General features: G+C 70.9%; 57 protein-coding genes, 1 rRNA gene and 1 riboswitch (1 of these 59 running past the window's edge). Of the genes, 19 read left to right on the top strand and 39 right to left on the bottom strand.

All coding sequences use genetic code 11. The features are described from left to right. The first annotated feature begins 148 nt into the window (after positions 1 to 148). Both rrf and ACIRQ7_RS05655 read left to right on the top strand, forming a co-directional pair. Positions 149 to 265, top strand: a 5S ribosomal RNA gene (rrf, locus tag ACIRQ7_RS05660). Between the two features lie 140 nt (positions 266 to 405). Further along, positions 406 to 930: a GNAT family N-acetyltransferase gene (locus ACIRQ7_RS05655; RefSeq protein ID WP_404260024.1), complete on the top strand. Its 525-nt coding sequence runs from the start codon at positions 406 to 408 to the stop codon at positions 928 to 930. Positions 931 to 1,172: 242 nt separating this feature from the next. On the opposite strand, the gene ACIRQ7_RS05650 is transcribed toward ACIRQ7_RS05655, so the two are convergent. The 7 genes from ACIRQ7_RS05650 to ACIRQ7_RS05620 form a co-directional block, all read right to left on the bottom strand. Next, positions 1,173 to 2,645, bottom strand: coding sequence for a type VI secretion protein (locus ACIRQ7_RS05650; protein ID WP_404260143.1), 1,473 nt, complete (start codon positions 2,643 to 2,645; stop codon positions 1,173 to 1,175). Between the two features lie 77 nt (positions 2,646 to 2,722). Beyond that, a complete protein-coding gene (locus ACIRQ7_RS05645) occupies positions 2,723 to 4,192 on the bottom strand; it encodes an ATP-binding protein (RefSeq protein ID WP_404260142.1) in 1,470 nt (489 codons plus the stop codon). A 39-nt stretch (positions 4,193 to 4,231) separates the two neighbouring features. Beyond that, positions 4,232 to 5,794 (bottom strand): SCO6880 family protein, encoded by a 1,563-nt coding sequence (locus ACIRQ7_RS05640; RefSeq protein ID WP_401461435.1) that lies wholly within the window; start codon positions 5,792 to 5,794, stop codon positions 4,232 to 4,234. Beyond that, complete coding sequence (locus ACIRQ7_RS05635) at positions 5,791 to 7,116, bottom strand: hypothetical protein (protein WP_401461436.1); 1,326 nt, start codon at positions 7,114 to 7,116, stop codon at positions 5,791 to 5,793. The genes ACIRQ7_RS05640 and ACIRQ7_RS05635 overlap by 4 nt, the downstream gene beginning before the upstream one ends. Then, positions 7,106 to 7,954, bottom strand: a complete 849-nt coding sequence (locus tag ACIRQ7_RS05630) for a hypothetical protein (protein WP_404260020.1) — start codon at positions 7,952 to 7,954, stop codon at positions 7,106 to 7,108. The genes ACIRQ7_RS05635 and ACIRQ7_RS05630 overlap by 11 nt, the downstream gene beginning before the upstream one ends. Positions 7,955 to 8,408: 454 nt before the next feature. Further along, positions 8,409 to 8,720, bottom strand: a complete 312-nt coding sequence (locus ACIRQ7_RS05625) for a hypothetical protein (protein WP_401461440.1) — start codon at positions 8,718 to 8,720, stop codon at positions 8,409 to 8,411. Between the two features lie 255 nt (positions 8,721 to 8,975). Beyond that, positions 8,976 to 9,098 carry a hypothetical protein gene (locus tag ACIRQ7_RS05620; RefSeq protein WP_404260018.1) on the bottom strand — a complete coding sequence of 41 codons (123 nt, stop codon included), beginning with the start codon at positions 9,096 to 9,098 and terminating at the stop codon, positions 8,976 to 8,978. Between the two features lie 241 nt (positions 9,099 to 9,339). Here ACIRQ7_RS05620 and ACIRQ7_RS05615 point away from each other — a divergent pair, with 241 nt between their 5' ends. Together ACIRQ7_RS05615 and ACIRQ7_RS05610 are read left to right on the top strand one after the other, a co-directional pair. Next, positions 9,340 to 10,347, top strand: coding sequence for an NlpC/P60 family protein (locus ACIRQ7_RS05615; protein WP_401461444.1), 1,008 nt, complete (start codon positions 9,340 to 9,342; stop codon positions 10,345 to 10,347). A gap of 236 nt (positions 10,348 to 10,583) precedes the next feature. Continuing rightward, the gene (locus ACIRQ7_RS05610; RefSeq protein ID WP_404260016.1) at positions 10,584 to 11,309 is read left to right on the top strand and encodes a phosphatase PAP2 family protein; all 726 of its coding nucleotides are present in this window, start codon (positions 10,584 to 10,586) and stop codon (positions 11,307 to 11,309) included. 110 nt (positions 11,310 to 11,419) lie between these two features. Here the strand turns inward: ACIRQ7_RS05610 and ACIRQ7_RS05605 are convergent, their stop codons facing one another. Together ACIRQ7_RS05605 and ACIRQ7_RS05600 are read right to left on the bottom strand one after the other, a co-directional pair. After that, positions 11,420 to 13,036 (bottom strand): FAD-binding oxidoreductase, encoded by a 1,617-nt coding sequence (locus ACIRQ7_RS05605; protein WP_404260014.1) that lies wholly within the window; start codon positions 13,034 to 13,036, stop codon positions 11,420 to 11,422. 158 nt (positions 13,037 to 13,194) lie between these two features. Beyond that, the gene (locus tag ACIRQ7_RS05600; RefSeq protein WP_404260013.1) at positions 13,195 to 13,386 is read right to left on the bottom strand and encodes a hypothetical protein; all 192 of its coding nucleotides are present in this window, start codon (positions 13,384 to 13,386) and stop codon (positions 13,195 to 13,197) included. 170 nt (positions 13,387 to 13,556) lie between these two features. On the opposite strand from ACIRQ7_RS05600, the gene ACIRQ7_RS05595 reads away from it, so the two are divergent. Together ACIRQ7_RS05595 and ACIRQ7_RS05590 are read left to right on the top strand one after the other, a co-directional pair. Continuing rightward, positions 13,557 to 14,423 carry a hypothetical protein gene (locus tag ACIRQ7_RS05595; protein WP_403675431.1) on the top strand — a complete coding sequence of 289 codons (867 nt, stop codon included), beginning with the start codon at positions 13,557 to 13,559 and terminating at the stop codon, positions 14,421 to 14,423. Between the two features lie 141 nt (positions 14,424 to 14,564). Then, complete coding sequence (locus ACIRQ7_RS05590; RefSeq protein WP_403675428.1) at positions 14,565 to 14,786, top strand: hypothetical protein; 222 nt, start codon at positions 14,565 to 14,567, stop codon at positions 14,784 to 14,786. A gap of 28 nt (positions 14,787 to 14,814) precedes the next feature. Here the strand turns inward: ACIRQ7_RS05590 and ACIRQ7_RS05585 are convergent, their stop codons facing one another. Continuing rightward, complete coding sequence (locus ACIRQ7_RS05585; RefSeq protein WP_404260012.1) at positions 14,815 to 15,231, bottom strand: metal-sensitive transcriptional regulator; 417 nt, start codon at positions 15,229 to 15,231, stop codon at positions 14,815 to 14,817. Between the two features lie 194 nt (positions 15,232 to 15,425). Here ACIRQ7_RS05585 and ACIRQ7_RS05580 point away from each other — a divergent pair, with 194 nt between their 5' ends. Continuing rightward, on the top strand, positions 15,426 to 16,046 hold the full coding sequence (locus tag ACIRQ7_RS05580; protein ID WP_401461456.1) for a DUF47 domain-containing protein: 621 nt from the start codon (positions 15,426 to 15,428) through the stop codon (positions 16,044 to 16,046). A gap of 9 nt (positions 16,047 to 16,055) precedes the next feature. Further along, the gene (locus tag ACIRQ7_RS05575; RefSeq protein ID WP_401461457.1) at positions 16,056 to 17,054 is read left to right on the top strand and encodes an anion permease; all 999 of its coding nucleotides are present in this window, start codon (positions 16,056 to 16,058) and stop codon (positions 17,052 to 17,054) included. 112 nt (positions 17,055 to 17,166) lie between these two features. Here ACIRQ7_RS05575 and pstB read toward each other — a convergent pair whose 3' ends face one another. From pstB to pstS, 4 genes are all read right to left on the bottom strand, one after another. Continuing rightward, positions 17,167 to 17,943, bottom strand: a complete 777-nt coding sequence (gene pstB / locus ACIRQ7_RS05570) for a phosphate ABC transporter ATP-binding protein PstB (RefSeq protein ID WP_401461459.1) — start codon at positions 17,941 to 17,943, stop codon at positions 17,167 to 17,169. Between the two features lie 115 nt (positions 17,944 to 18,058). Then, the gene (gene pstA / locus ACIRQ7_RS05565; RefSeq protein WP_404260009.1) at positions 18,059 to 19,147 is read right to left on the bottom strand and encodes a phosphate ABC transporter permease PstA; all 1,089 of its coding nucleotides are present in this window, start codon (positions 19,145 to 19,147) and stop codon (positions 18,059 to 18,061) included. A gap of 73 nt (positions 19,148 to 19,220) precedes the next feature. After that, entirely contained in the window at positions 19,221 to 20,210 is a 990-nt protein-coding gene (pstC, locus tag ACIRQ7_RS05560; protein WP_404260008.1) for a phosphate ABC transporter permease subunit PstC, read from the bottom strand. Between the two features lie 137 nt (positions 20,211 to 20,347). Next, entirely contained in the window at positions 20,348 to 21,472 is a 1,125-nt protein-coding gene (gene pstS / locus ACIRQ7_RS05555; RefSeq protein ID WP_401461464.1) for a phosphate ABC transporter substrate-binding protein PstS, read from the bottom strand. 488 nt (positions 21,473 to 21,960) lie between these two features. Here pstS and ACIRQ7_RS05550 point away from each other — a divergent pair, with 488 nt between their 5' ends. Beyond that, a complete protein-coding gene (locus ACIRQ7_RS05550; protein ID WP_404260140.1) occupies positions 21,961 to 23,079 on the top strand; it encodes an NlpC/P60 family protein in 1,119 nt (372 codons plus the stop codon). Between the two features lie 424 nt (positions 23,080 to 23,503). After that, positions 23,504 to 25,072 carry a SpoIIE family protein phosphatase gene (locus ACIRQ7_RS05545; protein WP_404260006.1) on the top strand — a complete coding sequence of 523 codons (1,569 nt, stop codon included), beginning with the start codon at positions 23,504 to 23,506 and terminating at the stop codon, positions 25,070 to 25,072. A 60-nt stretch (positions 25,073 to 25,132) separates the two neighbouring features. Here the strand turns inward: ACIRQ7_RS05545 and ACIRQ7_RS05540 are convergent, their stop codons facing one another. The 3 genes from ACIRQ7_RS05540 to ACIRQ7_RS05530 all read right to left on the bottom strand — a co-directional run bounded on the left by ACIRQ7_RS05540 (position 25,133) and on the right by ACIRQ7_RS05530 (position 26,786). Next, the gene (locus ACIRQ7_RS05540; RefSeq protein WP_403675415.1) at positions 25,133 to 25,480 is read right to left on the bottom strand and encodes a DUF2516 family protein; all 348 of its coding nucleotides are present in this window, start codon (positions 25,478 to 25,480) and stop codon (positions 25,133 to 25,135) included. 148 nt (positions 25,481 to 25,628) lie between these two features. Next, entirely contained in the window at positions 25,629 to 26,306 is a 678-nt protein-coding gene (locus ACIRQ7_RS05535; RefSeq protein WP_404260004.1) for a hypothetical protein, read from the bottom strand. A gap of 33 nt (positions 26,307 to 26,339) precedes the next feature. After that, positions 26,340 to 26,786 (bottom strand): helix-turn-helix domain-containing protein, encoded by a 447-nt coding sequence (locus ACIRQ7_RS05530; RefSeq protein ID WP_404260002.1) that lies wholly within the window; start codon positions 26,784 to 26,786, stop codon positions 26,340 to 26,342. 259 nt (positions 26,787 to 27,045) lie between these two features. Between ACIRQ7_RS05530 and ACIRQ7_RS05525 the strand changes: the two genes are divergently transcribed. Continuing rightward, positions 27,046 to 27,639 carry a DinB family protein gene (locus tag ACIRQ7_RS05525; protein WP_404260000.1) on the top strand — a complete coding sequence of 198 codons (594 nt, stop codon included), beginning with the start codon at positions 27,046 to 27,048 and terminating at the stop codon, positions 27,637 to 27,639. Between the two features lie 76 nt (positions 27,640 to 27,715). Continuing rightward, on the top strand, positions 27,716 to 28,225 hold the full coding sequence (locus tag ACIRQ7_RS05520) for a GNAT family N-acetyltransferase (protein ID WP_404259998.1): 510 nt from the start codon (positions 27,716 to 27,718) through the stop codon (positions 28,223 to 28,225). Positions 28,226 to 28,343: 118 nt separating this feature from the next. On the opposite strand, the gene ACIRQ7_RS05515 is transcribed toward ACIRQ7_RS05520, so the two are convergent. Beyond that, positions 28,344 to 29,168 (bottom strand): putative protein N(5)-glutamine methyltransferase, encoded by an 825-nt coding sequence (locus ACIRQ7_RS05515; RefSeq protein WP_404259996.1) that lies wholly within the window; start codon positions 29,166 to 29,168, stop codon positions 28,344 to 28,346. 490 nt (positions 29,169 to 29,658) lie between these two features. On the opposite strand from ACIRQ7_RS05515, the gene ACIRQ7_RS05510 reads away from it, so the two are divergent. After that, the gene (locus ACIRQ7_RS05510) at positions 29,659 to 30,645 is read left to right on the top strand and encodes an aldo/keto reductase (protein ID WP_401461481.1); all 987 of its coding nucleotides are present in this window, start codon (positions 29,659 to 29,661) and stop codon (positions 30,643 to 30,645) included. A gap of 30 nt (positions 30,646 to 30,675) precedes the next feature. Here the strand turns inward: ACIRQ7_RS05510 and ACIRQ7_RS05505 are convergent, their stop codons facing one another. Both ACIRQ7_RS05505 and ACIRQ7_RS05500 read right to left on the bottom strand, forming a co-directional pair. Continuing rightward, positions 30,676 to 31,449: a hypothetical protein gene (locus ACIRQ7_RS05505; protein WP_404259994.1), complete on the bottom strand. Its 774-nt coding sequence runs from the start codon at positions 31,447 to 31,449 to the stop codon at positions 30,676 to 30,678. 284 nt (positions 31,450 to 31,733) lie between these two features. Beyond that, a complete protein-coding gene (locus ACIRQ7_RS05500; protein WP_404259993.1) occupies positions 31,734 to 32,147 on the bottom strand; it encodes a VOC family protein in 414 nt (137 codons plus the stop codon). A gap of 161 nt (positions 32,148 to 32,308) precedes the next feature. On the opposite strand from ACIRQ7_RS05500, the gene ACIRQ7_RS05495 reads away from it, so the two are divergent. After that, the gene (locus tag ACIRQ7_RS05495) at positions 32,309 to 32,887 is read left to right on the top strand and encodes a TetR/AcrR family transcriptional regulator (protein WP_404259992.1); all 579 of its coding nucleotides are present in this window, start codon (positions 32,309 to 32,311) and stop codon (positions 32,885 to 32,887) included. A 41-nt stretch (positions 32,888 to 32,928) separates the two neighbouring features. Here ACIRQ7_RS05495 and ACIRQ7_RS05490 read toward each other — a convergent pair whose 3' ends face one another. The 5 genes from ACIRQ7_RS05490 to ACIRQ7_RS05470 form a co-directional block, all read right to left on the bottom strand. Further along, a complete protein-coding gene (locus ACIRQ7_RS05490) occupies positions 32,929 to 33,495 on the bottom strand; it encodes an NADPH-dependent FMN reductase (RefSeq protein WP_401461488.1) in 567 nt (188 codons plus the stop codon). Positions 33,496 to 33,718: 223 nt separating this feature from the next. Continuing rightward, positions 33,719 to 34,150 carry an ankyrin repeat domain-containing protein gene (locus tag ACIRQ7_RS05485; RefSeq protein WP_401461490.1) on the bottom strand — a complete coding sequence of 144 codons (432 nt, stop codon included), beginning with the start codon at positions 34,148 to 34,150 and terminating at the stop codon, positions 33,719 to 33,721. A 191-nt stretch (positions 34,151 to 34,341) separates the two neighbouring features. Then, positions 34,342 to 35,586 carry a GNAT family N-acetyltransferase gene (locus ACIRQ7_RS05480; RefSeq protein WP_404259990.1) on the bottom strand — a complete coding sequence of 415 codons (1,245 nt, stop codon included), beginning with the start codon at positions 35,584 to 35,586 and terminating at the stop codon, positions 34,342 to 34,344. 24 nt (positions 35,587 to 35,610) lie between these two features. After that, a complete protein-coding gene (locus ACIRQ7_RS05475; RefSeq protein WP_404259988.1) occupies positions 35,611 to 36,612 on the bottom strand; it encodes an asparaginase in 1,002 nt (333 codons plus the stop codon). A 45-nt stretch (positions 36,613 to 36,657) separates the two neighbouring features. Next, a complete protein-coding gene (locus tag ACIRQ7_RS05470) occupies positions 36,658 to 37,329 on the bottom strand; it encodes an ABC transporter substrate-binding protein (protein WP_404259987.1) in 672 nt (223 codons plus the stop codon). 175 nt (positions 37,330 to 37,504) lie between these two features. Here ACIRQ7_RS05470 and dtd point away from each other — a divergent pair, with 175 nt between their 5' ends. Further along, a complete protein-coding gene (gene dtd / locus ACIRQ7_RS05465; protein ID WP_401461496.1) occupies positions 37,505 to 37,930 on the top strand; it encodes a D-aminoacyl-tRNA deacylase in 426 nt (141 codons plus the stop codon). A gap of 30 nt (positions 37,931 to 37,960) precedes the next feature. Here the strand turns inward: dtd and ACIRQ7_RS05460 are convergent, their stop codons facing one another. The 6 genes from ACIRQ7_RS05460 to ACIRQ7_RS05435 form a co-directional block, all read right to left on the bottom strand. Continuing rightward, positions 37,961 to 38,926, bottom strand: a complete 966-nt coding sequence (locus tag ACIRQ7_RS05460) for a YgfZ/GcvT domain-containing protein (RefSeq protein ID WP_401461497.1) — start codon at positions 38,924 to 38,926, stop codon at positions 37,961 to 37,963. A gap of 101 nt (positions 38,927 to 39,027) precedes the next feature. Beyond that, positions 39,028 to 39,474 carry a Fur family transcriptional regulator gene (locus ACIRQ7_RS05455; protein ID WP_404259984.1) on the bottom strand — a complete coding sequence of 149 codons (447 nt, stop codon included), beginning with the start codon at positions 39,472 to 39,474 and terminating at the stop codon, positions 39,028 to 39,030. 59 nt (positions 39,475 to 39,533) lie between these two features. After that, positions 39,534 to 40,577: an ABC transporter substrate-binding protein gene (locus tag ACIRQ7_RS05450; protein ID WP_404259983.1), complete on the bottom strand. Its 1,044-nt coding sequence runs from the start codon at positions 40,575 to 40,577 to the stop codon at positions 39,534 to 39,536. 8 nt (positions 40,578 to 40,585) lie between these two features. Next, positions 40,586 to 41,395, bottom strand: a complete 810-nt coding sequence (locus ACIRQ7_RS05445) for an ABC transporter ATP-binding protein (RefSeq protein WP_404259981.1) — start codon at positions 41,393 to 41,395, stop codon at positions 40,586 to 40,588. Next, complete coding sequence (locus tag ACIRQ7_RS05440) at positions 41,395 to 42,501, bottom strand: FecCD family ABC transporter permease (RefSeq protein WP_401461505.1); 1,107 nt, start codon at positions 42,499 to 42,501, stop codon at positions 41,395 to 41,397. Before ACIRQ7_RS05440 ends, ACIRQ7_RS05445 begins: the two co-directional genes overlap by 1 nt. Before the next feature lie 118 nt (positions 42,502 to 42,619). Beyond that, positions 42,620 to 42,692: riboswitch (cobalamin riboswitch) on the bottom strand. Between the two features lie 71 nt (positions 42,693 to 42,763). Continuing rightward, entirely contained in the window at positions 42,764 to 43,327 is a 564-nt protein-coding gene (locus ACIRQ7_RS05435; RefSeq protein WP_403675392.1) for an FABP family protein, read from the bottom strand. 303 nt (positions 43,328 to 43,630) lie between these two features. On the opposite strand from ACIRQ7_RS05435, the gene ACIRQ7_RS05430 reads away from it, so the two are divergent. Then, positions 43,631 to 43,996: a DsrE family protein gene (locus ACIRQ7_RS05430; RefSeq protein WP_401461509.1), complete on the top strand. Its 366-nt coding sequence runs from the start codon at positions 43,631 to 43,633 to the stop codon at positions 43,994 to 43,996. Between the two features lie 22 nt (positions 43,997 to 44,018). Here the strand turns inward: ACIRQ7_RS05430 and ACIRQ7_RS05425 are convergent, their stop codons facing one another. The 7 genes from ACIRQ7_RS05425 to ACIRQ7_RS05395 all read right to left on the bottom strand — a co-directional run bounded on the left by ACIRQ7_RS05425 (position 44,019) and on the right by ACIRQ7_RS05395 (position 48,487). Then, positions 44,019 to 44,303 carry a DUF3099 domain-containing protein gene (locus ACIRQ7_RS05425; RefSeq protein ID WP_401461510.1) on the bottom strand — a complete coding sequence of 95 codons (285 nt, stop codon included), beginning with the start codon at positions 44,301 to 44,303 and terminating at the stop codon, positions 44,019 to 44,021. Positions 44,304 to 44,470: 167 nt separating this feature from the next. Then, positions 44,471 to 44,758, bottom strand: a complete 288-nt coding sequence (locus ACIRQ7_RS05420; protein ID WP_401461512.1) for a DUF1416 domain-containing protein — start codon at positions 44,756 to 44,758, stop codon at positions 44,471 to 44,473. A 48-nt stretch (positions 44,759 to 44,806) separates the two neighbouring features. Then, positions 44,807 to 45,646 carry a sulfurtransferase gene (locus tag ACIRQ7_RS05415; RefSeq protein WP_401461514.1) on the bottom strand — a complete coding sequence of 280 codons (840 nt, stop codon included), beginning with the start codon at positions 45,644 to 45,646 and terminating at the stop codon, positions 44,807 to 44,809. A gap of 155 nt (positions 45,647 to 45,801) precedes the next feature. Then, positions 45,802 to 45,909 (bottom strand): putative leader peptide, encoded by a 108-nt coding sequence (locus ACIRQ7_RS05410; RefSeq protein WP_401461516.1) that lies wholly within the window; start codon positions 45,907 to 45,909, stop codon positions 45,802 to 45,804. Between the two features lie 255 nt (positions 45,910 to 46,164). Beyond that, the gene (locus tag ACIRQ7_RS05405; protein WP_404259979.1) at positions 46,165 to 46,866 is read right to left on the bottom strand and encodes a DUF2993 domain-containing protein; all 702 of its coding nucleotides are present in this window, start codon (positions 46,864 to 46,866) and stop codon (positions 46,165 to 46,167) included. Between the two features lie 177 nt (positions 46,867 to 47,043). After that, entirely contained in the window at positions 47,044 to 48,231 is a 1,188-nt protein-coding gene (locus tag ACIRQ7_RS05400) for a hypothetical protein (protein WP_404259977.1), read from the bottom strand. A gap of 10 nt (positions 48,232 to 48,241) precedes the next feature. Further along, entirely contained in the window at positions 48,242 to 48,487 is a 246-nt protein-coding gene (locus tag ACIRQ7_RS05395) for a MoaD/ThiS family protein (protein WP_404260138.1), read from the bottom strand. Positions 48,488 to 48,701: 214 nt separating this feature from the next. On the opposite strand from ACIRQ7_RS05395, the gene ACIRQ7_RS05390 reads away from it, so the two are divergent. Together ACIRQ7_RS05390 and ACIRQ7_RS05385 are read left to right on the top strand one after the other, a co-directional pair. Continuing rightward, entirely contained in the window at positions 48,702 to 50,435 is a 1,734-nt protein-coding gene (locus tag ACIRQ7_RS05390) for an ABC transporter ATP-binding protein (RefSeq protein WP_404259976.1), read from the top strand. Positions 50,436 to 50,542: 107 nt separating this feature from the next. Further along, complete coding sequence (locus ACIRQ7_RS05385) at positions 50,543 to 52,444, top strand: ABC transporter ATP-binding protein (RefSeq protein ID WP_404260136.1); 1,902 nt, start codon at positions 50,543 to 50,545, stop codon at positions 52,442 to 52,444. 22 nt (positions 52,445 to 52,466) lie between these two features. Here the strand turns inward: ACIRQ7_RS05385 and ACIRQ7_RS05380 are convergent, their stop codons facing one another. Beyond that, positions 52,467 to 53,324 (bottom strand): alpha/beta hydrolase family protein, encoded by an 858-nt coding sequence (locus tag ACIRQ7_RS05380; RefSeq protein WP_404259973.1) that lies wholly within the window; start codon positions 53,322 to 53,324, stop codon positions 52,467 to 52,469. Positions 53,325 to 53,563: 239 nt separating this feature from the next. On the opposite strand from ACIRQ7_RS05380, the gene ACIRQ7_RS05375 reads away from it, so the two are divergent. Further along, positions 53,564 to 53,603, top strand: partial view of a response regulator transcription factor gene (locus tag ACIRQ7_RS05375; protein WP_404259972.1) — the 5' end (the start) only. 800 nt of this gene lie beyond the right edge of the window; only the first 40 of its 840 coding nucleotides appear in the window; its start codon is at positions 53,564 to 53,566; its stop codon lies beyond the right edge, outside the window.

Genomic DNA, 53,603 nt, shown 5'->3' with positions numbered 1-53,603 from the left:
GGTTGATAGGCCAGATATGGAAGACCGGTAACGGTTGGAGTTGACTGGTACTAATAGGCCGAGGGCTTGTCCTCAGTTGCTCGCGTCCACTGTGTAGGTTCTGAAGTAACGACCTGTGATATTGCCGGGTTGGTTAACTTCATAGAGTTTCGGTGGTCATTGCGTTAGGGAAACGCCCGGTTACATTTCGAACCCGGAAGCTAAGCCTTTCAGCGCCGATGGTACTGCAGGGGGGACCCTGTGGGAGAGTAGGACGCCGCCGAACAATTATTGTGAGATTGCCCCGTTGGGAGCCTTAGGGTTCCCGACGGGGCTTTTTCGCGTTCCCACCCTTTTCGCGTTCTCTCGCATTCCTGGGTGCCGGTGTCTCTGGTCAGCGGCTTCGGGCGCTGCGATGCTGAGCCGATGGGGTACTTGATCAGACCGGTGAAGGCGGACGAGTGGAAGCGGCTCAAGGAGCTGAGGCTGGCGGCGTTGGCCGATCCCGTGGCTCGGGTGGCGTTCGACGAGACCTTTGAGGTGGCGGCCGGCCGGCCGGATGAGCTGTGGCAGGAGCGGGCGCGGCGCAGCGAGGAAGGCGACGTGGCGCTGACGTTCGTGGGGGAGAGCGAGGACGGCAGCTGGGGCGGCATGGTGGTGGTGCTCTTCGAGGAGGGCGAGGCGGTGCCGCAGACGCAGGTCGTCGGGGCGTTCGTCCGGCCCGAGCACCGCGGGACGGGGCTGGCCCGGGAGTTGTTCGAGGCGGCCATCGAGTGGTCGTGGGGTCTGGCCGAGCCGGTGGTGGAGCGCGTACGGCTGTGGGTGCACGAAGAGAACGTGCGGGCCGAGGCGTTGTATCGCTCGCTGGGGTTTGTGGAGACGGGGCGGACGGTCGTGAATCCGGGGAACTCGGGGGCGGTTGACCGGGAGTGGGCGGTGCGGCGGGCGTAGGGCCGGTGGTCCGGGGGCCGTGGGCGGTGTGTCAGTGGCCGGTGAGGAGTCGCGGGGGCGGCGAGGTGTGTGTGGCGTCCGGCTGTGGGTGGGGGAGGGCAGGCGGGCGGTGAAGGTGTTGTCGGCGGCGTCGAAGGTGACTTCGGCGTCGTCTTTCCCGGTGGTGGTCACTGCTATCTCACCGGGCACTGGTCCGACCTGGCCGGTCAGCTCACGCGGCCGGGGGAGGCGACCGGTAGGGGTCAGGCCGGGAGGGAGTGGTGCGGCCAGCGGGCCCGTGCCTGCTCCCGGGAGCGCATGGTGGCCAGGGTCAGCAGCCCTCGGGTGCGTCCGGCGTCGAGGAGGCCGGGGAGCGCGGGCAGCGGGGCGAGCGCCGCGATGTCGTCCAGGACGAGGGTGACTGGTGGGTCGAGCCGACCGTCAGATGACCGTTCGGCCATGCGGCGGCCGTGCTCGACCACGTGCGAGAGGAGTGCGGTGAGCAGCGGCATCGCACCCGGATCGGGCCGCGGATCCTCGATGGGCTCCCCGACCACGTAAAGCGTTCCCCCTTCGTCGATGAATGATTCGAGAACGAGCGAATCTGCTCGGAGGGGATTGCATGCGTCGCGGATATGGAGCGAGGAGAGGGCGCGCAGCGTGCGGCCGATCAACTCCGTGGCGATCTCCCGGCGTTCGGCATGCGCGGTGAGGACGGACTCCAGCTCGCCCGCCTGGCCGGCGGAGGACTGCGGGTGGGTGCGCAGGATGCGTACCGGTTCCTGGGCGCCGCCGGCGGCATGGGCCCAGCGCTGCAAGTGCCGGAACGGCCGTCCGTCCACCGCCGCGGCGTGCAGCCAGCAGCGCAGCAGCGTCTCGGCGGCGTCCGCGACGGCCGAGTCCAGGGTGCTCGCGGGGCGTACGGGGGCCAGCAGGGCGGCGGCACGGGACGCGGCGACGGCGATGTCCTCGCAGCCGGAGGCCGGTGACCAGCGCAGCCGGGCCGGGGTGTCGAGGCGGTGCGTCGGATCGTAGGTCAGCACCGGGCCGAGCTTCGCGCGGGCGTCCTTGGTCTCGGCCCAGAGGGCAGGGTCGGTGGTGGCGACGATCAGCGGGCCCTCGGCGGCGGCAGCGGCGGCCACGGCGGCGGCGAGGGCCACGGCACGGTCGGTGCCGAACTCGATGCGGGGGAGGGGCGGTTCGCCCAGGGGTGCGGCGGGGGAGTCGGTGCGCTGTTCGGGGAGCGGGCCACCGGCGGGGTCCTCGGGGAGCGGGGCCGGCGCGGCGGGCGTTGCGGTGGCGGTCTCCGTGAGGGGCTGCGGACGGGGTGCTTCGGCGGCGGGCCGCTGTGCCTGCCGTGCCGCCTTCCGGTGTGCTTCCCGTGCCTCCCAGGCCGCCTCTTTCGCCTCCCGGGCGCTCTGGCGGCGGGCCGCGCGCACGGTCCGGTAGCGGGTGATCGTCCCCATCGTGAAGATCGTCAGGACGAGCAGCACCATCAGCTCGCCGATGAGGATGCCCCAGAAGAGGCCGTACCCGGACAGCTGCCCCTTGGGGGTGTCGGGCCAGGCGGCCGCCAGGTCGTGCGGTGCGGAGGCGAGGCTGCGCAGGGCCATCGGCGTACCGGGGTAGGTGACGCCCTCGGGCCACGCGCCGTGCGCGAACAGGCCGGCCAGTCCGGTCGCCGTCCAGGCCAGCAGGGTCAGCCCGAGGAGGAGGGCGAGCACCCCGATGATCATCGAGTCGGGGACGCCACGCGCCCGCCCGCCTCGCCCGTCCCGGCCGTCAGCGTTCCGGCCGTATGCGTCTGCGCGTGTCACGCCACCGTCTCACTCGACTCGTCCCGCAACTGCCGTGCCATGGCCAGCGCTTCGGCGCGTTCCTCCGCCTCGGCGTCCGCCGCGCGTTCGATGGCGAGGGCCTCGTCCGTGTGCACCGACGACGAGGCGGTCATCGCCGAGGCCTCGGTCATCGCGCGGTCGGTGTAGACCAGCGGCCGCTCCGCCTCGGTGATGAGGTGTTTGACGACCTGGACGTTGCCGTTGACGTCCCAGACGGCGATGCCGGGCGTCAGGGTCGGGATGATTTCGACGGCCCAGCGCGGCAGCCCGAGAACCCGGCCGGTGGCGCGTGCCTCATCCGCCTTCTGCGCGTAGATCGTGCGGGTCGAGGCCATCTTGAGGATCGCCGCGGCCTCCCGTGCGGCCGCGCCGTCGACCACGTCGGACAGGTGGTGGACGACGGCGACGAACGACAGGCCGAGCCGTCGGCCGAACTTCAGCAGCCGCTGGAACAGCTGCGCCACGAATGGCGAATTGATGATGTGCCAGGCCTCTTCGACCAGGAAGATGCGCTTCTTGCGGTCCGGGCGGATCCAGGTGTGTTCCAGCCAGACACCGACGATCGCCATCAGGATCGGCATCGCGATGGAGTTGCGGTCGATGTGCGAGAGGTCGAAGACGATCAGCGGGGCGTCGAGGTCGATGCCCGCGGTCGTCGGCCCGTCGAACATGCCGCGCAGGTCGCCGTCGACGAGGCGGTCCAGTACCAGCGCGACGTCCAGGCCCCAGGCGCGGACATCGTCTATGTCGACGTTCATCGCGTCGGCGGATTCCGCCTCCGGGTGCCGCAGCTGCTCGACGATGTCGGTCAGGACCGGCTGCCGGTCGGTGCCGGAACCGTCGCCCTTGATGGCGCCGTAGCCGTTGAGGACGGCGGCGTGCGCGACCTTGAGGGCGAAGCCGGAGCGCTCGTCCAGGCCGTGCCCCATCGCGACCTCGATGATCGTACGGAGCAGGGCCAGCTGGCCCGTCGTGGTGATCGAGGGGTCGAGGGGGTTGAGGCGGATGCCGCCGTTGAGGGCGGCGGTCGGGTCCAGGCGGATGGGAGTTATTCCCAGCTCCTGCGCGATCAGGTTCCATTCGCCGACGCCGTCCTCGCCCTGCGCGTCCAGCACGACCACCTGCCGGTCGCGGAACCGCAGCTGGCGCAGCACATATGTCTTCTCCAGCGCCGACTTGCCGTTGCCGGACTCGCCGAGGACCAGCCAGTGCGGCGCCGGCAGCTGCTGGCCGTAGAGCTGGAAGGGGTCGTAGATGTAGCCCTTGCCGCTGTACACCTCGCGGCCGATGATCACGCCGGAGTCGCCCAGGCCCGGTGCGGCGGTCGGCAGATAGACGGCCTGTGCCTGGCCGGTGGAGGTGCGTACGGGCAGCCGTGTCGTCTCCACCTTCCCGAACAGGAAGCTGGTGAATGCGTCGGTGAACGCCCCGAGCGGGTCGAGCATGGCCATGACGTACGCGCCTCCCAGCGGCTGTTTGCGGCGTTAACGGCGGATGCCGGTCGCGAACGGCAGGGTGTTGACGAACGCCCGGTGGTGCTCGCGGTCGCACCACTCCAGCTTCAGATAGGACTTGCCGGCCGAGGCCCGGATCGTCCGCTTGTCCCGGGCCAGGGCCTCCGGCGAACGCGAGGAAACGGTGATGTAGCCGACGAGATTGACGCCGGCCGCGCCGGACGCCAGGTCCTCGCCGCGCTGGTCGACGCGGCCGTGATGGGCGACATCGCGCGGGTCGACCACGCGGTTCATCTTCGCCGCCCGGCTGGCCTCGGCATCGTCGTTGGTCTTCTCCGTCAGCATCCGCTCGATGGCGATCTCGGTGGGCTCCAGGTCCATGCAGACCGCGACCGTACGGATCACATCCGGGGTGTGCACCAGCAGCGGCGCGAGGAAGTTGACGCCCACCGGGGTCAGCGGCCACTCCTTGACCCAGGCGGTGGAGTGGCACCAGGGCGCGCGGGTCGTCGACTCACGGGTCTTGGCCTGGAGGTACGTCGGCTCCATCGCGTCCAGCTCGGCCGGCCAGGCGTTGCGCTTGCTCATCGCCTGGATGTGGTCGATGGGGTGGTCCGGGTCGTACATGGAGTGCACGAGCGAGGCCAGCCGGCCCTGGCCGAGCGGCTGCCGCACCCGGATGTCGGCCTCCGCCAGCCGCGCACAGATATCGGTGAGCTCACGGGCCATGACGACCGCGAGACCGGCGTCGCGGTCCAGCTTCTGGCGCAGCAGGCCGCCGCGGTGCGTCCGGGCCGCACGCGCCATCGTCTGCGCCTCGGCGGCCAGTTCGCGGGTGTAGTGCATGCACGCCACGAGGTAGGCGCGGTGCTGCTCGGAGGAGGTGGAGACCATCGACTGGAGCTGCTCGTAGGACTCCTGCAGCCAGTCGGGGGAGGACGGGGCGCCGCGCTGGGCGACATCCTTGGCGTGCGCGTCCGGGTCGGCGGGCAGCGTACGCGCGAGGATCTGCAGCCGGGTGACGAAGCCGTCGCCGTTGGCCACGTGCTTGAGGAGGGTGCCGAAGCGGTCGACGAGGGCCTCCTGGTCCTCGCTGTCGCGCAGGCCGACGCCGGGGCCCTCGATCTCGATGGCGGCCGTCACCGTCTTGCGGTCGGCGTGCAGCAGCACCGCGATCTCGTCCGGCCCGAACGGCGCGGCCAGCCAGTTGATCCGCCCGATACCCGGCGGCGGGCCGATCTCGACCTCCCGGCCGTCCAGCCGGACGCCCGCCTCGGCCGTACCGGAACGGTAGGTGGAACCACGGCGGACCGTACGGCGGTAACTGCGCCGGATCTCGAACCACTTGTAGAACGTGCGGCCCTTGTACGGGACGTACACGACGGCGAGCCCGAGCATCGGGAAGCCCGTCAGCGACAGGATCCGCAGCGGAAGGACGGGCACCAGCAGCCCGCACATCATGCCGATGAAGGCGCCCGCGATGATCACCGCGATCTCACCGGTCTCGCGGTTCTTGCCGACGATCGCGTTGGGCCGCGCGCGCCCGATCAGATAGGTGCGACGGGGCGCGATCGGATGGGACTGCGTGCTCACCGCCCCTCACCTCCTGCTGTCTTGCCAGTGCGGGCGCCGGTGCCCCCGGTGCTGGGATTCGTACGGGGAGCGGGGGTGGCGGGGGCCGCGGAACGGCCGCCACCGGAACGGGAACTGTGCGCGGCCACGCCGCCGGCCACCGCGTTGGCGGGCTGGGACTGCCCGCCCTGCGCCTGGCCCCCGCCGTCGCCACCGGACTTGCGGGTGCTGTGCGTCTTGATGCCCTGGGACACCAGCGCGGCGGGCGAGGAGATCATCGCGGCGGCCTGACTGCCGTCGGTGGCCCGGCCCTTGTTCGAACGAGCGGAGACCATCTCGTCGCCGAAGCCCGGAACGAAGCGGTAGATCACGGCACTTGCGAAGATCGCGAGAATGATGATGGCGAGCCCGGACACGACGGCGGAGAAGGCGTTCGGCCCCTTGTCGTGCGACAGCGCCCCGGCGATTCCCAGCACGATCACGATCACCGGCTTCACCATGATCACCGCGATCATGATGCCCGCCCAGCGCCGCACATGCCCCCACATGTTCTTGTCGACCAGCCCGGCGTACACCACCGTCCCCAGCAGCGCGCCCACGTACAGCAGCGCCGCCCGGATCACCAGTTCGAGCCAGAGCACACCGGCCGCCAGCACCGACACCAGCGACACCACGATCAGCATGATCGGGCCGCCACCGATGTCCGTACCCTTCGTGAGCGCCTCCGAGAACGCCCCGAAGAACGTATCCGTCTGCGCGCCCGTCCCCTTCGCGATGATCTCCGTGACGCCGTCCGTCGCCGAAACGATCGTGTAGAGGATCAGCGGCGTGAACGCGGACGCGAGAACCGTCAACCAGAGAAACCCGATCGCCTCACCGATCGCCTCGGTGAGCCGCACCCCCCGCACGGCACGCTTGGCGACGGCGAGCAGCCACAGCACGAGCGTCAGGATCGTCGAGGCGGCGAAGACCACGGCGTACTGCCGCAGGAACGCGGCGTTCGTGAAGTCCACCTGCGACGTCGACTTCACGGCCTCCGACAACTTGGTCACGATCCACGCGGCCGCCTTGGCGCATCCCTTGGCGAGGGACTCCAGGGGGTCTAGGGGGTTGCCGTCGGTGAGGCCGCCGGGGGACTTGGGGGTGGAGCCGGCTTTGTCGCCGTCTTGGCAGTACTCCTTCGCCGGACCGATCAGCAAATCGCAGGGTTCGTTGCTCTTGCCCGGTGAGGGCGTTGGTGTCGGTGCCGCCACGGCACGCGTGGCCAGCATGAAGAGCGTTGTCTGTACGGCTGTCAGAACTGCGGTGATCGAGAGCACTCGGCGACGCGGGCTACCTGGCATAAGTGAAGCCTCCGAAGTCCTGGACCGCCTTGCTCATCTCTCCGGCGCCGGAAGCCGGGATGTCCCCCGAGACCGGAGCCGGGCCGTCCTTTTGCGCGTCGGCGGCGACCTTCCAGTCGCCGTCGGTCCATGCCAGATCGAAGGTCCAGGTCTTCCAGTCCGTACGGACCGGGTCGGTCGAGCCCGTGCCGGCCATCCCGATGAGACCGGTGTACCAAACGGAGACCTTGGCCGACCCGCCCTGGAACTTCTCGACCTTCGTGCCCACGGGGATCGTGCGCGAGATGAAGGTCTTTCCCCGGGGGGCGTTACCCGCGGCATTGAGCCCGAGCTTGGCGAGGAATGACGTGGAGTACGCCTTGTCCTGCGGGCCCTTCAGCTTCGTGGCGGCCTCGGGGGCGTAGACCGCGTCCACGATCTCGTGGCGGCCGGCCACCTTGAACATCCGCTCCGACCCCAACGCCACCGCGTAATTCGCCGCCGCCGACTGCGCCCCCTGCTCCGTCTTGGCGAAGCCGGTGGCGATGCTGCCGTTCTTGCCGGTGACGGGCTTGGTGCCGGTGGGGGCGGTGGGCTGGGCGTCCGCGCCCTTGGGGGCGTCGCTGGAGGCCGTGTCGCCGGTGCCGCCGCCCCCGCTGCGGTTGGCGAACGCGATGGCCGCGATCAGCAGGACGACCACGCCGACGATGGTGACGAGGTTGCGGCTCGACAGGCCGGCCCGGGACCGGCGCCCCGATCCGTAGAGGTCGCCGCCGCCGTCGGGAAGTCTCGTACGGGTCTGGCCCGGCTCGGAGCCGCGCTGGTCGCCGCCGTAGCCACCCTCATCGCTGAGACTCATCGCGCCTGTGCCCCCTCTGCCTGTATCGCCGTCACCGCTGTGGTGGTGCCGCCCTCATATGACCGTAGCCGCGCGGGCGGCGGCTCGGGTGGAGTGGTACGAGTACATCTCACCGTGACGGGCCCTCAGATGCGTTGCGACAGCGGCGAATGGGGGACTCTGGGTTATTTGTGCCCATCGCCGTTTTCCCTTCCGCCGACTCCCTGCCGTCTCGGTGTCTTCCTGTCCCCGCACAGCGGGCAGCCCAACCCGTCCGCTGGTCGCAGGGCCGGAGGGGGCGCGGTGCGGGGGTCTTCGGGCCGGGGTGAGTGGGCGTCAGCATGGGGCCTCGGGAGGGAGGGTGGGGCCTGCGGGAGAGCGATGGAGGCACGGGGCGGCGGAGAGGTGGCGGGCGGGGGCGCATGGGGGCGGCGCCGGGACGGGCGCGTGCGCGGTGGGGCGGATGGCTGCGGCGCTAGACCGCCATGCCGTAGACGATGGTGAAGACCGTGCCCAGGGAGCCGATGATGAAGACTCCGGTCAGGCCGGCGACGATCAGGCCCTTGCCCTGCTCGGCGCTGAAGGTGTCGCGGAGGGCCGTGGCGCCGATGCGTTGCTTGGCCGCGCCCCAGATCGCGATGCCGAGGCACAGCAGGATCGCGATCGCCATGACCACTTCGATCATCACGCGGGCTTCGGTGCCCAGGCTCCCGAACGGTCCCCAGCTCGGGGCGATTCCGCCGATGATGGTGGTGATATCGCCTTTGTCGGGTGCAGCACTGAACATGTGTGAACTCACCGCCTCTTATGGGTAGTTGTGTCCTGTGCCCGCATGGCACAGGTCAGCCTCTATCTTCGCCGACAAATTCGCCATGGGATGTCGACTTGGCGGCTTTCTTTGACGGATCCGGTGGGAGTGGCGTGAACAGGGGCACGCATACCGTCCACTGAAACCATTAGTCTCACCGTGTGTATCACGCTCCGTCACGCTGAGCAATGATCATCGGGGAGGGGGCGGCGGCCGGTCGGTGGCGTCGCGGGTCTACTCCGGGGCGTGCGACATGGCGAAGATCATGAGGAGCGCCACCAGGTGGATGGCGAACAGGAAGTAGCCCACACGCCACCACAGGTGACGGTTCATCTGCTTCTCGTTCTGCGGATCCATGCGTGCGTCCTGTCCTGGGTGTCCCTTCAGTGTCGCGCACCCCGGGGAGCGCGGGCGCCGACGGGACGTGTGACGGGTCACAGGGGCTTATGGCGGCCTGTGACCGGACCCCGGGCCGCTCCGCCCCCTGCGCCCGCCCTGGCCGCCCCCGCGCCGTCCCGTGCGTCGGCCGGTGGCGGCAACTCGCGGGCGTGCGTTCGAAAGGGCAGTGAACCGCCGCTGAATGGGGGAGGGTTGTCGGGTGCGGAAATTCTGGATTGCCGGCGGGGTCGGGGTGGGCCTGGTGCTCGCCCTGCTCGGGCTGCTCGTGATCGGTACGTACACCGCCGCCGCGGGGCTGGCCGGGGCGAACGGCGGGCGGGCGGTGGGCCTGGCGAAGGGCGCGGTGCCGGCGGCGTATCAGTCGTTGGTGCAGAAGTGGGGCACCCTCTGCCCGGCGATCAGTCCGGCGCTGCTGGCCGCGCAGCTCTATCAGGAGAGCGGCTGGAACCCGAAGGCGCAGAGTCCGGCGGCGGCGCAGGGCATGGCGCAGTTCATTCCGGGGACCTGGCAGACGCACGGGGTGGACGGGAACGGCGACGGCAAGAAGGACGTCTGGGACCCGGAGGACGCGATTCCGTCGGCGGCGTCGTACGACTGCGAGCTGGCGAAGTATGTGAAGGACGCGCCGGGCGACGCCACCCGCAACATGCTCGCCGCGTACAACGCCGGCGCCTACCGCGTCATCCAGTACAACGGCGTGCCGCCGTACCGCGAGACGCAGAATTACGTGAAGGTCATCACGACCCTGGCCAAGAGCTTCGAGGCGCCGGTGGGGCGGGTGGCGCCGTCGAAGGCGGCGGCCGCAGCCATCTATTACGCGCAGGAGAAGCTCGGTACGCCGTATTTGTGGGGCGGGAACGGCACGGCGGAGCAGAACGGCCGGTTCGACTGTTCGGGGCTGACCAAGGCCGCCTATCACTCGGTGGGCATCGAGCTGCCGCGGGTGGCGAACGATCAGTGGAACGCCGGGCCCCATCCGAAGCGCGACGAGCTGCTGCCGGGCGACCTGGTGTTCTTCGCGTACGACCTGAAGGACCCGCGGACGATTCACCACGTGGGGATCTATGTGGGCGGCGGCTACATGATCAACGCGCCGTACACGGGTGCCGTCATCCGGTTCGACAAGATCGACACCCCGGACTACATCGGCGCGACCCGCGTCACCTCGGATGGCGCAAAAGCGCTCCCCACCGCGAACGCTGCGTGAACATAGGGCCCTGAACTGCGGCGACGAGTCAAGCTTCGATAACGTCCTGGTGATCATCCGGTGGAGGGCGGAACGCCGGGGCCGGGGATGACGTTTCCTTGGCGTGGGGACGTAGCAAGGATTGCCTCAAGCCCGGTCGGCGCCCAGCCGGTCCGGGACGGCGGACGTTCAATGACCACGGGGGTTGGCAGCACTCGTAGGCGCTCGCGCGCGCGAAAGATAAGGGGCCGCGGCAGATGGCTGGACTCGCTCTGGAGGGGCCGAACCCCGACGTCGACGTGCTCGACGGCATCAACGGCCTCGCCAAGGACGCCCCGCACTGGCTCAACGGCGCGATGAAGTACATCGGTGAGTACGGCCTCATCGCCGGACTCGCGGTGCTGTGTCTGGTCGCCTGGTGGTCCGCCCGCCGCAGGCCCGACGCGCCGGCCGCCGTCGCGGGCCTGGTCTGGGCGCCGCTGGCCGCCGGGCTCGCGCTGCTGGCCAATATCCCGATCCGGGCGTTCGTCGGCCGGCCGCGGCCGTTCAAGGACCACGCCGGGCTGGACGTGCTGATCCCGGGGAAGAGCGACTTCTCGTTCGTGAGCGACCACGCGACGCTGACGATGGCGGTCGGCGTGGGACTGTTCGTCGCTCACCGGAAGTTCGGCCTGATCGGCATCGCGCTGGCGCTGGCGGAGGGCTTCTGCCGGGTCTACATGGGCGTGCACTACCCGACCGATGTGGTCGGCGGTTTCGCGCTGGGCACCGCCGTCGCGCTGCTGCTGGCGCCGCTCGCGCAGGCGTTGCTGGTCCCGCTGATGACGGCGATCGGCCGGTCGCGCATCGGGTGGCTGGTGCGCGCGCGGGGCGCCGTTTCGCCGGCCGGGGACGGCGCGGACGAGGGCGCGGACGACGGCCGGGTGGTGGCCGCGGGCGTCCCGCCACGGCACAGCGGGCGTGACAAGGACCTGGCCGCCTGAGGGTGTTGCCGGCCGGCTGAGGACCTGGCGGATGCTGACGGCCCGGTTCCCCCTCGGGGGCCGGGCCGTCAGCATGTCCGGCTCCGGGATGCGTCCGCCGGGGCGCCGCCTCAGAGGGCCTGCGGGAAGGTGCTGAACAGCCGCTGCGGGTCGTAGGTCTGCTTGACCTTGGCGAGGCGGGCGGCGGCCGGGCCGTAGTAGGCGGACTTCCAGTCGGTGAGGCCGGGGTCCGTGTAGTTCTGGTACGCGGCGCCGGAGGCGTGGCGGCGCATCGCGCTGTGGAAAGAATCCAGCCATGCGGTACGGGATCCCGCCGAACCGCCGGCCGGCCAGGACGCCAAGTACTGCGCCAGGAAGCGTGATCCGCGGTGCACGAACGCGGTGTCGGTCCGGCCCACCCGGTTGATCGCGCCGCCCAGCGCGGTGAGCGCGACATTGCCGTTGACGCCCTTGTGCCCGGCGCTCTCGATCTGGTCCATCATCGTGCGGATGCCGGTCGCGGAGAGCGAGCGGTCGTAGAAGTGCGAGCGGGCCGCGTAGGTCTCGCGCCCCAGTTGGCCCGCGCCGGTCTGGCCGGGCAGCGAACCGGGCGCGTGGCACTGCGCGGTCGACTTGGACGAGCAGCCGGCGTACGACTCCATCGCGTCCAGGTAGCCGGTCGGGGTGAGGTGCACGGTGGTCGCGGGGCCGGGGCCGCCGCTCTGGTCGGCGAGCTTGTCGACGGCGTTCTGGAGTTCGCGGTAGCTGCCGAGGGAGAAGGCCGCGACGGAGACGACCGGGGTGCCGCCGGGGCGGGCGTCCAGATGGCAGGCGGACCATATCTCGTCGGCCTGCACGGGGCCCCACTTCTGCCAGGAGGCCAGCACCTTCGCCGCCTTGGCCCAGGGCCAGGTCATATAGGCCATCACCGCGCGGGGCGCCGGATGCGTACGGAAGCGGAGTTCGGTGACCACGCCGAAGTTGCCGTTGCCCGCGCCGCGCAGCGCCCAGTAGAGGTCGGCGTGCTCGGCCTTGTCGCAGTCGACGGTCTTGCCGTCGGCCGTGACGAGGGTGGCGCCGACGAGGCTGTCGCAGGTCAGGCCGTACGCGCGGGAGACCACTCCGTGGCCGCCGCCGAGGGTGAGGCCGGATATCCCCACGGTCGGGCAGGAGCCGCCGGGGACCGTGACGCCGTGCGGTGCCAGACCTTCGTAGACGTCGATGAGCTTCGCGCCGGCGCCTATCCGGGTGGTGCCGCCGGACGGCGCGCCGACCGTGGAGAGGGCGGAGACGTCGACGATGAGCCTGCCGTTGCCGCTGGACCAGCCCGCGTAGGAGTGGCCGCCGCTGCGGATGGCGACCGGGGTGTCGTGGCGGCGGGCGAACGCGAGGCATTCGGCGATGTCCGACGGGTGCTTGACGTAGGCGATGGCCGAGGGCTTCAGCGTGTCGTAGCGGGTGTTGTAGAGGCGGCGGGCGGTGGCGTACGCGGCGTCGGAGGCCTGCACCAGGCGGCCGTCCAGACTCTTGCCCAGCGCGTTCCAGGCGGTTTTGGGCGCTTTCGCCCCGGCGGCGCCGACGGGGGACGTCGCCGTGCCGGCATTCGCGGCGGCGGTGCCGGTGGCGCCGCCCGTGGCGGACTGCGAGGACGCCGCCTTCGATCCGCCGGTGTTGTCGCAGCCGGTTGCCCAGACGACCGAGGTCGCCGCGAGCCCGCCACCGGTCCGCAGGAGTGTGCGCCGCTTCACTGGATGAGTCCCCCTCGATGCCGTACGCGTCGTCGTACGTCCCGGTGGCCGAGCGGGCCCGTTGGCCCGCTGTGCGTCTTCTCATTACCCAGATGCGGTGCGGGCGTTGCGGGTTCCAGGGCGGAGCGGATCGTTCCGCCATGCGGGGGTTCCGGGGCTCAGCCGCCGGCCGCCGCGACGTCCGCCAGGTGGCGCTCGGCATCGGTACGCGCCTGGGAGCGGGCGCGGCGCGCGGGCCCCCGCCAGCCGCAGTCACAGCGGGCCAGACAGAAGGAACCGCGTTCGGTGGTGGAGGTGCGGTGCCGCGGGGCGGCGGCCGGCGGTACGTCGTGCGGGGCTCGGTCGGGCACCCGGCCACGCTACGCGCCCCGGGTGGCCGTGCGTGACGGGCCTTCGCTGCGGTCGTTGAACGGGGCGGTTGACGCACCGTCTGACAAGCAGGCGGCAGCGGCGACCGTCCGGATCCGAGCGGCCGGCAGCGGCCGTGCTCGAACCCAGCGGCCGAGGGGGCGCGTAGACGATGGTGGGCCAGGACAGACGAGGCGGTGGCGCGGGTGCCGTGGCCGTGGCGTGCGGCACGGGTCTGGCGGTCGGGCTGCTGGCGACCGGCTGTTCGCCCCACGGTGCCGCGGCCGACGACCAGGCTCCGGCCGGCCAGGCTCTCCCCGCCGCCGGCGCGGACCTCCGGCGCGGCGCCGACGTGCTGGTCCGGGCCGGCTCCGCCGCGGTCCGTACGGAGATGGAGACCGCCAGCGGCGGCACCCGCGTCACGATCCGCGGCACCGGCAGCTACGACTTCCGCACCGGCCGCGGACAGCTGCGCGTCGTCCTCCCCGATCCGGCGGGCCTGCCGCGCGGCGGCCAGCAGCCGATCACCGAGATCCTCGCGCCGGGCGCCCTCTACATGAAGAACCGCGGGGCGGGGGTGCCGGCCGACAAGTGGGTGCGGGTGGACACCGCTTCGCTGGCGGACGGGAACGTGGTCACCGGCGGTGCGACCGATCCGCTGGCCGCCGCCGAACTGCTGCGCGGGGCACGGGAGGTGACGTACCGGGGGAAGGTGCGGCTGCACGGGGTCAGGGTCCGTCACTACAGCGGGACGACGGATATCGGGGTGGCGGCGGCGGCCGCTTCCGCGCGGACGAAGCCCGCGCTGACCGCCGCGGAGAAAGGGTTCACCACCGATGTCGTGCCGTTCGACGCGTATCTGGACGACGCGGGGCGGCTGCGCAAGGTGCGCGAGCGGTTCCACTTCGCCAACGGGACGCCCAAGGGTGCGTCGGTGACCTCGACGACCGAGCTGCACGGCTTCGGGGGGCACGTCGCGCCGCGGCTGCCGGACGGGCGGGACATCTACGCGGGGAAGATCGCCGCCACGGCGCCGTGAGGGCGGGCGGCCACCGGGGCACGTGTCCGGGGCGTATGCCGGATGGCGGAAATGGTCCATCCGTGCCATGCGCGGAGCGTGCGCCCGTCCCTACTCTGGGCTGTGGCCACCGCCAGGTGCGGGAGGCCCCCGGAGGAGGAGGTGTTGTACGTGGCCGCGCACCGTCATGCGAACGGCCAGGACCACGTCGCCCTCGTCGAGATCGACCTGATCGGTGAGTTGATGATCGCGGCGGCGGCCGCGAGCGAGGACCGGCTCAGTCCGGACCGTATCGACGAGGTGCTGGATGTCGAGGTGGACGCGGAGCGGGAGAGCGGCGGCGGGCGGGGTGTGACGCGGTCGGCTCCGTCGGGGCGCGGCTAGCCGGCGTTCCGGGCGGCGGGCGGGGCGCTCAGGTGCGCAGCATCCGCTCGATGGCCTTGGTGGCTTCCTGGACCTTGGCGTCGATGGCCTCGGGGCCCTTGACGGCGGCGTCGGCGACGCAGTGCCGCAGGTGCTCTTCCAGGAGCTGGAGGCCGAAGGACTGCAGGCCCTTGGTGCTCGCCGAGACCTGGGTGAGTATGTCGATGCAGTAGACGTCTTCCTCCAGCATCCGCTGGAGTCCGCGGATCTGCCCCTCGATGCGGCGCAGTCGCTTGATGTGGGCGTCCTTTTGCTTGGCGTAACCGTGGACACCCCCGGTCGCAGGGGACGGAGCGAGATCGGTCACGGCATTCGGGTCGGCCTGGGGGGCGGTTTCCGGCTGGGAGGTGTGGCAGGCCGCGGCGGCATCGGTGCCGCCGTTGGTGTCGGCGTCCGTGGTCGTCATGGCCGTCTCCCGTGGAATTTAGGCGATCCAGATACCCCTGGTAGGTATATGGTAACGAACTTTGCGGGCACCGGCGGTACCCCGTGCAGAGCATGCTGCCCGATGGGCGACACTGAGGGAATGCCGGTTAGCAGTGGCTGGATGATGCGCCTAGCATCAACTCGACCGAATCCGATGCACCCCGAGGATTTCACGTGCGCTTTCGTCTGACCCCCAGGGAGACGAGCTTCTACGACATGTTCGCCGCCTCCGCGGACAACATCGTCACGGGCTCGAAGCTCCTGATGGAACTGCTCGGGGCGGACGCCTCCGCGCGGGCAGAGATCGCCGAGAGGATGCGGGCGGCGGAGCACGCGGGTGATGACGCGACGCACGCGATCTTCCACCAGCTGAACTCCTCCTTCATCACGCCGTTCGACCGCGAGGACATCTACAACCTCGCCTCATCGCTCGACGACATCATGGACTTCATGGAAGAGGCCGTCGATCTGGTCGTCCTCTACAAGGTCGAGGAGCTGCCGAAGGGCGTCGACCAGCAGATCGAGGTACTGGCGCGGGCGGCCGAGCTGACCGCCGAGGCCATGCCCAATCTCCGCACGATGTCCAACCTCACCGAGTACTGGATCGAGGTAAACCGCCTGGAGAACCAGGCCGACCAGATCCACCGCAAGCTGCTCGCGCACCTCTTCAACGGCAAGTACGACGCCATGGACGTGCTCAAGCTGAAGCAGATCGTGGACATCCTGGAGGAGGCGGCCGACGCGTTCGAGCACGTCGCCAACACCGTCGAGACCATCGCGGTAAAGGAGTCCTGAGCCCCGGCCATGGACACCTTCGCGCTCATCGTGACCATTGCGGTCGCGCTCGGTTTCACGTACACGAACGGCTTCCACGACTCCGCGAACGCCATCGCGACCTCCGTCTCGACGCGGGCGCTGACCCCGCGGGCGGCGCTGGCGATGGCCGCGGTGATGAACCTCGCCGGTGCCTTTCTCGGCAGCGGGGTCGCCAAAACGGTCAGTGAAGGGCTGATCGCCACTCCCCAGGGCAACAAGGGGATGGGCATTCTCTTCGCCGCGCTGCTCGGTGCGGTGGTCTGGAACCTCGTCACCTGGTACTTCGGCCTGCCGTCGTCGTCCTCGCACGCCCTGTTCGGCGGCATGGTCGGCGCGGCGCTCGCAGGGGGCACCGAGGTGATCTGGACCGGGGTGATCGAGAAGGTCGTCCTGCCGATGTTCATCTCGCCGATCATCGGCCTGGTGCTCGGCTATCTGGTGATGGTCGTCATCCTCTGGATGTTCCGGAAGTCCAACCCGCACAAGGCCAAGCGCGGCTTCCGCATAGCGCAGACCGTCTCGGCCGCCGGTATGGCGCTCGGACACGGTCTGCAGGACGCGCAGAAGACCATGGGTGTCGTGGTGATGGCCCTGGTCATCGCCGATGTCGAGGGGCCGAACGACGCCATCCCGATCTGGGTCAAGCTGGCCTGTGCGCTCACCCTCTCGCTCGGTACGTACGCGGGCGGCTGGCGCATCATGCGGACGCTCGGCCGGCGGATCATCGAGCTGGACCCGCCGCAGGGCTTCGCCGCGGAGACCACGGCCGCCTCGGTGATGTACACCGCTTCGTTCATGTTCCACGCGCCGATCTCCACGACGCATGTCATCACCTCCGCGATCATGGGCGTCGGCTCGACCAAGGGCCCGCGCGCGGTGCGCTGGGGCGTCGCCAAGAACATCGTGATGGGCTGGTTCATCACGATGCCGGCGGCGGCGCTGGTCGCCGCGCTCGGCTACTGGGTGATCGACCTGGCGTTCTCCTAGCGGGGAGCGCCGGTCGCCGGCAGAGAAATGGGCCCGCCCCTCCGGTAGGAGGGGCGGGCCCTTCGCCGTGCGGTGGCACCGCCATGCAGCACCGCAGGACGTGCGGGGCGGCTCAGCCGAAGCGGCCGGAGATGTAGTCCTCGGTGGCCTGGACCGACGGGTTGGAGAAGATCCGCTCGGTATCGTCGATCTCGATCAGCTTGCCGGGCTTGCCGACGGCGGCGAGGTTGAAGAAGGCCGTACGGTCCGAGACGCGCGCCGCCTGCTGCATGTTGTGCGTCACGATGACGATCGTGAAGCGCTCCTTCAGCTCGCCGACCAGGTCCTCGATGGCGAGCGTGGAGATCGGGTCGAGCGCCGAGCACGGCTCGTCCATCAGCAGGACCTGCGGCTCGACGGCGATGGCGCGGGCGATGCACAGCCGCTGCTGCTGGCCGCCGGAGAGGCCCGAGCCGGGCTTGTTGAGCCGGTCCTTGACCTCGTTCCAGAGGTTGGCGCCCTTGAGGGACTTCTCGACGACGTCCTTGAGCTCGCTCTTCTTGTACGAGCCGTTCAGACGCAGTCCCGCCGCGACATTGTCGAAGATCGACATCGTGGGGAACGGGTTCGGGCGCTGGAAGACCATGCCGACGGTGCGGCGGACGGCCACCGGGTCGACCCCGGAGCCGTAGAGGTTCTCGGAGTCGAGCATCACCTTGCCCTCGACGCGGCCACCGGGGGTGACCTCGTGCATGCGGTTCAGGGTGCGCAGGAAGGTCGACTTGCCGCAGCCGGACGGGCCGATGAAGGCGGTCACGGAGCGCGGTTCGACGCTCATCGAGATGTCGTCGATGGCCTTGTGGCCGCCGTAGTAGGCGGAGAGGCCGCTGATGTCGATTCGCTTTGCCATGGGGATCACTACTTCTTTCCGTAGGCCCCGGCAGGGCGGAGCCGCATTATCGGGTGCCTCGAACGGCCGGGCGCTGCCGGCAGGTCGGACGTCGTTTCGCTTCTGCTCCGGCGGGTCACCTGCGGCCCCCGCGCGGGGCTTTCCAGCGGGCGATGCCGCGGGCCACCAGGTTCAGGGCCATGACGAAGATGATGAGGACCAGGGCCGCGGCCCATGCCCGGTCGTACGAGGCCTCGGAACCCTGCTGCCACTGCTGGAACACGTACAGCGGAAGCGACTGCTGGGCCCCTTCGAAGGGGTTGTTGTTGATCGTCTTCGCACCCCACACCAGGAGCAGCACGGGGGCGGTCTCGCCGGTGATGCGGGCGATGGAGAGCATCACGCCGGTGGTGATACCGCCGATCGAGGTCGGCAGGACGACCTTGAGGATGGTGCGCCACTTCGGGACGCCGAGGGCCAGGGACGCCTCGCGCAGCTCGTTGGGGACGAGCTTGAGCATCTCCTCGGTGGAGCGGACCACGACCGGCATCATCAGGATCGCCAGGGCCATGGAGCCGGCGAAGCCCGACGGGCCGAACCCGAGGATCAGGATCCAGAGGGAGAGGACGAACAGGCCCGCGACGATCGAGGGGATGCCGGTCATCACGTCGACGAAGAAGGTGACGACCTTGGAGAGCTTGCCCTTGCCGTATTCGACGAGGTAGATCGCGGTGAGCAGGCCGAGCGGGGCGGCGATCAGCGTCGCCAGGCCGACCTGTTCCAGGGTGCCGATGATCGCGTGGTAGATACCGCCGCCGGCCATCGCGTCCGGGAGGGTGCCCATCGAGTGGGACAGGAAGTAGCCGTCCAGGACCTTGCTGCCGCGGGCGGCGGTCTCCCACAGCAGGGAGACCAGCGGGACGACGGCGAGCAGGAAGGCGATCCAGACCAGGCTGGTGGCCAGCCGGTCCTTCGCCTGCCGGGCGCCCTCGACGCCTGCGGCCAGCGCGTACGTGCCGACGATGAAGAGCAGGGCGGCGATCAGGCCCCACTGGATGGTGCTCTGCAGGCCGCCGACGACACCGGTCCCGATGCCCAGCCCGGCCGCGACGAGCGCGAGCACCGGCGGGGTCCAGCGCGGCAGCCGGGGCTGCTTGAGGGAGACGGGGGCGGGCGCGCCGCCGGGTTCGGCCACCGGCCGCCGTTCGGTGATCACGTCACTCATGCCGTTGCCCCGCTCCGCGCGGCAGCGCATTCGCGAAGCACGCACCTCTTGATGATTCGTTCGCTGCGCTCAGTCATGCTGCGGCTCCCGAGTACTCCTTGCGGCGGGCGATGATCAGCCGGGCCGCGCCGTTGACGAGCAGCGTGATCACGAAGAGGACGAGGCCGGAGGCGATCAGGGCGTCCTGGCCGAAGTCGTCGGCCTCGCTGAACTTGCTGGCGATGTTCTGGGCGAAGGTGCCGCCGCCCGGGTCCAGCAGGCTGGTGGTGATCAGGAAGCTGGGCGAGAGGACCGTGGCGACGGCCATCGTCTCGCCGAGCGCGCGGCCCAGGCCCAGCATGGAGGCGCTGATGACGCCGGAGCGGCCGAAGGGGAGCACGGACATCCGGATGACTTCCCAACGGGTGGCGCCGAGCGCGAGGGCGGCCTCCTCGTGCATCTTCGGGGCCTGCAGGAAGACCTCGCGGCTGACGCTGGTCACGATCGGCAGGATCATGATCGCGAGCAGGATGCCGACGGTGAACAGCGACCGGGCGGCCCCGTCGCCGTACGCGAAGATGCCGGTCCAGCCGAGGTAGTCGTCCAGCCAGCTGTAGAGGCCGGTCAGGTGCGGGACGAGGAAGAGCGCGCCCCACAGGCCGTAGATGATGCTGGGCACCGCGGCGAGCAGGTCGATGACGTAGCCGAGCGGCGAGGAGAGCCTGCGCGGTGCGTAGTGCGAGATGAACAGCGCGATGCCGACCGCGATCGGGACGGCGATGACCATCGCGATGACGGAGCTGACGACCGTGCCGAAGGCCAGCACCGCGATGCCGAACTTGGGCTCCGCACCGGTGGCGTTCCAGTCGAGGGTGGTGAAGAAGTTGGCCGTGTCGCCGGAGATGGCGAGGACGGAGCGGTAGGTGAGGAAGGCCGCGATGGCGGCCATGATCACCAGGAGGGCGATACCGGATCCGCGGGAGAGCCCGAGGAATATCCGGTCGCCGGGGCGGACCGCCTTACCGGAGACGGCGGAGTGCTCGTCGGTCCGTGGCGGCGCTGTGGGTGAAGGGTTCGAGTTCATGGTTTCTCCGGTCTGCGGAGCCGGCGGGGGCTCCTGGCGGCGATGCACCGGACGGGCGGCGGCCTGGGGCCTTACGGGGCAGCGGCCCAGGAGCGGGCCGTTGCCGTAGGGCGGGTCCCGGGCCGCCGCCCGGTGTGTCAGGAGAGCGTGGAGACGGTCTTGCGGACCTTGTCGGCGATCTCGGTGGGCAGCGGGGCGTAGCCCAGCTCCTTGAGGGCGGCCTGGCCGTCCTTCGAGGCGATGTAGGTCAGGAAGGACTTGGTGGCGGGCAGCGTCTCGGCCTTGTTGCCCTTGTCGCAGGCGATCTCGTACGTCACCAGGGTGATCGGGTACGCGCCTTCGGCCTTGCTGGTGTAGTTCAGCTTCAGGGCGAGGTCATCGCCCTTGCCGACCTGCTCGGCCTCGCCGATCGCCTGGGAGGCGTTGCCGACGGTGGCCTCGACCGGGGCCTTGGCGCCGGTGTCCAGCTTGGCCGTCGGGATCTTGCCGGCCGTCGCGTACGACAGCTCGAAGTACGAGATCGCGCCACTGGTCTGCTTGACCTGCGAGGAGACACCGGACGAGCCGGAGGCCGCCTGGCCGCCCTTGCCGTCCCAGGTCTTCGCGGGCTCGTGCTTCCAGGCGGCCGGGGCGGCGCCCTTGAGGTACTTGGTGAAGTTGTCGGTGGTGCCCGAGTCGTCGGAGCGGTGGAACGCCTGGATCTTGAGGTCCGGGAGCTTGGCGCCCGGGTTCAGCTTCTTGATCGCGGGGTCGTTCCAGTTGGTGATCTTCGCGTCGAAGATCTGGGCGAGCGTCGAGGCGTCCAGTACGAGGTTGTCGACGCCGGGGACGTTGTAGCCGACCGCGATCGGGCCGCCGACCATCGGCAGGTTGACCGCCTTGCCGGACTTGCAGACCTGCTGCGACTTCGTGACCTCGTCGGGCTTGAGCGCCGAGTCGGAGCCCGCGAAGGCGGTCTGGCCCTGCAGGAACGTGGTGACGCCGGCGCCGGAGCCGGTGGGCTGGTAGTTGATCTCGGTGCCCTTGCAGGCGGCGGCGTAGTTCTGCACCCAGACGTCCATGGCGTTCTTCTGCGCGGACGAGCCGGAGGCGAGGAGCTTGCCCTTGCCGGCGCACTTGACGTTGGCGGGCTTCGCGGCCGCGCCGCCGCCCCCCGAGGCGCTGGTGTCGTCGGAGCCGCACGCGGACAGGGCCAGGGCACCGGTGACGGCGAGAGCGCCAACGGCGAGGGCGCGAACCCGGTTCTTGCGCTGAAGCTTCACTGTCGAGAGTTCCTTCCTGGGGCGCGCCGCTTCTTCGGCGTGCGGGGTGGGGACGGGGCGGTGAACTGCGGTGTGGGTGTCCCGCAGGAGCGGTGTGATGCGGCCGGGCCGCGCTTGCCATGAGGGCGTCACGCGCACTCGGTAAGGCTGAAATTAGGCAGATCAGGTGAAGCGGCCGATGGAGGGGAGTGAACGCAGGGTGAACCTCGGCCGTCAGGTGAGTGCGACGGCGTGCGGGGGTCACGGCGGCGGGAAAATGCGGGAATCCTGGCCGTGGCGGGCGGTGAACGGGGCGTCGCTCTGTTGAATTACCGGCCGGTATGGCAGCATCCGCGCCTAGGCGCAGACGCGAATCGGTGCGGATCGACCGGAGGTGGCTGGTGGGGAGCCAGGGGGCACAGCGGAACGTTCGGGTCGTACGAGGCATGCGGGGTGTGCGGGGCGTGCAGGGCATACGGGGTACGCGAGTCGGGCGGGGCGGGAGCGTGGTGGCGTGCACGGCGGTGGTCCTGTGCGCGATGGGACTGCTCGGCGGCACGGCGACGGCCGCGTACGCGGACCCCGGGCCGGGCCCGAGCCCGTCGCGCGGCGCCGACCGGGGCGCGGGGGACGGAGAGGGCGGGGCGAAGGGCGCGGGCAAGGGCGCCGACGACGCCGAGCTCAGCCCCGGGCTCAAGCGCCTTGAGGACGTACGCAAGAAGATCGACGCGCTGTACCGCAAGGCGGAGAAGGCCACCGACGCCTTCAACGGCGCCAAGGAGCAGGTCGAGCGCCAGCAGAAGGAGATCGTCAAGCTGGCCCGGAACATCGATGCGACCCAGCGGAAGCTGACCGCGCTCAAGAAGCAGGCGGGCGCGCTGGCCAGTGCCCAGTACCGCGGCGGCGGCGTCCCCTCCGAAGCGAAGCTGATGCTCAACGCCGACCCCGAGGGCTTTCTCGACAATGCCACCCTGGCCCGTAAGGGGCAGCAGGCAGCAAAGACCGTGATGCACCAACTTGCCCGCACCAAGGGCGACTTGGAGGACTACTCGGAGTCCGCCACGGACCGCTGGGAGCAGTTGGACGCGAACCGCAAGAAGAAGGAAAGCGCGCAGCGGGACATCAAGAAGAAGATTGACTCGGCGAAGAAGCTGGAATCGCGGCTGGCCGCCAAGGAAAAGGACCGGCTGAAGGAGCTGGAGGACGCGCAGGCGTTCAAGGAACAGCAGAAGTGGCTGGATTCCGGCGTCCTGAAAGACATCAACAACAAAGCGTCCCGCACCGGCAAGAAGGCCATTTCGTACGCGACTTCACAGATCGGCAAGGACTATGTGTGGGGCGCGGAAGGGCCGGACACCTTCGACTGCTCCGGGCTGACCCTGCGCGCGTGGCAGGCCGGCGGCACGACGATTCCGCGGACCTCGCAGGAGCAGTGGCGGCAGCTGGACCGGGTCGCCCTGAAGGACATGCGGCCGGGCGACCTGATCATCTACTTCTCGGATGCCAGCCACGTCGGGATGTACATCGGTGACGGTGCCATCGTGCACGCACCGCGGCCCGGCCGGCAGATCACGATCACCGGTGCCGGGTCGATGCCGATCCTGGGCGTCGTCCGGCCCGACAAATAGCCGCCGAGGACCTTATTGCGTCCTGATGGGCGGTATTCCCGCGCGGCGCCCACGGGTCCTTATGCAAAGGGCCTGCCGATGCCTTGTGCCGCCGCGCTTCTCCGGCGTTCCGTCATCGTCTCGCCCCATGACCGGATTGATCGCATTCATACGGTTGCCGAGAGGTAGCTGACCGCGGTCGGGCGGGGTGATGTTCGTCATTCCGCATTCCTCCCTCCCCAGGTCAAATCGCTTATGTGGGGCGGCATATGACGATGGCCGATTGCCATCGGCCATTCCGTACCGCCCGGTCCTGCCGCTATGGTCGCCTTTCAGTGCCCGGTAGCGCCTCGCCCCTTTGACCGACGGACGGCGTGGAGCCGGGCACGGTGGTGCGCCGGTCGGCGCCCGCCGCACCCTCGGGGGGAGGGAAGGAAGCAGAGGAATGCCCGTACCCGTACCGCACCAGCGGACGGCCGTGCTGCCGCACCAGGCCGGACCGGTGGACGACGCCTGCGCGGATGCCGCGCGCGCGGCCGGTCTTCCGGCGGAGGGCGCCACGGCGGTTCCGTGCATGAGCGCCCGGCAGACGGCCGCACGGGGCACGAGCACCCGGGAGGCCGGAGGCTGGGGTGCCGCCTCCGCGCACCCCGTCGAGACCCCGTCCCCCGCCCCGCCGCAGGGTCCGGACCAGCAGCTTTCGGCCGACCCGGCAGCGATCCGGACGGCGGAAGCCGCCCCGGCGACGGGCCGGGACGCCTCCCTCGACGCTCCCCTGAACGCGCCCCAGGACTCCGCGCCCCAGGGACTGACCCTGCTGCTCATCGGGGAGGACCCCAACAGTCAGGTCCCCGACATGTGGGACTGGGCCGGCCGCAAGGTGCGCCTGCGCACCGCCCGGAACCTCACCGAGGCCGGGCGGCTGCTCACCGACGACGTGCACTGCATCCTGCTCGACCTGGCGCCGCAGGAGCGGCCGGAGCGAGCGGAGCGGCCGGAACACGCCACGGGCGCCACCGAGGGCGGCCCCGGCGACGAGCTGGGCGCACTGCGTGACGTGCTGCGGATGGCACCGGCGCACGCCGTGCTGGTGCTGACGTCCGAGACGGACGCCGAGCGGGCCGCCGATGCCGTACGCGTCGGCGCCCAGGACTATCTCTTCCGCGACGAGCTGGACGGCGCGGTGCTCAGCCGCGCGGTCCGCTACGCCGTCGAACGCAAGCGTGCCGACCTCGCGCAGCGCCAGCTCAGCGAATCCCGGATGCTCGCGCAGGAGAACGCCCGGCTGGAGCGCGGCCTGCTGCCCACGCCGCTGCTCGACGGCTCCGACCTGCGCTTCGCCGCCTGCTACCGCCCCGGCCGCAGCCGCGCACTGCTCGGCGGCGACTTCTACGACACCGTCCGCACCCCGGACGGCACCGTCCACGCGATGATCGGCGACGTCTGCGGCCACGGCCCCGACGAGGCCGCGCTCGGCGTGGAACTGCGCATCGCCTGGCGCGCGCTGACCTTCGCCGGACTGTGCGGCGACGAGCTGCTCTCCACCCTCCAGAAGGTGCTGGAGCACGAGCGCGCGGACGACGAGATCTTCGCGACGCTGTGCACCGTCGACATCTCCCCGGACGGCCGGCGCGCCGGTCTCTGCCTGGCCGGACACCCCGCGCCGCTGCTGGCCCGCGCGGGGCGGCCGCCGCAGCTGCTGCCGTACGAGTCCGGCGGCCCGGCGCTGGGGCTGCTCTCCTCCGCCCGCTGGCCGCGCCGGCAGGTCGAACTGGGTGGCTCCTGGAGCCTGATGATGTACACCGACGGCCTGATCGAGGGCCGGATCGGTGTAGGTAACCAGCGCCTCGGCCAGGAAGGCATGACCGACCTGGTGAGCCGCCAGATGGCGGCCGGGCTCAGCGGCGAGGAACTGCTGGACGCTTCGGTCAGGGAGGTTCGCGACCTCAACGGCGGCGAGCTGACGGACGACGTGGCCGTCCTGCTGCTCGACCGGCGGGCGCGCGAGTTCTAGGTCCCGCTCCGCGTGCGGCCTCCGGGGCCGCCGGCGTGATGAAGCGGTGTGCGGACCGGCTCAGCGGCCGCCGTTGTAGGGACCGTACGGCCCGTCCGAGCTGGAACCGCCGCTGCGGCGCGGGCCGCGGCCCCCACCGGAGACCTGCTTGATCGCCGGGCGGACATCGACGGTGTAGACGATCACGGCGATGACACCGATGATCGGCAGGAACGACATCAGGGGCAGCAGGAACAGCAGCGCCGTGGCGATGACCAGGAAGATCAGCCACATGCCCTTGGTCTGCTTGCTCGCCGCGCGATAGGCGTCCTCACGGCGCACGGCCGCGTCGATCAGCATCACGGCGGCGTACACGCCCAGGGCGAGCTGCACCCAGCTCAGAACGTTCTGGAACCCGTAAATCAGCACGCTGCCCACACCGTCCGTTCGCCCTCTTGGTTGTCCCGGTCACAGAAGCCTGCCGGCGGGACCTGTGCCGCCCCACCGTACCCGCACAACGGACCGGGCACAGGAAGCGTGCCCGGTCCGCTCAGCCGTCACCGTGTGACGGCAGGTGTCACTTCCCCGTCGGCGGGGTGGGCTTCTTCGCCGGCGCGGTCGGCTTGCGCGGCGGGGTGGGCTTCTTCACGGACGCGCTGGCCGGCTTGGCCTGCGTCGTGGGGGTGGCCTTGGCCTCCGCCTTGGTCCCGTTCGCGACCGGGGCCTTGGTCGCGGTCCCGTGGGAGGACCCGTTGGCGCTGCCGCCCGCCGCCGGGCTCTTCCGCGCGCCCTTGTCGGCGCCCTTCGACACCGGCTCCGGCTCGATCGCCACCGCGAGCTCCTCGACCTGGTCGGCGGCGTCGCCACGCCAGGTCTGCACGGCGCCCCGGCCGCGCTCGGCCAGCTCGTCGTACGTCTCACGCGCCTTGACGGCGTACTCGGCGGCGCGGCCCACGCCCTGCAGCGCCAGGTCCTGCGCCTGCTCGCGGAGCTTCTTCAGGTCGCCGTCCAGCGAGCCCAGCAGCTCGTTCAGCTTGTCCTGGGCGTCCTTCGCCTGCTTGGTGACCCGCTCCTGCACGTCCTTCGGGTCGGTCGCGCGCACCGTCTCGAAGCGCTTGGGCGCCTCGATCCGGATCTTCTCGACCAGCGCGGGAACCTCGCCGATCTTCTCGGCGGCCAGGTCGGCGGTGCCGGCCAGGGCGTACAGCGGGGTCGCGTCGGTCAGGGTCTTGCGGAGGTCATCGGTGATGGCCATGACGTGGTTCCTCCTGGAATCGAAATCTGTCGCTCAGGTGGCGTGCGGGCCGCCGTCGGCCTCTGTCTCGTGGGAGTCCGTACCGCGGCCGTCCTCGGACCCGCTCGCTGCGCTGCCCAGGCCGCCGGTCCCGAGCCCGTTCTCCTTGCGGAAGGACTCGTAGATCTGCAGCAGGACCTGCTTCTGCTTCTCGTTCAGCGAGGGGTCGGTGAGTATCGCGGTCTGCACCTCGACCCCGTCCAGACCGCGCCGCTCGTCGAGGATTCCCGCCTGGACGTACAGCGTCTCGGCGGAGATCCGCAGCGCTTTGGCCAGCTGCTGCAGGATGTCCGCACTCGGCTTGCGCAAGCCGCGCTCGATCTGGCTGAGGTACGGGTTGGACACCCCGGCGGCATCCGCGAGCTGCCGCAGGCTCAGCTGCGCCGTGCGCCGCTGCTCCCGCAGGAACTCGCCGAGATTGCCGACGTTGAGTGATGCCATGCCTCGATAGTGCCTCGCAGTGCTAACTATTGCAAGCAAGCGCTAGCAGGAGTGTCGGAGGTGGCGGGGCGACCCGGCCACGCCGGCCGCCGACGGCGCTGCGCCGCTGTGCCGCTGCCGACCAGGTACCCGCCCCAAGCGATCTGATCCCCTGCGCGCTCCGCTCCGCTCCGCTGCGCTCGCCGTCCCGGACGCCCCGGGCGTCGCGCGCAAGGGCAAAGACGGTGCCCGCCGCTCGCGCGGACGGCAGACTGACCCCATGCCGGAATCCCACCCCAAGACCGACCTCCACTCTTACCTCCAGGCCGCCCGCGACGCCCTGCTGTGGAAGCTCGAAGGCCTCTCGGAGTACGACATCCGCCGCCCGCTGACGCCGACCGGCACCAACCTCCTGGGCCTGGTCAAACACGCGGCGGGCGTGGAGCTGGGCTACCTCGGCGACACCTTCGGACGGCCGTCCGGCGAGCCGCTGCCGTGGCTGGAGGACGGCGCCGAGCCCAACGCCGATATGTGGGCCACCGCCGACGAGTCCCGCGAGGACATCGAGGAGCTCTACCGCCGGGCGTGGGCACACGCGGACGCGACCCTCGACGCGCTGGCGCTGGACACGGTGGGCAGGGTGCCGTGGTGGCCGGGCAGCCGGAACGAGGTGACGCTGCACCATGCCGTGGTGCGGGTGATCGCCGACACCCACCGGCACGCCGGCCACGCCGACGTCCTCCGGGAACTGTTGGACGGCGCCGTGGGGATGCGAAGGGACAACTCCGCCATGGCGCCGGGCGATTCGGCATGGTGGGCCCACCACCGAAGCCGTCTGGAGCGCGCGGCCAAGGAAGCCGACCGGGACGCGTAACTCACGGGCCGGCTCGGGCAGGACCGGTTCGGGTCGGGCCGGGCGGAATGCGGAAGCGCTGGAGCGATCAGGATTGATGGCGATCTCCCTTACGACGTCCCGGTTGTTGCTGCGCCCCATCGAGGCCGCCGACTTTCCGGCCGTCTCGCGGCTGTGGACCGACCCGGAGGTGCGCCGGTATCTGGGCGGGCCGGTCGCCGAAGCCGAAGTCCGGGCGCGGGAGAGGGGCTGTGTGGCGGCGCCCGGCGCGTTCAGCGTGGTCCGGTCGGCGGACGCGGTGGTCGTCGGGATGGTCGTGGTGGCGCCGGACGCGTGGGAAGGCCGCGCCGAGGTCTCGTATCAACTGCTTCCGGAGCACGGTGGCCGCGGCTATGCCCGCGAGGCGGTGGCCGCGGCCGCCGAGTGGGCCCGGACCGAGGTCGCTTCGGCCGCCGTCGGCCTGGTCGCCGTGACACAGGAGGCCAACCGCCCCTCCCGGCGGCTGCTCGAAGCGCTCGGCGCCACCCTGGCCGAACGCTTCGTCAAATGGGGCGAGCCGCAGCTGCTCTACGTCTTCGGCCCCGGCCGCCCGCCCGCTGCCCGGTAGGGCGGGCGGTGCGGGTGGCCGGGGCCCGTCGCGACTCCGAATCGCCCTCTCCGTAGGAGAGTTGACGATCCGGCGCCGTGCCCGAGCAGCTGGGGGTGGTGCCGTGCCCCGCCCGTCGTCATCCGGTGCGGGTGCCGATGATGACCGTTGCGTACAGCTCGTCGCAGGTGGCGACCCGGGGGAGCAGTCCGCTGCGGGCGAAGGTTTCCACGGCCTGCGGCGCCTGGCGCTCGCTCGTTTCGACCAGGAGATGGCCGCCGGGGGCCAGCCATCCGGGTGCCTCGGCCGTCACGCGCCGCAGGACGTCGAGGCCGTCGGCGCCCCCGTCGAGCGCGACCAGGGGCTCGTGGTCACGGGCTTCGGGGGGCAGCAGTCCGACCTCTTCGGTGGGGACGTAGGGAACGTTGGCGACCAGGACATCGATCCGGCCGCGGAGGCCGGCGGGCAGCGGCGCGAAGAGGTCGCCTTCGTACACCGCGCCGGCGGCGCCGACATTGCGCCGGGCGCAGCGCACCGCGGCGGGTTCGATGTCGGCGGCGTGCAGCTCGACCGCGGCCAGTGCCGCGGTCAGTGCCACCCCGACGGCCCCCGACCCGCAGCAGAGATCGACGGCGACGGTCCCCCGTCCGTCGCCGGTCCGCCTCGCGAGGCGGATGGCCTCGCCGACGAGGAATTCGGTGCGGCGGCGGGGCACGAAGACACCGGGGTCCACGGCCACCCGTCGGCCGGAGAACTCGGCCCAGCCCAGGACGTGTTCGAGGGGCAGTCCGACGACCCGGCGCGCCACCATGGCGGCGAGCGCGTCCGGTGTGGGTGCGGTGGCGATGAGCAGCTCCGCCTCGTCCTCGGCGAAGACGCACCCCGCGCGCCGGAGCCTGGTGATCACGTCGGATCGGGAGGGAACGGGGGAGGGCGGGACGGGCGGTGACGGGTGGTTCGACATGGGTGAGCCTTTCGGGGCGCCGATGGGCGCTTCCCGGTCACCTGTGTCGGGCGGTCACCTGAGCTGGCGGACCGCACGGCGGTGAGACGGGAGCACCTGCCTGGTCTGGCGGGTAATCGGTCTCACCTCCTCGGTCGGTCCCTCGCTGGGGAGGCAACAGTACCCGAAGCCGTACGCGTGGATCGGTGGGTGCGGGGCAGCGAGAGCACGGGCCGGCCGTGTCGCGTTCTTGTGGCCGTTACCTCGTCCGCTCCCTGTCCCCTCCCTGTCCGTTCCCTCGTCCGCGCCAGGTTTGCCGGGCGAGTGTCATGGGCCGTCGGTGGAGATGCCGAGAGGTTCATGACGGCCGTTAGGGGGCGTCGTCGGTTGCCCTGGGCGGCAGCCGCGATGGTTTCGCATTGACTTGGAGTGTGCTCGAACTCCTACTGTCCGGTGTGAGGTTCCGCGGTGTCCGCGGAGCCGGTCGAGGCTGGCACCAGGAGGTAGCAGGATGACGGGCATTTCGAAGCGTCGGCTCGGTGCGCTGGAGGTTTCCGCGCAAGGGCTCGGCTGCATGGGGATGAGCCACGGTTACGGCGACGCGGACGACGGGCAGTCGATCGCGACCATCCGCCGGGCTCTCGACCTCGGGGTCAGCCTGCTGGACACCTCCGACTTCTACGGGGCGGGCCACAACGAGGAGTTGATCGGACGGGCTGTCGCCGGACGCCGGGACGAGGTGGTCATCGCGACCAAGTTCGGGTTCGCCAACCAGCTCGGCGCGCCGACCGCGATCCGGGGCGACGCCGCATACGTACGGCAGGCCTGTGACGCCTCGCTGCGCCGCCTCGGGGTGGACCACATCGACCTCTACTACCAGCACCGTGTCGATCGCGACGTACCGATCGAGGAGACGGTCGGCGCGATGGCCGATCTGGTCACGGCCGGCAAGGTGCGCCACCTCGGACTGTCCGAGGCGGGCGCGGCGACCCTGCGGCGGGCGCATGCGGTGCATCCGATCGCCGCGTTGCAGAGCGAGTGGTCGCTGTGGACCCGCGATCTGGAGCACGAGATCGCGCCGGTGTGCCGTGAACTGGGAATCGGCCTGGTGCCCTTCTCCCCGCTGGGGCGCGGCTTCCTGACCGGGCGCTACACCTCGGTGAAGGGGTTGCCGGAGTCCGACCTGCGCCGGACCCAGCCGCGTTTCGCCGACGGCAACCTGGAACGGAACCTGGCCATCGTGGAGAAGCTGAACGAGCTGGCCGACGGGAAGGGCGTCACCGCGGGCCAGTTGGCCCTGGCCTGGGTGCAGTACCGCGGCGACGATGTGGTGCCGATCCCGGGGACCCGTCGCGAGAAGTACCTGGAGGAGAACCTCGGCGCGCTGGCGGTGGAGCTGTCCGCCGGCGACCTCGCGGCGATCGACGCGGCGGCGCCGGCCGGTGAGGTCGCCGGGACACGGTACGACGAGAAGAGCCTGACGTTCGTGGAGGGGTGAGCGTCCTGGTGCGCCCAAGGAGCCTTGGGTTCAGTACTTGCTGATGCAGGAGAGCTTGTAGCCCTTATTGCTGCGGGTCGCGATCTTGCCCTCAACGTTCTTGATTTTCCGGGCGTTGATGACCCATTTTACCGAGCGCATTTCCGTCGGTGTCAGGCGCGTCGTGATAAGCACTCCTTGAGAGCTGCCGAACCTGTGCATACGCACCGTCGAACCAGGCTTCAGCGACTTGAACTTGTGCTCCATGTAGCCGATCCCGGTGTCCTCGATCATGACCGTCTTCCCCGCGGGGCAACGCTTGATGCCGGACTTCTTGGCATTGACCTTCCCCTGTCCGGGGCCGACGGGCCAGCCGTTCTTGCTGCAGTAGGCGTACGCCTTGGTCATCCTCTTCGGCTTCTTGCCCACTCCGTAGATGGAAGTCACCTTCCACTTGGCCTTCTTGTGCCAAGTGGGTATGGTCCGCATCGAGAGGCCGGAGATGTCGTGCGGCCATTTCCTGGAGACCAATTTTCCGCCGGTGGGCCTCCACGACACCCGAGTCTTGCCGATTGCCTTGACCCCGAGCCAGACGGTCTCGCCCTTTCCGCACTTCTTCACACCCGCACGTGAGTGGATTCCCTTCTCCTTCCCGGCGAGAGCTGACGCTTCGCCGACCGAGGTGTCCGGGGCCTGCGCGGTGCGGGAGTTGACGAGGTGTGTGGGGGCGGCCTGGGCAGGCGAGTTGAACACGATGGGCGTAAGGGCCGCGGCGCCGGCGACCAGCGCGCCTATGGGTGCACTCACACGACGGGTGACTCGCATCTAGGTCTCCTGATTCACGGCTCGATCTTCGGTGATTACCGGGCACGATAGATGCGGGTGGTCACTCGCCGATATTGTCCAATTGGGCAATCGCCTGGGCTGGAAGGCCGCTTCAGGGGGGATTTCCGGGCTGCGGCTTCATCCGAGGCCTGTCCCGTAACCGATCTCGGAGTCGGGCGGGCAAGGTCGGCTGCTGCTCCGCCTGTTCGTTTCTTCGGCTGACCGCCGACCGAGCCCGTACCCCTCAGAGACGACCGGCCGTTACGGGACAGTTCTTGGGGCGGTCACAAGCCCTGGGCCGCCATCCATTCCGGGTCGGGGGCGATGTTCTGGAGGACCTCGATCAGGGCGCCTTCGGGGCTCCAGACGTTGAAGCGGCGCTGGCCCCAGGGTTCGTCGCGCAGGGGCGCGGCGAGGGGGATGCCGTGTTCGCGCAGGGTGGCCTCCTCGGCGCGGGCGTCCTCGACGAGGAAGCCGAGGAGGGTGCCGGCGGCCTCCTGGAAGCGGAAGTCCGGAGGCATCGATTCGTGGCCGCGCTCGACGAAGTCGAGGGTGAAGTCGGGGTGTTGGGGGTGCTGGAGGGAGACGTACCAGCCCAGGTCCGCGAGGGCGGTGAAGCCGAAGTGGTCGACGTAGAAGCGGGTGCTGGCGGCGACGTCGTGGCTGAGCAGGGCGGTGCCGAATTTGCTGAAGCGCATGGGGGTCCCTTTCCGGTCCGCGGCGGGCGCCGCACAACCACTCCAAGTGGAGTGCTTCAGTTGTAGTACTCTGGGTGTAGTGGTTGCAAGTGTTTTTGCGGATCGGTTCGGCGAGGGGCGGGTTCGGCGCTCCGCCGGGGACGGACGAGGAGTGGGTCGGCATGGTGCGTAACCCGGAGCGGCGCACGGCGCTGGTGGACGCCGCGATCGAGGTGCTGGCGCGGGACGGTGCGCGCGGGCTGACCTTCCGCGCCGTGGACGCGGCGGCCGGGGTGCCCGGTGGCACCGCGTCCAACTACTTCGCCAACAGGGACGATCTGCTGGCGCAGGTCACCGGCCGGATCCACCTGAGCATCGCGCCCGACCCGGACGAGGTCGACGTGGTGATGGCGGCGCCGCGGACCCGGGAGCTGGTGGGCGAGCTGATGCGGTGGATCAATCGCCGGGTGGCGGAGAACCGCACCGGCTATCTGGCGATGATGGAGCTGCGCCTGGAGGCGACCCGGCGCCCCGAGCTGCAGGCGGAGCTGACCCGGGTCATGCGGGAGACGTTCGAGGGCAACCTGCGTTTCCATGAGGGGAACGGGCTGCCCGGCGACCGCGACGCCGTGACGTTGATGTATCTCGCGATGACGGGGCTGATGGTGGAGCAGCTGACGTTGCCGGGCGTGGTGCCGGAGGAGGGGACCGACGCGCTGATCTCCGTACTCGTGGAGCGGGCGATCGGCCAGGAGGGGTAAGAGGCGGCCCGCCCCCTGCCCCTCCCGGCCCCGCCGGCTCGCTACGCGCCGTACGGGCGGACGGTCCGGGCCTCCCGCAGGGCCACGGCCCACCAGGTCAGCTGGTGGAGCATGGCGTCGGCGGCCTGTGCCGCGGGGGCCGGGTCGTGGAGTTGGCCCTGGTCGTCGAAGAGGTTTCCGGCCATCGCGAAGCTCACCGTCTCGCGCACGGTCGTGGCGTGCAATTCGGCGAAGACCAGCCGCAGTTGCTCGATGGCGCGCAGCCCGCCCGAGATGCCGCCGTACGAGACGAAGCCGACCGGCTTGGCCTGCCACTGGGGGTGCAGCAGGTCGATGGCGTGCTTGAGCGGGGCGGGGAAGGAGTGGTTGTACTCGGGGGTGATCACGACGAACGCGTCCGCCTCGTCGATGCGCTTGGCGAAGGACTCGTATTCCTCGCTGCCGTAACGGAGTTCGTACGGGCGGACGGTGTCCAGGTCGATCACGTCGACGTCGATGTGCGGGTGGCTCTCCGTGTGCCGGGTGAACCAGTTCGCGATGACCGGGGCGAAGCGGCCGTCCCGGGTGCTGCCGACGATCACTGCGAGGGTGTAGCGGTGCTCGGACATGCGAGGCCCTTCGTGGCGAGGTGCGTGGGTGGGTGAGCGGCGGTTTCGCCGTCAGCACCAGACGCTAGGACCTCAATTAAGGTTGAGGTCAAGGGCCGTGATGTAGTCCTTCCCGTCCCGCCCGGGGCTCCCGGACCGGGCCGGGGCGCCGCCTGCGTGCGCCGTCGCGCACCGCGTCCGGCTCGCCGCGCCCCCGGGCCCCGCCTCGCTCACGCCCCCTCGGTCACTCCACCCCGAACAGCGTCAGCAGCTCCGTCTTCTCGAACATGCGGGCCGTGTCGATCGCGGACGGCGTGCCGGCCGCCGGGTCCGCGCCGTGCGCGACGAGGGCCTTGATGACCTCGTCCTCGCCCTTGAAGACCGCGCCGGCCAGCGGTGACTGGCCCCGGTCGTTGGTGCGGTCGGCGTCCGCGCCGCGCTGGAGCAGCGCCTCCACCGTGGCCGCGTGGCCGTGGTAGGCGGCCAGCATGACGAGGGAGTCGCCCTTGTCGTTCGTCAGGTTGGCGGGGACGCCCGCGTCCACATACGCGGCGACGGTGTCGGTGTCGCCGTGCCGCGCCAGGTCGAACACCTTGGCCGCGAGCTGCAGCACCTCGGGGTCATGGGCGTGCTCGATCGCCTCGGGCCCCTGCGGCTCGGTATTCGCGTCGCTCATGGTCGCCGGCCTCCTGCTGTGGTGGGTGGATTGCGCTGCACCGCGGGGCGCCGTGCCCGGTGCACGGCGTCCGCAACGCATCGCCCTGCATTGTGTCCTCGCCACTTTATGCAGGCCAGGGCCGCCGGGGCAGCGCCCGCTGCGGGAATATTCGGCCGCCCCGGCCGCCGGCCCCGGCGGTGGCGGCCGCCTCAGAACACGTCCGGGCACCACGGCCGCCGCGCCGTGTGCAGCAGCAGATCGGCGGTGGCCAGGGCCCCGGGGCGCTCCTCGTGGACACGGCCGTGCGCGGCCAGCCGGGAGGCGGAGGTGTCGCCCAGATAGAGCGAGGCCAACTCGCCCACGTCAAGGGTCAGTTCGGCCGAGCGCGTGGTCGGTGTGCACGTGGCGCCGTCCGGGCCCGCGTCCAGCAGGAAGCGGCCGCCGGCCAGACCCGCGCGGTCCTCGACCTCCAGGACGAGGCTGCCGGAAGCCGGGTACGTACGCGCCTCCAGCATCCGGGGGATGTCCAGCGGGCGCAGCCACAGGAAGTCCGACTGCTCATGGACGGCGGCGGCGCGCGGGTCGCCGAAGTGGTGCGGCAGCACATCATCGGGGGCGCGCCCGCCGGTGTGCACGTGCAGCACCCAGTCGATGGAGCACAGGAACTGCCACAGCGCCCGCTCGGCGGCGGGCGTCGTCGCGATCAGCTGCCGGACATGCACGGAGTTCTGCGGGCGCTTGGCTTCCCAGCGCTCCGTGACGGTGTACGTGACCAGGCCCTCGACCGTGCCCGACGGGGAGCGGTGGACGGCGTGGAACGGCTCCACCCACGAGGGGTACTGCGGGAAGCGGACGGCGCCGGCGGCCTGGTCCCACCAGGCGCGGGAGCGGGAGACCGCGCCCGGCACCCGGTCGCAGAGCCGGTCGTGAAGACCGGGCCCGATCGACCGGACCTCCTCTGCGGAGGCGAAGTCGACCCTGCCGCCGCCCTCGGGGGCGCCGTGCCGCGGGTCGAGGCGGGTGCGGGGCACGTCGATGAGCCAGCCCGTCGTCCAGGTCGCCGGGCCGAAGCCGAACCGCCCGTAGATCGGGTACTCGGCGGCGATGAGGGTGGCGAGCGGATCGCCGCGCTCCTTGGCGGCGCGCAGGTCGGTCTCCATCATGCGGCTGAGCAGGCCGCGGCGGCGGTGGGTGGGGGAGACCGTCACGCTGGTGACGGCGTCGGCGGGCAGCCGCGCGCCGCCCACCACCGTCAGCTCCTGCGCGAAGCTGCGGAAGGTGGCGACGCAGCGGCCGTTGTCGTAGGCGCCCTGGGTGCGCGCCGGGTCGTAGTGCGCGGTGCGGTAGGCGACGTCCTCGTCCGAGACCACCGGCGGGTTCAGGAACCCGGTCACCAGGGCCTCGAACCAGCCGCGGACGTCGCTGTCGCCGATCGTGCGGATCTCAGGGCTCATGTCCGCACGCTATCCACGCGCCCGTCAGATCGTCGCGCGGATTTCACCCACCCGTTCGGCGCCGCCCAGCAGCGGGACGTCCTCGATCCGGGAGAGCACGGGCGCGTCGACGCCCATCCGCCGCAGTGTCGCGGCCAGCACCGGGCCGAGGGTGCGGGTCGCGCCGTCCTCGATCTTGAAGGCCAGCGCCCGGCCGTCGGGCAGCGCCAGCGCCTGGACCGCCTCGGCGCCCATCTTCGACAGGGTGCCGGGCAGCTCCCGCATCAGCCAGGTGTCCGGGCGGCGGGTGCCCGCGACGTACTCGGGGTGCGCGCGCATCGCATCCGCGACCCGCCGCTCGGGGGTGCCCGGCTCCGCCAGGACGAAGTGCCGGAAGGCGCGGGCCAGGCCGGTCAGCGAGAGCGACATCAGGGGCGCGCCGCAGCCGTCGGTGCCGATGTGGGCGACGTCGTCGCCGCTCGCCGCGCGGACGCCGTCGAGCACCAGCCGCTGCAGCGGGTGATCCTGGTCGAGGTAGCTCTCCAGCGGCCAGCCGTTGAGCGCGCAGGCGGCCAGCATCGCGGTGTGCTTGCCCGAGCAGTTCATGGTGCGGCGGTCGCGCACCTGACCCGACGCCAGGTAGTGCTCCGCCTCCTCCGGGTCGAGCGGCAGGTCGGGCGGCGTCTGCAGCTGGTCGGCGGTCAGACCGAACTCGGCCAGCATCGTGCGGACCAGATCGAGGTGGAAGGGCTCCCCGGAATGGCTCGCGGCGGCCAGGGCCAGCCGTTCGCCCGACAGGTCGAGGCCGGCCCGGAGCACGGCGGCGGCCTGCATCGGCTTGTTCGTCGAGCGGGGGAAGACCGGGGCTTCGGCATCGCCGAGTGACCACTCCACGCTGCCGTCGGCCGCCAGCACCACCAGCGCACCGCGGTGCCGCCCCTCGACGAAGCCGGAACGGACGACCTCGGCGAGGACAGGGGAGACCGGGGATGCGGGGGACGGCCCTGATACCGGGGACGATGCGGATATCGGGCTGGGCGAGGTCATCTGCGGCCTTCCGGGAGGGGACCCACGCCCCCGGGAACAGCCGGGTCAGGAGAGCAGGTCGTCTACTTGCGCTTCGCCTTCACGGTACCTGCGGGTGATCTCGGCACTGCAATCGTCGGCCGTGCGCTGCAGGGTCTGGCGGCGGCGGGAGACCTGCCGCTCGTAGCGGATCAGCCGCCGCATCGCGTCGTGCAGCTCCTGGTCCGTGCGGGCGGTGAGGTCGGACAGCTCGACGTCGCCGAGCATCTCCTCGGCCATCTTGCGGTACTCCTCGCTGTGCGGCGTCCCGAGGGTGACGTGCCGGGCGGAGGAGCGGTGCCGCGACGGGACATCGGTGAGGATCTCCGGGAGGCGGTCGAGCAGCGGCGAATGCGGCGTCGTGCGGTGGGACATCTCGGCCCGCAGGATGTCGATCCGGCCCTGCAGCAGCCTCCGCAGATAGCTCAGATCGGCCTCCTCCTGCTGCGAATCGCGCCGGACCACCCGCAGCTCGGGAAGGCCCAGGCCGGACATGTCGGGTGTCGCGGCCGGGCGGAAACGGTCGCGCTGCTGCGGAGGGCGGGGGTGCTGCGCCTGGCCTGCCTGGAGCATGGAGCCATCCTCGGTGCGGGTGGGCTCGACGCGAGCCGTTGCGGTGGTGGTCGTCGTCAGGGCGGTGGGTGTCGTGCGGGCGGTTGGTGCGGGACCGGGCCTGCGCCCGGAGCGGGCAGTGCTCATGAGTCGTTCCGTCCCCTCGTCCGGTGCGGCCTCCAGGGCATGTTGTCCATGAAACGCACCGCGTGCACGCATCGTGCCACTCTGGGCGGTCCCCGTGCAGCGCCATGGCACCCGAACGGCCCTTGCGTGGGTACGGGTGTACGGATGCCGGCGGCCGCCGGGCATGATGGCGCGTATGCGAGCTGTGGTGCAGAGGGTCGACGGCGCACGCGTCGACGTGGCGGGCGAGACGGTCGGCGAGATCGTCGGTGAAGGGCTGTGCGTGCTGGTGGGGGTCACCCACGAGGACAGCGCGGAGAAGGCGGCGCAGCTCGCCCGCAAGCTGTGGTCGGTGCGGATCCTGCAAGGCGAGAAGTCCTGCTCGGACACCGGGGCACCGCTCCTGGTGATCAGCCAGTTCACTCTCTACGGTGATGCCCGCAAGGGCCGCCGCCCCACCTGGAACGCGGCGGCCCCCGGGCCGGTCGCCGAACCGCTGGTCGACGAGGTCGTCGCGCAGCTGCGGGCGCTCGGCGCCCGGGTGGAGACCGGGCGCTTCGGCGCGGACATGAAGGTGTCGCTGACGAACGACGGGCCGTTCACGGTCCTCGTCGAGGTCTGAGCGCCCTCGCGGCGCGCCGCGAGGGGACCCCTACGGCGCGACCACGATCTCCTGCGCCGCCGCGGTGCCGTCCGCCGAGAGCGCGGCGTCCGCCGGCACATTGCGCTTGACCAGGGCCAGCGCGATCGGGCCGAGCTCGTGGTGGCGGGCCGAGGTCGTGATGAAGCCGAGCTGGCGGCCCTCCTCGCCCTCCGAGGCGAGGCGTACGGGCGTGCCGTGCGGCGGGAGGTGCACCTCGCTGCCGTCCAGGTGCAGGAAGACCAGCCGGCGGGGCGGCTTGCCCAGGTTGTGGACCCGGGCGACGGTCTCCTGGCCGCGGTAGCAGCCCTTCTGGAGATGCACGGCGGTGCCGATCCAGCCCAGCTCGTGCGGGATGGTGCGGTGGTCGGTCTCCAGGCCGAGCCGCGGGCGGTGTGCCTCGACGCGCAGCGCCTCCAGGGCGAGGATGCCGATCGCGGGGCCGTGGGCGGCCGCGAAGGACTCCAGGCCGTCGCGCGGCAGGAAGAGGTCACGGCCGTGCGGTGTCTCGCGTACGACGGCGTTCTCGGGCACCTCGGTGATCGAGCCGGCCGGGAGGTGCACGACGGCGGTGTCCTCGGTGCGGTCGGCGACCTCGACGCGGTAGAAGAACTTCATGCTCTCCAGGTAGGCGATCAGCGCCTCCTGGTCGCCGGGCTCGGTGTGCAGCCAGGTCGTCGTGCCGTCGTCGACGAGGTAGAGCGCGTGCTCGATGTGGCCGTGCGCGGAGAGGATCAGGGCCTCGGTGGCGTGGCCGGGGGCGAGGTCGCTGACGTGCTGGGTGATCAGCAGATGCAGCCAGCTCAGCCGCTCGGCGCCGGTGACGGTGACCACGCCGCGGTGCGAGAGGTCCACGAAGCCGGAGCCGCCCGCGAGCGCGCGTTGTTCCCGGAAGAGATCGCCGTAATGCGCGGCGACGCCTTCGTCGGGGGCCTCGGCGGGGACGGCACCGGGCAGCGACAGCAGGGAACTCTTCATGGAGTCAGCCTACGGCCCGGCGGCAACGGGCGGACAGGCGCGCGGGGACTGCGCCACGGGGGCCGGATCCGGACGCGCGCCCGCAGGGCCCGCCGTACGGGTCACGCCCCGGCGTCGTCGCCCCGGGCCGCCTTCGCGCTGCACGCCGTGCACCGGCCGAAGATCGCGAAGTGCTTCATGTCCGTCTCGAAGCCGAACTCTTCGCGCAGCTTGGTCGTGAAGGGTTCGGCCACCGACAGATCCGCCTCGATGACCTCCGTGCAGTCCCGGCACACCAGGTGGATGTGGTGGTGCCGGTCGGCGAGGTGGTAGGTCGGGGCGCCGTGGCCGAGGTGGGCATGGCTGACCAGGCCCAGCTCCTCCAGGAGCTCCAGGGTCCGGTAGACCGTGGAGATGTTCACGCCGCCCGCCGTCTTGCGGACCTCGGTGAGGAGGTCGTCGGGGGTGGCGTGTTCCAGCCTGTCCACAGCCTCCAGGACGAGCTGACGCTGCGGGGTCAGGCGGTATCCGCGCCTGCGGAGGTCGCTCTGCCAGTCGGTGGTCACCACACAGCCAGTGTAGGAGGGTGCGCGGCCGGTGCGTACGCGCCGGTGCCGGGCGGTGTGCGTCAGCCGGTGTGCACACCCCGCAGATAGCGGGCCAGGTCGGTGACGGCGGCCGGGTTGCGGGGGCTCTCGACGAGTTCGGCGTAGTCCATGACGTAGATCCGGTCGTTCTTGACGGCCGAGACGTTCCGCAGGGGCGCGTAGGACGTCAGGAACGCCTTCTTCCGGGCGGCCGAGGTGTCGCCGTAGTTGTTGATGACGATGACGTCCGGGTTGCGGGCGACGACGGTTTCCCAGCCGACGGTCGTCCAGGAGTCCTTGAGGTCCTTCATGACGTGGTCACCGCCGGCCTTGGTGATGATGTCGTGCGGCCCGGCGAACTTCCCCGAGGTCAGCGGCTTGTCGCGGCCGTCGTCGTAGAGGAAGACGGAGGGCCGGCCGGCCGGTGCGGGTGCCTTGGCCGCGGCGTCGGCGATCTGCTTCTTGTACGTCTTGATCAGGGCGGCGGCGCGGCCCTCGACGTGGAAGATCTTCCCGAGGGCCGTCAGGTCGGTGTAGAGCGCCTCCAGGGGCGGCATCACCCCGCGGGCGCTGCCGCCGCTGCCGTCGGTGCTGTTGTGGCAGGACTCCGTCAGGACGTAACTGCCGATGCCGACCTTCTTGAGGGAGGCGGGGGTGATGCCGTTGTCCTCGCCGAAGCCGTAGTTCCAGCCCGCGAAGACCAGATCGGCGCGGGCGTCCAGGGCCATCTCCTTGGTGATGGCCTTCTTGGAGAGCCAAGGGACCTTGCCGTACGCGGCCTTCCAGGGCACCGCGCCCAGATCGCCCTTGTCGTCGGGCATCACATAGCCGGCCATGTGCTTCTCCAGGCCGAGCGCGAACATGATCTCGGTGATGCCGACGTCGTTGGTGACGACCCGCTCGGGGGCCTTGTCGTACGTGGTGCGGGTGCCGCAGTTCTCGACGGTGACCGGGTAGGGGCCCGGGCCGCCGGACCGCGCGCCGGGCTTGCCGTCGGAGGCGACGCGGGCGCCGCAGCCGGTGGCGGTGAGGGCGAGCGCGAGGACGGCGAGCAGGGCGGCGGAGCGGCGGGCGGGCGGGGTCATGGCGGTCCTCACGGGGCGGTCGGGGCGGGGGCTTCGGCGGGCTCGGTCCGAGCGGCCAGGCGGTCGAACAGCAGCTGGACGGCGCCCGTTTCGGGATGCCGGACGCGATGGGCGCGGACGCCGAAGACGTCGGCCAGCAGGGCGGGGGTCAGCACGTCGTGCGGCGGGCCCGCGGCGGCGATACGGCCGTCGGCGATGACGTACAGCTCGTCGCAGTGCACGGCGGCCAGATTGAGGTCGTGCAGCGCGGTCAGCACCGTCAGCCGGCTGTCCCGCACCAGGGCCAGCACCTCCAACTGCTGAGCGATGTCCAGGTGGTTGGTCGGCTCGTCCAGCACCAGCACCCGCGGTTCCTGGGCGAGCGCGCGGGCGATCAGCACCCGCTGCTTCTCGCCGCCGGACAGGCTCAGGAAGCCGCGCCCGGACAGATGCCCGGCGCCGACCCGGTCCAGCGACCGCGCGCACACCTCGGTGTCCGCGGCGCTCGCCCGGCCGGAGCCCCGTTGGTGCGGCAGCCGCCCCATCGCGACGACCTCCGCCACGGTGAAGTCGAACTCGGTGCCCGCCTCCTGGGGCAGCGCGGCCAGCAGCCGGGCCCCCTCGCGCGCGTCCATGGCGTGCAGGTCGGTGCCGTCCAGCCGTACGTCGCCCGCGGCCGGGCGCAGCGCGCGGTAGACGCAGCGCAGCAGGGTCGATTTGCCGCTGCCGTTGGGGCCGACGAGCCCGACCAGGCGGCCGCTGCCGGCCGCCAGCGTGATGTCGTGGACCAGCCGCTTCCCGGCCACCTCCACCGACAGGCCGGTGATCTCCAGCTGCATCAGGCACCCCCGAACGAGTAGCCGCGGCGCCGCATCAGCAGCACGAAGCAGGGCACGCCGATGACCGCGGTGATCACGCCCACCGGCAGCTCCACCGGCGCCAGCAGCACCCGCGACAGCACATCGACCCAGACCAGCAGCACCGCGCCGAGCAGCGGCGCGACGGCCAGCACCCGGCGGTGGTCGGCGCCCACCAGCATCCGCGTCACATGCGGCACCATCAGCCCGACGAAGCCGATGGCGCCGCTGACCGCGACCACCGCGCCGGTGACCGCAGCGGACACCACGAACAGCTCGCGGCGCAGCCGCCGTGCGTCCACCCCGAGGGCCGCGGCGGTCTCGTCGCCCATGGCGAGCGCGTTCAACCGGCCGGCGGAGAGCAGCAGATGGGCCAGGGCGGCGGCCACCGCGGCCGCGGCGATCGGCACCGATCCCCAGCCGGCCCCGCTCAGGCTGCCCAGCAGCCACATCATCGCCGAGCGGGCCGCCTCGCCGCGGTCGGCGGTGAAGACCATGAGGGTGGTGATGGCGGAGAAGCCGTAGTACATCGCGGTGCCGGTCAGCACCAGGCGCAGCGGGGTGAGCCCGTGGGCGGTGCGGGCCGCGGCGTAGACCAGGGCCATGGCGAGCAGCGCGGAGACGAACGCGGACGCGGACAGCGCCCAGACGCCGAGCGCCGCGAACGCCCCGAACAGCAGGACGGCGTTGGCGCCGACGGCGGCGCCGGAGGAGATACCGAGGACGAAGGGGTCGGCGAGCGCGTTGCGGACCAGGGCCTGGACGGCCACGCCGATGGCGGCGAGCCCGGCGCCGACGACGGCGGCCAGTACGGCCCGCGGGAAGCGCAGCTCCCACACGATGGTGTAGGCGGAGACCTCGTCGGGGGCGAGGGTGCCGCCGGTCAGCCCGGCCGTCAGATAGCGCAGCACCTGCGCCCAGCTCACCCCGGCGGCCCCGAGACCGGCCCCGCAGAGCAGGGAGCCGAGCAGCACGGCCGTGAGCACGGCTATCAGGGGAGGCAGCGGCAGCCGTCGCGGCGCGGCCGGCGGCCCGTCGTGCGGGCCCGGGGCGCGGGGCGCGGCCTGGGGGGTGCTCGTGCTCGCCACGGACGGGTCCGCCTTCGGCTCGGGCCGCTTCCCTGCGGGAGGAAGGTGTGGCCCGGCGCGGTGCGGCGAAGGCGTCCCCTCGCAGTCCACGGCGAGTTGCTGGAGCTGACGCCGCCGCGGGCGATCGGGCTTGCGGAAGGCGATTCCGCTTACCGTTGCGGGTCAGCGCCGGACTCTCACCGGACTTCCCCCGCGGGGCGCGTCGTGCTGGTGGTGCTGGTGTGCTGCCGTGCGGCTCTGATGCTGCCGTCCGGCGAACGGTCTACTTGAAGAAGGCGATGCCGTCGTCGGGCAGGTCCTTGAGGTCCTTGGCCCACTCGCTCGGGTCCACGACCTTCTTCAGGTGCGCGGACATGTACGGGCGCAGCGACACCTCGGGGGTGGCCTTCTCGCCCACCCACATCAGGTCGCTGTTGACGTAGCCGTAGAGCCGCTTGCCGCCGCTGTACGGGCCGGAGGCGGCGGTACGCGCGATGGCGTCGGTGGCCAGGTCGATCTGCGGCTTCTGGTCGGCGAGCTCGCCGTACCAGACCTCGACGATGCCCTGGTCGCGGATCATCACGATCTCGACCTTGCGGTCCGCGTCGATCCGCCAGTAGCCGCTCTCGGTCTCCAGCGGGCTGACCTTCTTGCCCTCGCCGTCGAGCACCCAGCTGTGCGAGGTGTATTCGAGGAAGTCACGGCCGTCGTGGGTGAAGGTGACTTCCTGCCCGAAGTTGCACTTCTCGGTGCCCGGGAAGTCCGCGACTCCCGCGCCCTCCCAGTTGCCGAGGAGGAAGGCGAGGGGCACCAGGGCCGGGTTCAGGTCGGACGGGATCTCGATCATGAGCTCAGGCGATCTGTAGAGAGCGGGGTATCTGCGGAGTGTGGGGAGCGGGTGTTCAGCGCTGGCCCTGGTACAGCTTCTTCCAGGTCAGGCCGGCGAAGGCGACGACGCCGACGGCGACCAGGACGAGCAGGGTGGTGAAGACTGCCTCAAGCACGAGCGCGCTCCTTGGACGGAGTGAGGTGTAACGGACCGCCCTTGAGTCTAGTCGGCGCGGGTGAACGCGGCGGTGTGAGGTCCGCCGCCAAGCTCCGACGGAGCGGGAAGCGCCCCCATCCAGGGCCTGCCGCATAGGCTGGCCCCATGGCGAAGAAGCTCGTGATCAAGGTGACGGCGGGTGCGGACGCGCCCGAGCGGTGCTCGCAGGCGTTCACGGTGGCGGCGGTGGCGGTGGCCAGCGGCGTCGAGGTGTCGCTGTGGCTGACCGGGGAGTCCGCGTGGTTCGCGCTGCCGGGCCGGGCGGCCGAGTTCGAGCTGCCGCATTCGGCGCCGCTGCCGGAGCTGATCGACGGGATCCTCGTGGGCGGCGGCGCGATCACCGTCTGCACGCAGTGCGCGGCCCGGCGGGACATCGAGCAGAAGGACCTGATCGAGGGAGCCGGGATCGCCGGCGCGCAGTTCTTCGTCAGCGAGATCATGCCGGACGGTGTGCAGGCGCTCGTCTACTGAGCCCGCGGGCGCGGCCCGGTGATCAGTGCGGGTGCTTGTCCTCCCGGTCGTCCAGCTCGCGCCACCAGCGGTCGGACTCCGGGTCCCCGGACTCGTCCCACCAGCGCTCGCCGGGCTCCCTGCGGTTCCCGATGACCGCGGCGACGGGCGGAATGACCATGGCGACCACGCACATGGCGACCGCCGCCGGCACCGACCAGAGCCGGACCACGCTCCAGGCCAGCACGAACAGCACGATGCACACGCCCATCAGCACGAAGTACCTGCGGTGACGGCGCTGCGGGGGCAGCGGGCGGTGCGCGTACATAAGTCCACGGTAAGTCCGCGAGGGGCAGGAATGAAGCCCGGAGCGCGGGCAGGCCCCGGGCCTGGAACGACGCGGAGGGCCGCATCCCCGCCAAGGCGTCCAAACCCCGGGGATGCGGCCCTCCAGCCGTACGGATCGTCATCACGGCGACCCTGCCCACGTCACCGTCAGACGGCGATGGCGACCTCCGCCAGACCGCCGTGCTGGGCGACGACGGTGCGGTCCGCGGTGCCACCGGGAACGAGCGCGCGCAGCGTCCAGGTGCCCTCGGCGGCGTAGAAGCGGAACTGTCCGGTCGCGGAGGTGGGGACCTCGGCGGTGAACTCGCCGGTGCTGTCCAGGAGGCGGACGTAACCGGTGACGGGCTCGCCGTCGCGGGTCACGCTGCCCTGGATGGTGGTCTCACCGGGCTTGATCGTCGAGGCGTCGGGTCCGCCGGCCTGTGCTCCACACATAGGGGTACTTCCTTGAGGGGTTCGGGGGAAGCTGCTTACGCGGCTTGGTTACTTGTTGGCGCCGAGCTCGATCGGCACGCCGACCAGCGAGCCGTACTCGGTCCAGGAACCGTCGTAGTTCTTGACGTTGGTCTGGCCGAGCAGCTCGTGCAGCACGAACCAGGTGAGCGCGCTGCGCTCACCGATGCGGCAGTAGGCGATGGTGTCCTTCGCCAGGTCGACCGACTCGCTCTCGTAGAGCGCCTTGAGCTCGTCGTCCGACTTGAAGGTGCCGTCGTCGTTGGCGTTCTTCGACCACGGGATGTTGCGGGCGCTCGGCACGTGGCCGGGGCGCTGCGACTGCTCCTGCGGAAGGTGCGCCGGGGCGAGCAGCTTGCCGCTGAACTCGTCGGGGGAGCGCACGTCGACGAGGTTCTTGTCGCCGATGGCGTTGACGACGTCGTCACGGAACGCGCGGATCGCGGTGTTCTGCGGCTTCGCCTTGTACGAGGTCTCGGCGCGCGTCGGCACGGCGTCGACCAGGTCGCGGGAGTCCAGCTCCCACTTCTTGCGGCCGCCGTCGAGCAGCTTCACGCCGTCGTGGCCGTAGAGCTTGAAGTACCAGTAGGCGTAGGACGCGAACCAGTTGTTGTTGCCGCCGTAGAGGACGACGAGGTCGTCGTTGGCGATGCCCTTCTTCGAGAGCAGCGCCTCGAAGCCGGCCTGGTCGACGAAGTCGCGGCGGACCGGGTCCTGGAGGTCCTGCTTCCAGTCGATCCGGACGGCGTTCTTGATGTGGTTCTTCTCGTAGGCCGAGGTGTCCTCGTCGACCTCGACGATGACCACCTTGGGGTCGTCGATGTGGGCCTCGACCCAGTCGGCGTCTACCAGGACGTCACTACGGCTCATGATTTTTCTCCTCCGGGGCAGTTGCGGGGGCGGTTTGCAGACATGCACGTGGGTACGCCGTGAGCGCGCTGCGGCTGGGCGCGCTGCGCTGCGCGGACATGCGGGGGTGGCCCGAGGGGCGGGCCGGGTGTGGACGGGAGCGCGAACGGGGCCCGTCAGACAGAGCGACAGAGCATGGCGGCGACGCGGCACAGGTCCACTGCCCGCCGCTTCGTAAGAACCGCCTGTCCCCGCGGACGGAGACCGCTCAATGAGCTCTGCATGCCACCGATCGTAGGGACGAACGCCGGGGCGTGTCACCGGCGTGTCGGATGATGAGACGCGTTTGTCCGCGATGTGGGATGGCGGACGACGGCAGGGCGGCGCGGGCGGCACTCCGAGCCGGGTGCGCCGGTGGGGGGTCTGGCGTACGGACGTCCGTGTCTCAGCGGTTGGACGGGGTGCGACCGCGGCGACGGTGGCGGCGGCGGGCCGGTGGGGCGGCCCGCCGCGGCGGCACGGTCAGCCGGAGCGGATCTCTAGCCGGGAAGGGTGACGTCCTGGCCGGAGGCGGAGATCGAGATGCCGCCCTTCATGGTCGCCACCTTCTCCAGCTTGAGGTTGCCCGGCAGCTGGTCCAGCTTCCACTCGTGGTCGGTCTGGGCACGCACCTTCTGCTCGCAGCCCGGGATGGCCTTGCACATCCCCGGGACGCTGTCGGCCCGCAGCCGGACGGTGTTGCCGTGGACGGTGGTGATCGAGCCGGTCACCTGGAGCGAGCTGAGGAGCGGGAGCTTCGGCGAGATCTTGACCTGGCTGCGGCCGTCCTTCTGGCCGCCGTAGGTCACCTGGACGCCGCCGCCCGCCGCCTTGGTCAGGTCCGCGTACGAGATCGCGGCGGTGCCGGTGGCCGAGGCGGCGCTCTTGATGGAGGTGTAGTCGCTGGACAGTTCCACGTCGTGGAACCGGGCGCTCAGCTTCTCCACCCGCAGCGTGCGGCCGTTCGCACGGGCCTCGATACCGCCGAGCTCGGCGTCCACCTCGTCGAGGCTGCGGCCGGCGACCTGGGTCAGGAACGGGAAGCCCTTGATCGAGACCTCAGGGGTCCGGTCCAGCCCCTGGCTGCTGCGGATCTTGTCCGCGGCCTTGTCCTCGGCGTAGCTCACCGCGAAGCGATCGCCCGCGACGAACAGCGCCCCGAATATGACGACGATGAACAACAACACCCGTAGTGCACGCATCGAACCACTTCCCCCACACAAGGGCCGGAAGCCCGGCCGTTTCCACGGTGCAGGCCCCCTGCCTGCGCACCGGGGAGCCTAGAGGATCGGGTCCGGCCGGTGCGCCCGACGGCCTCATGGGGGCGCGAGGCGCTCCCATGAGGCCGCCGGACGGCAGGCGCGGCCGTGTTGGCGGGGCTAGCCGAGCGCGCGGCCCAGGACGTACACCGCGGGGGCGGCGAGGGCCAGCGGCAGGGCGACGCCCGCCGTCAGGTGGACGAAGCGGGAGGGGTAGTCGTAGCTCGCCACCCGCAGGCCGATCAGGGCGCAGCCGCCGGCCGCCAGGCCCAGCAGCGCGCCACCGGCCCCGAGGCCGGTCAGCTGGCCGGCCGCGATGCCCGCGCCCGCGGCCGCCACCAGGGCGACGGCGACGGAGGCGACGGCGGGCAGCGGCAGTGCGCGGGCGAGCGTCGCCAGCGCGACGGCCGCGGCGCCGACCACCACCGCGTGCGCGCCGGCGGCGAGCTGGCCCGAGGCGAGCACGACCAGGGCGGTGGAGGTCAGGCCCGCGGTCAGTGCGTACATCCGCTCGTCCGCGCTGCTGCGGTTGCGCAGCTGGAGGACGAGGACGAACAGGCACCACACGCCGAGCGTGCCGATGGCCACCAGGGGCGCGTCCCCGCGGTCGGTGGCCAGCAGCGCGACATCGGTGGTCAGCCCGGCCAGGAAGGCGAGCGCGATGCCCTGGCGGGCCGGCCACATGCCGTTCAGCCGGAACCAGCCGGCCGCCGTGACGGCCTGCAGCAGCGCCACCGGCACCAGCAGCGCCGGCCGGGGGAGCGGCGCGGCCAGCGCGAGCAGCAGGGCCAGCGCCGCCGTCAGCACGGCCGGCTTCATGCCCGGCGGGATGATCGGCGAACGGCCCTCGGCGCGGGCGCGCTGGTTGGGCGCGAGGTGGGCGGTGGAGGCGGGGGTCGGGGCCGCGGGTGCGGGGGGCGGTGCCGCCGGCGGCTGGGCGGGGAACTGCGAGGTCTGCGCGCTCGTGTCCGGCAGCGGCTGGTGGGTGCCGGTCTCCCAGGTGGGGGCGTCCCAGACCTGGGTCTGCGGGTTCGCGGGCTGCGGGTGGTGGGCGGCCTGCTGCGGGGTGCCGTAGGCGTCGTGGGTGCCGTTGCCGTACCCGTCGTACGGCGCGTGGCCGTAGTGGCCCTGGCTCTGGCCCTGGGACGGCTCCTGCCCGTAGGGCTGTTGCTGCTGCTCGTACCGGTACTGCTGCTGCGCGTAGGAGTCCGGCTGGTTATAGGGGGCCTGCTGCGCGTACGGGGCGTACGGCTGGGCGTACGGGTCGTACGGGTTCTGCTGTCCGTGCTGCGGCTCGTTGTCGCTCATGGTCGTGTGCTCACCCTCCCGCGAACGGCGGCAGGACCTCGACGGTGCCGCCAGGGGCCAGCGTCACCGTCGCATGGTCGCGGGTGCCGACCGGATCGCCGTCCACCAGAAATGAGCAGCGCAGCAGGACGCGCGCGAACTCGGGATTCGCGGCGTGCGTCGCGCGCGCCGCGTCGAGCGCCTCGGCGAGCGTCGCCGCCGCGTACGGCTCCTCTGCCGTGCCGGCGGCGGCCTTGGCCGCGGCCCAGTAGCGCACGGTGCCAGTTGTTGTCACGGCGGCCTCTTCATCGTGATCATCGTGTGTGGTCGTGGGCGGGGGCCGTGGCGGGGCCCCGTCGTTGCCGCCTCCATGATGGCGTACGCCGCGCCCGGTCCGGTTCCCGGCAAGTTCTGGCAAAGGCTGTTGCGCCCGGCCTGGGGGTCCTCGGAAATTCGATTGCCGAGGGCAAGTGTTCGCATAGGCTCTACGGGTGTTGGTCCGACTAGCGCGGGCGCATTTGCGGCCCCACAGGCGCTCGATATCCGTGATCGTGTTGCTTCAGCTGATCCAGACGCTGGCAACGCTCTATTTGCCCACCCTCAACGCCGACATCATTGACAACGGTGTCGTGAAGGGGGACACGGGCTATATCTTCCGCCTCGGCGGATTCATGATCGCCGTGACCCTCCTGCAGATCATTTGTGCCATCGGCGCCGTCTATTTCGGGGCCCGGACGGCCATGGCCCTCGGCCGCGACATCCGCGCCGCCGTTTTCGACCGGGTGCAATCCTTCTCCGCCCGGGAAATGGGCACCTTCGGCGCGCCGTCGCTGATCACCCGCACGACGAATGACGTCCAGCAGGTCCAGATGCTGGTGCTCATGACGTTCACGATGATGGTGTCGGCGCCGATCATGTGCGTCGGCGGCGTCGTCATGGCGCTCAATCAGGACGTGCCGCTCTCCGGACTCCTCCTGGTCATCGTCCCGGTTCTCGGCGTTCTCGTCTCGCTGATCGTGCGCCGGATGCGCCCGCTGTTCCGCGGTGTGCAGGAGCGCATCGACACGGTCAACCGCGTGCTGCGCGAGCAGATCACGGGCATCCGCGTCATCCGCGCCTTCGTCCGGGACCGGCACGAGCGCGAGCGGTTCGCCGGCGCCAACACCGACCTCTACGACGTGTCGGTGCGTGCCGGCCGGCTGATGTCGATGATGTTCCCGCTGGTCATGCTGATCGTGAACCTCTCCAGCGTGGCCGTCGTCTGGTTCGGCGGGCTGCGTATCGACAGCGGCGCCATGCAGATCGGCGCGCTGACGGCGTTCCTCAGCTACCTCATGTACATCCTCATGTCGATCATGATGGCGACCTTCATGGTGATGATGCTGCCGCGCGCCGAGGTGTGCGCCGAGCGCATCCAGGAGGTGCTGGCGACGGACACCAGCGTCGTGCCGGCCGAGAACCCCGTCACCGAGCTGCGCCGGCACGGCGAACTGGAGCTGCGCAACGTCGAGTTCCGCTTCCCGGGCGCCGAACAGCCGGTCCTCAAGGACATCTCGCTGATCGCCCACCCCGGCGAGACCACCGCCGTCATCGGTTCGACGGGCAGCGGCAAATCGACCCTCCTCGGGCTCGTACCGCGACTGTTCGACGCGACCGGCGGCACGGTCCTGGTCGACGGCGAGGACGTCCGCACCCTCGACCAGGAGACGCTGGCCACCGCCATCGGCCTGGTCCCGCAGAAGCCGTACCTCTTCTCCGGCACCGTCGCGACCAACCTGCGCTACGGCAACCCCGACGCCACCGACGAAGAGCTCTGGCACGCCCTGGAGACCGCGCAGGCCCGCGAGTTCGTCGAGCGGATGGAGGGCGGGCTGGACGCGCCCGTCTCCCAGGGCGGCGGCAATGTCTCCGGCGGTCAGCGGCAGCGGCTGGCGATCGCGCGGGCGCTGGTGCGCCGACCCGAGATCTACCTCTTCGACGACTCCTTCTCGGCGCTCGACTACGCCACGGACGCGGCGCTGCGCGCCGCCCTGTCGCGGGAGACCGGCCGGGCGACCGTGGTGATCGTCGCGCAGCGGGTCTCCACCATCCGCGGCGCGGACCGCATCATCGTCCTCGACGAGGGCGTGGTCGTCGGCACGGGTACGCACACCGAGCTGATGGACCACAACGAGACCTACCGGGAGATCGTGCTCTCCCAGCTCACCGAGCAGGAGGCGGCGTGACCACCCAGGACAAGGGCGCGGCCGCCCGGACCGCCGCCCCGGCCGGCGGCGACGCACCGGCCGCCCCCAGAAGAGGCCCGGCCCCGGCGGCCGGACCCGGACGGATGATGGGCGGCCAGCCCACCGAGAAGTCGATGGACTTCAAGGGCTCCGGCAAGCGCCTGCTGGGCCAGATGCGCCCGGAGCGCGGCGTCATCTCGGTCGCGCTGGTGCTCGGCGTGCTCAGCGTGACGCTGACGGTGCTGGGCCCCAAGGTCCTCGGCCACGCCACCGACCTGATCATGGCGGGCCTCGTCGGCCGCCAACTGCCCGCCGGAATCAGCAAGGAGCAGGCCGCCGACCATCTGCGGGCGGACGGCCAGGGCGGCCTGGCCGACATGCTCGGCACGATGCCGGTGGTCCCCGGCCACGGCATCGACTTCGGTGCGGTCGGCACCGTGCTGCTCTGGGTCGCGGTGATCTACGCCGCGGCCTCGCTGTTCGGCTTCGTGCAGGCCAGGATCGCCACCCGCGTCGTGCAGCGCACCGTCTTCCGGATGCGTGAGCAGGTCGAGGAGAAGCTGGCCCGGCTGCCGCTGAGCTACTTCGACAAGCAGCAGCGCGGCGAGGTGCTCTCCCGGGCGACCAACGACATCGACAACATCCAGCAGACGCTGCAGCAGACCCTCAGCCAGATCGTCGTCTCGCTGCTGACCATCGTCGGCGTGCTGGTGATGATGTTCTGGATCTCGCCGCTGCTGGCGCTGGTCGCGCTGCTGACCGTGCCGGTCTCCGTCGTCGTCGCCACCAAGATCGGCAAGCGGGCGCAGCCCCAGTTCGTCCAGCAGTGGAAGACGACCGGCAAGCTCAACGCCCACATCGAGGAGATGTACACCGGCCACTCGCTGGTGAAGGTCTTCGGCCGGCAGAAGGAGTCCGCCGGGCTGTTCCGCGAGCAGAACGACGCGCTCTACTCCGCGGGCTTCAAGGCGCAGTTCATCTCCGGGATCATCCAGCCCGCGATGATGTTCATCGGCAACCTCAACTACGTCCTGGTCGCGGTCGTCGGCGGTCTGCGGGTGGCCTCCGGGGCGCTGTCCATCGGTGACGTCCAGGCGTTCATCCAGTACAGCCGGCAATTCAGCCAGCCGCTCACCCAGGTCGCCTCCATGGCCAACCTCGTCCAGTCCGGTGTCGCCTCCGCCGAGCGGGTCTTCGAACTCCTCGACGCCAAGGAGCAGGACCCGGATGCCGAGCAGCCGGTGCGCCCCGGCCAGGTCACCGGCCGGGTCGCGTTCGAGCACGTCTCCTTCCGCTACGACGCGGACACGCCGCTCATCGACGATCTGTCGCTGGCGGTCCACCCCGGCCAGACCGTCGCCATCGTCGGCCCGACCGGCGCGGGCAAGACGACCCTGGTCAACCTCCTCATGCGGTTCTACGAGGTGCGCGGCGGCCGGATCACCCTGGACGGTGTCGACATCGCCGACATGTCGCGCGAGGAACTGCGCGCGAACATCGGCATGGTCCTCCAGGACACCTGGCTCTTCGGCGGCACCATCGCCGAGAACATCGCCTACGGCGCCCCTGAGGGCACCTCGCTCGACAAGGTCATCGAGGCGGCCAGGGCCACTCACGTCGACCGCTTCGTGCGTACCCTCCCCGACGGCTACGACAGCGTCATCGACGAGGAGGGCGGCAATGTCTCGGTCGGCGAGAAGCAGCTGATCACCATCGCCCGTGCCTTCCTCGCCGAGCCGGCCATCCTCGTCCTCGACGAGGCCACCAGCTCGGTCGACACCCGCACCGAGGTGCTGATCCAGCACGCCATGGCCCGGCTGCGCACCGGCCGCACCAGCTTCGTCATCGCCCACCGGCTCTCCACGATCCGGGACGCCGACGTGATCCTGGTCATGGAGTCCGGCGCGATCGTCGAACAGGGCACCCACGACGCCCTGCTGGCCGCGGGCGGCGCCTACGCGCGGCTGTACGCGGCCCAGTTCGCGGAGGCGGTGGCGGAGACGCAGTGAGCGGCCCGGCCGCCCGCCGCGCTCAGCCGCGGGCGGCCACCCACTCCCCGATCCGCCCCAGCAGCTCCGGCCCCGCCGCGTTCTCCGCGTGCCCGAAGCCCGGCTCGATCCACAGCTCCGTGGTGGCCGGGTCGGCGGCGGCCATCAGCATCCGGGGATGGTCGAGCGGGAAATACGGGTCCCGGTCGCCGTGCACGACCAGCAGCGGCGTGGGCGCGATCAGCGGGACGGCGTCGGTGGGGGACAGCGGCACCGGGTCCCAGTCCCGGTCGTGGATACGCGTCCGCAGGCCGAGGCGGGAGACCAGCCGCCCGGTGGGGCGGGTGACGACCCAGTGCAGGCGGCGCATCGACGCGGTGCCGCGGTAGTACCAGCGGGCGGGCGCGCTGATCGAGACCACGATGTCGGCGTGCGCACCCGTGCGCCCCTCGCGCTCCCCCTGGCCGTAAAGCGCCGCATGCCGCAGCACCACCGAACCGCCCATGGAGAAGCCGACCGTGGCGACCCGGCGGTGGCCCAGCGAGCGGGCCCAGCGGACCGCCGCGGCCAGGTCCTCGACCTCGCGGTCGCCGACCGTGGACCGGCCGCCGGAGCGCCCGTGACCGCGGAAGGAGAAAGTGATCACGGCCGCACGCTGCGCGAACGCGGCAGCCGCGCGGCGCAGCGCGGGACGTTCCAGGGCGCCGGTGAAGCCGTGCGCGAGGACGATGACGAGGTCGTCGGCGGGGGCGCCTGCCGGGCCCGCCGGCGGGGGCGTGCGGGGGGTCCGGGCGGCCTCGATCCGGACGCCGTCCGCCGTCAACAGGGTGGCCCGTTGACCACTCGAAGTGATCGACGAAACACAAGAACGTGCAAAATCGGCCTCGGGTCCGGAACTCATGTGAGCTATTCTGCTGGGCAAGAAGGATCCGGGCAGCGTTGCCCCCGGGTCCTTTTGTGCTTTCAGCCACGCATGCGCGGCTGTGAGCAGCGTACGAAGCAGTGCCGCAGACTCCCCCGGCCCAGGCCGGGTGGTGCCCCCGTCGCAGGGACCGAGGAGGAACCAGACGTCATGGGCGAGCGAAGCGAGCAGGACAGTCACAGGATGAAGCACGCCGAAAACCGGGCAGGTGGTCGGACGTGAGTTCACTCCTGCTGCTGACCAACGCACTCCAGCCGT

The sequence above is a fragment of the Streptomyces sp. NPDC101393 genome, assembly GCF_044767385.1.
Classification (GTDB): domain Bacteria; phylum Actinomycetota; class Actinomycetes; order Streptomycetales; family Streptomycetaceae; genus Streptomyces.
This window is presented reverse-complemented; position numbering and strand designations above follow the sequence as displayed.

Excerpts from the sequence above, each read along its gene's own strand:
- ACIRQ7_RS05655 (WP_404260024.1), top strand. The coding sequence starts at position 406 with ATGGGGTACTTGATCAGACCGGTGAAGGCGGACGAGTGGAAGCGGCTC.
- ACIRQ7_RS05650 (WP_404260143.1), bottom strand. The coding sequence starts at position 2,645 with ATGATCATCGGGGTGCTCGCCCTCCTCCTCGGGCTGACCCTGCTGGCC.
- ACIRQ7_RS05645 (WP_404260142.1), bottom strand. The coding sequence starts at position 4,192 with ATGCTCGACCCGCTCGGGGCGTTCACCGACGCATTCACCAGCTTCCTG.
- ACIRQ7_RS05635 (WP_401461436.1), bottom strand. The coding sequence starts at position 7,116 with ATGCCAGGTAGCCCGCGTCGCCGAGTGCTCTCGATCACCGCAGTTCTG.
- ACIRQ7_RS05630 (WP_404260020.1), bottom strand. The coding sequence starts at position 7,954 with ATGAGTCTCAGCGATGAGGGTGGCTACGGCGGCGACCAGCGCGGCTCC.
- ACIRQ7_RS05625 (WP_401461440.1), bottom strand. The coding sequence starts at position 8,720 with ATGTTCAGTGCTGCACCCGACAAAGGCGATATCACCACCATCATCGGC.
- ACIRQ7_RS05620 (WP_404260018.1), bottom strand. The coding sequence starts at position 9,098 with ATGGATCCGCAGAACGAGAAGCAGATGAACCGTCACCTGTGGTGGCGT.
- ACIRQ7_RS05610 (WP_404260016.1), top strand. The coding sequence starts at position 10,584 with ATGGCTGGACTCGCTCTGGAGGGGCCGAACCCCGACGTCGACGTGCTC.
- ACIRQ7_RS05595 (WP_403675431.1), top strand. The coding sequence starts at position 13,557 with ATGGTGGGCCAGGACAGACGAGGCGGTGGCGCGGGTGCCGTGGCCGTG.
- ACIRQ7_RS05585 (WP_404260012.1), bottom strand. The coding sequence starts at position 15,231 with ATGACGACCACGGACGCCGACACCAACGGCGGCACCGATGCCGCCGCG.
- ACIRQ7_RS05575 (WP_401461457.1), top strand. The coding sequence starts at position 16,056 with ATGGACACCTTCGCGCTCATCGTGACCATTGCGGTCGCGCTCGGTTTC.
- pstB (WP_401461459.1), bottom strand. The coding sequence starts at position 17,943 with ATGGCAAAGCGAATCGACATCAGCGGCCTCTCCGCCTACTACGGCGGC.
- pstA (WP_404260009.1), bottom strand. The coding sequence starts at position 19,147 with ATGAGTGACGTGATCACCGAACGGCGGCCGGTGGCCGAACCCGGCGGC.
- pstC (WP_404260008.1), bottom strand. The coding sequence starts at position 20,210 with ATGAACTCGAACCCTTCACCCACAGCGCCGCCACGGACCGACGAGCAC.
- ACIRQ7_RS05545 (WP_404260006.1), top strand. The coding sequence starts at position 23,504 with ATGCCCGTACCCGTACCGCACCAGCGGACGGCCGTGCTGCCGCACCAG.
- ACIRQ7_RS05535 (WP_404260004.1), bottom strand. The coding sequence starts at position 26,306 with ATGGCCATCACCGATGACCTCCGCAAGACCCTGACCGACGCGACCCCG.
- ACIRQ7_RS05530 (WP_404260002.1), bottom strand. The coding sequence starts at position 26,786 with ATGGCATCACTCAACGTCGGCAATCTCGGCGAGTTCCTGCGGGAGCAG.
- ACIRQ7_RS05525 (WP_404260000.1), top strand. The coding sequence starts at position 27,046 with ATGCCGGAATCCCACCCCAAGACCGACCTCCACTCTTACCTCCAGGCC.
- ACIRQ7_RS05520 (WP_404259998.1), top strand. The coding sequence starts at position 27,716 with ATGGCGATCTCCCTTACGACGTCCCGGTTGTTGCTGCGCCCCATCGAG.
- ACIRQ7_RS05515 (WP_404259996.1), bottom strand. The coding sequence starts at position 29,168 with ATGTCGAACCACCCGTCACCGCCCGTCCCGCCCTCCCCCGTTCCCTCC.
- ACIRQ7_RS05510 (WP_401461481.1), top strand. The coding sequence starts at position 29,659 with ATGACGGGCATTTCGAAGCGTCGGCTCGGTGCGCTGGAGGTTTCCGCG.
- ACIRQ7_RS05505 (WP_404259994.1), bottom strand. The coding sequence starts at position 31,449 with ATGCGAGTCACCCGTCGTGTGAGTGCACCCATAGGCGCGCTGGTCGCC.
- ACIRQ7_RS05500 (WP_404259993.1), bottom strand. The coding sequence starts at position 32,147 with ATGCGCTTCAGCAAATTCGGCACCGCCCTGCTCAGCCACGACGTCGCC.
- ACIRQ7_RS05495 (WP_404259992.1), top strand. The coding sequence starts at position 32,309 with ATGGTGCGTAACCCGGAGCGGCGCACGGCGCTGGTGGACGCCGCGATC.
- ACIRQ7_RS05490 (WP_401461488.1), bottom strand. The coding sequence starts at position 33,495 with ATGTCCGAGCACCGCTACACCCTCGCAGTGATCGTCGGCAGCACCCGG.
- ACIRQ7_RS05485 (WP_401461490.1), bottom strand. The coding sequence starts at position 34,150 with ATGAGCGACGCGAATACCGAGCCGCAGGGGCCCGAGGCGATCGAGCAC.
- ACIRQ7_RS05480 (WP_404259990.1), bottom strand. The coding sequence starts at position 35,586 with ATGAGCCCTGAGATCCGCACGATCGGCGACAGCGACGTCCGCGGCTGG.
- ACIRQ7_RS05475 (WP_404259988.1), bottom strand. The coding sequence starts at position 36,612 with ATGACCTCGCCCAGCCCGATATCCGCATCGTCCCCGGTATCAGGGCCG.
- ACIRQ7_RS05470 (WP_404259987.1), bottom strand. The coding sequence starts at position 37,329 with ATGAGCACTGCCCGCTCCGGGCGCAGGCCCGGTCCCGCACCAACCGCC.
- dtd (WP_401461496.1), top strand. The coding sequence starts at position 37,505 with ATGCGAGCTGTGGTGCAGAGGGTCGACGGCGCACGCGTCGACGTGGCG.
- ACIRQ7_RS05460 (WP_401461497.1), bottom strand. The coding sequence starts at position 38,926 with ATGAAGAGTTCCCTGCTGTCGCTGCCCGGTGCCGTCCCCGCCGAGGCC.
- ACIRQ7_RS05450 (WP_404259983.1), bottom strand. The coding sequence starts at position 40,577 with ATGACCCCGCCCGCCCGCCGCTCCGCCGCCCTGCTCGCCGTCCTCGCG.
- ACIRQ7_RS05445 (WP_404259981.1), bottom strand. The coding sequence starts at position 41,395 with ATGCAGCTGGAGATCACCGGCCTGTCGGTGGAGGTGGCCGGGAAGCGG.
- ACIRQ7_RS05435 (WP_403675392.1), bottom strand. The coding sequence starts at position 43,327 with ATGATCGAGATCCCGTCCGACCTGAACCCGGCCCTGGTGCCCCTCGCC.
- ACIRQ7_RS05430 (WP_401461509.1), top strand. The coding sequence starts at position 43,631 with ATGGCGAAGAAGCTCGTGATCAAGGTGACGGCGGGTGCGGACGCGCCC.
- ACIRQ7_RS05425 (WP_401461510.1), bottom strand. The coding sequence starts at position 44,303 with ATGTACGCGCACCGCCCGCTGCCCCCGCAGCGCCGTCACCGCAGGTAC.
- ACIRQ7_RS05420 (WP_401461512.1), bottom strand. The coding sequence starts at position 44,758 with ATGTGTGGAGCACAGGCCGGCGGACCCGACGCCTCGACGATCAAGCCC.
- ACIRQ7_RS05415 (WP_401461514.1), bottom strand. The coding sequence starts at position 45,646 with ATGAGCCGTAGTGACGTCCTGGTAGACGCCGACTGGGTCGAGGCCCAC.
- ACIRQ7_RS05410 (WP_401461516.1), bottom strand. The coding sequence starts at position 45,909 with ATGCAGAGCTCATTGAGCGGTCTCCGTCCGCGGGGACAGGCGGTTCTT.
- ACIRQ7_RS05405 (WP_404259979.1), bottom strand. The coding sequence starts at position 46,866 with ATGCGTGCACTACGGGTGTTGTTGTTCATCGTCGTCATATTCGGGGCG.
- ACIRQ7_RS05400 (WP_404259977.1), bottom strand. The coding sequence starts at position 48,231 with ATGAGCGACAACGAGCCGCAGCACGGACAGCAGAACCCGTACGACCCG.
- ACIRQ7_RS05385 (WP_404260136.1), top strand. The coding sequence starts at position 50,543 with ATGGGCGGCCAGCCCACCGAGAAGTCGATGGACTTCAAGGGCTCCGGC.
- ACIRQ7_RS05380 (WP_404259973.1), bottom strand. The coding sequence starts at position 53,324 with ATGAGTTCCGGACCCGAGGCCGATTTTGCACGTTCTTGTGTTTCGTCG.